Source organism: Pseudomonas sp. LBUM1660 (assembly GCF_059695935.1).
Genome location: NZ_CP166795.1, coordinates 4,204,548 through 4,262,218, shown reverse-complemented (window position 1 = coordinate 4,262,218; position 57,671 = coordinate 4,204,548). Strand labels below are relative to the sequence as shown.

Here is a 57,671-nt window from a genome sequence, read left to right as displayed (position 1 = left end):
TACGGGATGTACACGCCGGTTTCGGACTCTTTGGTCTTGGTCTCTGCCGCACCGTATGGCTTGTCTTCAATCTCGCGATGCCAGTCGATGACGCGGCTGCCCAACAGCACGCTCAGGTCGTCGGTGACGTGCAGACGGGTGGCCAGGTAAGCCGCGTACTGGGTTTCGTCGGTGGTGCTTTTGCCGGTGACAGCGAAGTCCGGTTTGACCGAGTCGCCGTTCCAGTTCAGCAGGTTGTCGATGGCGCCAGCCGGAGAGCCCGAATAGTCATATTTCCAGCCACCGTAGTTCGGCACGTTTTCGTAGTAGTTGGACAGCGTCACGCCGGCGATCAGCTCGTGCTCGCGCCCCAGCAGGCTGAACGGCCCGGTGAGGTAGGCGTCGAGGTTGTTCTGACGTGGTGTGCCGGAGAAGCGAACCGGCAACTGCGTGGTGCCACTGCCGTCGGGGTTGAGGCTGCCGTTGACGTAGTTGAACACCTCGTCGAATTTGTTCTCGGAGTGAGTGAACTCGACCTTGCCGCTCCAGCCGTTGTCGAACTGGTGTTCGATCGAGGTGAAGTAGCTCGTCTGTTCGTGGTCGTTGTAAGACCAGGTCTGTGCCGAGTTCAGCGAACGTTTGAGATTGGTGCGCGAGCCGTCGGAGAAACGGGTCGGCAGGCCGGAACGCATCGGCGAGTCAACGTCGGTTTGCTGGTAGCTGAAACCCATGGTCAGCAGGGTGCTTTCGTTCAGGTCGAACTCGGTGATGCCATAGACCAGTTGCGAATCCTGTTTGTAGCGGTCGATCCAGGATTGCTCGGTCTTGAAGTCGGCGACCAGGCGGCCGCGAATGTTGCCGGTTTCGTTCAATGGGCCGGAGACGTCGAAGCCGCTGCCGTAGCGGTCCCAGTTGCCGGCTTCACCGGTGATGCTCGCCTGGGCCTCGGCCGTCGGGCGTTTGCGGATCAGGTTGATGGTCGCCGATGGGCTGCCCAGGCCACTGATCAGGCCGGTGGCACCGCGCACGACTTCAACGCGGTCGTACATGGCCATGCTCTGGGTGTAGTTGTCCATGCGCTTGACGGTGGGGACGCCGTCGATTTCGAAGTTCTGAATCTCGAAACCACGGGAGAAGTAACCGTCGGATTCGGCACCCTGGCCGTCGCGCAACACGATGATGCCGGGAGTGGCGTCAAGGGTGTCGCTGAGGTTGGTCAGGTGCTGATCGTCCAGACGCTGACGGGTCATGACGGTCAGCGACTGTGGTGTTTCTTTGGGGGTCAGGTTCAGACGCGTCGAACTACTGGACGAGTACGTGGTGTAGAGCCCGGTGCCTTCGGTGGTCGACCCCGGCGCCTTGCCGGAAATCGATACCGCGCCGAGCTCCAGCGCGCTGCCGGTACCTGCCGGCGGAATCAGCGAGACCGTGTTGCCGGTCATTTGGAATGTGATGCCGCTCCCCAGCAGCAAGTTATTAAGCGCCTGTTCCGGTTCCAGGTGACCGGACACCGCGCTCGATTTCAGGCCCGACAACGTCTCCGGGCTGTAGAGAATTTGCAGGTTGGCTTGTTGACCCAATTGCTGCAGTGCGCTGGACAGCGGCTGCGCCGGTACATTCACATCGACCGGGGTCGCTTGTACCTGTGTGGTGCCCAGCAACAGCAGGGTCAGCAGGGCGCCGGACAATACGGTGCGGCGGGGATTTTGTCGGGAGACGGCCAATGCCAGAGGTGCGCGGGACAACGTTAAGCTTTGCATCGCTCGGAATGCTCCTGAAGTACGTGGGCAGTTTTATTAGTTAATGATAATTAGACGCAACACCGCAGAAAAACCGGAAAAAAATCCCGCAAATCGCGAACTTATTTGCTATCGCGAGCGTGCGGGACCGTTTTTGCCTTGATTAAACGCGCTGCGGGGTCGTATCAGGCTGGGTTGAGGGCCGTCATTACTTGTCCTGCTTCCATGCGCACCAACTGGTCAGCAACGTCGAAATAGCGGTCGTCGTGAGAGATCACGATGATCGTCTTGCCCAGGCGCTTGAGGTCTGGAAGCAGCTCGGTGTAGAAAATCCGCCGGAATGTCGGATCCTGGTCGGCTGCCCATTCGTCGAACACCAACACTGGCCGTTCTTCCAGCCAGGCGTTGACCAGCGCCAGCCGCTTGCGCTGGCCGGTCGAAAGGTCAGTCGTGGTGAAGCGGCCGTCCTGGACGCTGACCTTGTGGGCAATTTCCAGGCGTTGCAGATATTTGTTCGCGTCTTCGGGAATGTGCGTGTCGCCCTGCACCACGTCGTCGAACAGGTAGTAGTCGGCAAAGATCGTGGTGAACAACTGACGGTAATCGTCGCGGTTGACGGCGCTGATGATCTCCCCGTTGAGGCGGATTTCCCCATGCTGCGGCGGGTAAAGTCCCAACAGCAATTTGATCAGGGTGGTCTTGCCGCAACCGTTCTCGCCGACGATGAAGATGATGTCGCCTTGTTCGATTTTCAGGTTGACCGGCCCCAGGGAAAAGGCGTTGCTGCCCGGTGCGGCAGGGAAGGTGTAACGCACATCGCTGAGTTCCAGGCTGTGCACCGGCGAAGCTTTTTTACCCTGGTCGCTGAGCAGCAGGTGCGGTTCCGGCGAAGAGAATTGCTCGGACAGTTCGGCAATGCGGCGGAAGGCAATCTGCGCACGACTGACAATCGGCAATGTGCCGACCAGATGTTCCAGTGGCCCTTTCATGTACAGCAACACCAAGACAAAACCGCTCATCACCGATTTGTCGGCGCTCGGCCAGAACGATTGCAGGGCCAGTGCCAGGCCGATGACCACGAAGAACAGCATCGAGCCGAACGTCTTCGCAATCACGAATGTATTGATCGATTTGATCTGGGTTTTGCAGATGAAGTCGGCCGTACCCTTGATACCCGAGTTGAACATGCGCTGGCGGCGTGGGCGGTGAATGCGCAGTTCCTTGGCGCCTTCAGCAATGGCGTTGTAGTGCTTTTGCAATTCGTCTTCGGCGTTGCGGGCGGCGAAGAAGCCCTTGATGCCCAGGCTCTGGGCGAAGTACTGAATGCCAGTGCCGATGATGATTGCCACGACCATGATCAGAAACATCGGCCATGACAGCATGGCCAGATAGCCCATGCAGCCCAGGGTCACGGTCATGGAAATGGCCAGCGGGGCGAAGGCAAAGGCGAAATCGCTGATGGTGTCGACGTCGTGGGTCAATACCGGAATCAGGCGATGGCTGCGGTAGCGTTCGATCTGTTCGATCGGTGCCGAGAGCACTTTTTCGCCCAGTTGCTTGCGCAGGGTGGCGATGATGTGCTGGCCGACATAGTTGGTGCCAATGTCCGAGCAGATCGAACTCAGCAGCGCCACCAGGCACAGACCGCCGAACAGTGCAACGACGCCCTGGGTCAGGCCGGTGTCCGAATGAAGGGCGTTGTTGATGGTCGCCAGCAGCACGGTGACACTCAGGCCGCCGACCATGCCCAGGATAATGGACGCGGCGACGATGAGTCGAAACGGTTTCAACAGGGCGAACAACTCGCCGATGGCGCCACGGGGAGGCTGGGTCATGGAAGACAGTTCCTTGGGTATAAAGGCAGATACCCAGTAGAACGTCTGATCGAGGGGTTAATTTACAACCCGGCCGACTGGCGGTGAGTAGTCAGCAACATGACTGACACCCCACACCCCCTGTGGGAGCGAGCCTGCTCGCGATAGCGGTCTTACATTCAACATATACGTTGACTGTTACGCCGCCATCGCGAGCAGGCTCGCTCCCGCAGGGGATTTTGGTGATGCACGAAAGTGTAGGTTTAAAGCTCACGCACGATACGGAACCCCATCCAGTCGCCACGCTCCTGCGGGTACTGGCTGTTGCGGTTGCCGGAGCGGGAGAACACTGGCGCTTCACCCCAGTCGTTGCCGCGAATGCGCACGGCTTCGCAGTTGGGTTCTACCCACGCGCTGCCATCGGTGGGCGCGCCAACGTAGTCCGGGTGTTCGCAGTCTTCGACCCATTCGTAGACATTGCCGTGCATGTCGTACAGGCCGAACGCGTTCGGTGCATAGCTGCCCACCGGCGAACTGTAGCTGTAACCGTCCGCCGGCCCGTAGGTGTTGGCGTGTTGGCTGATGCTGTATTCCTTGCCTTCATCGAACGGGAAGGGGAACGGTCCTTGGCTGCCGCCGCGTGCGGCGTATTCGCGTTGGGCTTCGCTGACCATGTGGTACTTCTGCCCGGTCTTCTTCGAGAGCCAGGCGACGTAGTGCTTCACGTCATCGAAGTTCATGCACACCGCCGGCTGACGCGGGCCTTGCGGGTAACGCGGTTTGCTGGCGACGCATTCACGACCCGGCCGGGTATCACCGTTGGCGATGGTCACGCCACTCTCGCGCACGTAGCTGTCCCATTCACCGGCGGTGACCTGGAAACGGCTCATGGCGAACGGTTTGGCGAAGGTCACCTCGTGCATCGGACCTTCGTCGGGCTCGCGACCGACTTCATCGTCCGGCGTGCCCATGGTGAAGGTGCCGGCGGGCAGCACGACCATTTCCGGGCAGTCGCGGCAGTCCTTGAATACTTTGCCTGGTTGCGGGGTGGTGGCCGCCTGGGCGGTGGTTGGCAACAGGCCGGCGAGGAGGGCGGTCAGGGCGAATGCCTTGAGGGGCACGATTAATAGATCTCGGTTCATCTGTCGTCTCGATTTGAAAGAAAACTGGCGTCCCTGTGGCGAGGGAGCTTGCTCCCGCTGGGCAGCGAAGCGGCCCCAAAGAAAGGGACTGCTGCGCAATTCAGCGGGAGCAAGCTCCCTCGCCACAGGTGCAGCATTAGACGGTTTTGCTCAGCAAGGCCATGAAGCGGTCGATGTGGTCTTCGGTGTTGAGCAGGCCTGGCGCGATGCGGATCACCGGGCCGACGTCGCGGTCCACCGAGTCGCAGACCACGCGGTTTTCCATCAACTGAACGGCAATCTTTTCGCAGTCACGGTCCTTGATCCGAAAGAAGGTAAAACCGGCCGACAAGTCCGGGCTGTTTGGCGTGACCAGTTCGACCTGCGGGTGTTCCAGCAAGCGGTTTTTCGCATAGGTGTTAAGGGCGTGGATGCGCGCCTGCACCTCGGCCTTGCCCAGTTCCAGGTGCAGCTTGAACGCCTCGTCCAGGGCCCAGCGATGTTCGAAGCTGTGATAACCGCCGGGGGTCATGATGGTCGAGAACGTGGTGGCTTCGGAGAAGGTCGGAATCGTCGGCGTCACATCCTTGAGCTCGGCGGAACGGGCGCAGATGATCCCGGTGCCGCGCGGGCCGAACATCCATTTGTGGGTGCCGGCGATGAAAAAGTCGCAGTGCATGTCGGGGAAGTCGAGGTCTTCGACGCCGAATCCGTGCACGCCATCGACCACGTAAAGGATGCGGTCCTTTTCCTCGCGGTTGCGATTCTGCTCCTCCACCAGTTTGCCGATTTCACCGATTGGCAGCTTCACGCCACTGCCGGACTGCACCCAGGTCATGCCCAGCACGCGGGTTTCGGGGCGGATGCCTTTGGCGATCGAATCCAGCACCTCATCCGCCGAAACGTTGTGGCTGTTCTCGAACAGCTTGAGCTTGCGCACCTTGACCCCGTCCTTCTGCTGGCGGTAACCCAAGGCGTAGTTGGTGGCGTAGTGTTCGTGTTCGCTGGTGAGGATTTCCTGATCCGGCCGCACATGGATGCCGCCGTAGATCAGCGACAGGCCTTCCGTGGTGCTGCCGGTCAGCGCAATCTGTTCGGGCTTGGCCTTGAGGTAACGACCGGCCCAGACGCGAACCGCTTGCTCGCGTTTTTCCGTTTCGCCCAGGTCCCAGTCCATCGCCAGGCCCGGGTTGCGGTCGAGGTTGGCGCGGTGGCGTTCAATTGCCTCACGCACTGGGCGTGGGTGGGACGTCACCAGAAAATTGGCAAAGTGCAGGTAGTCCGGATCCTGATCGAACAACAAACGCAATTGCGCCCATTTGTCCTTGGGCAGCGGCTGTGGATTGGCAGCCAGCGCCGGTAGATTCACGGCGCTGCTCAGGGGCAGGCCAGCGGCAAGAATACCGGCCTGCTTGAGGAATGAACGGCGGTTAGTCATGAGCTCGGTTCGCTTTTTCAAAAGAGGGCATCAGTTTTTCGCTACCGGTCTGGACGACTTCTGCACCTGGTCCCAGACCCGCAGGAAATTCCCGCCCCAGAGCTTGGCGATATCGGCTTCGCCATAGCCGCGACTGATCAGCTCGGCCGTCACGTTGCGAGCTTCGCTGACATCCTTCCAACCCTCCAGACCGCCACCGTCGTTGAAGTCGGAACTGATGCCGACGTGGTCGATGCCGATTTTTTTCACCGCGTAATCAATCGCGTCGCCGTAGTCCTTGAGGGTGGCTTTCGGTTCTTCGTCGACGATGGCGTAGAGCTGGCCGGCATACTCGCCGAAGCGTTGCTCGGACCAGACCGTGATGATCGGATCGCCCGGCATCAGCGCCATTTCCAGGCCTTGCAGCGGTTGCAGGTCGAAGCGTGCGCGCAGGGCGTTGAGTTTGTCCTGAGTGGCCTGGCTGAGCGGGCGGATGTAGGTCGGGAAGCCGACAATCTGCACCACGCCGCCGCTGTTCTTGATCAGTTGCATTTCCTGATCGCTGAGGTTGCGCGGGATGTCCACCAAGGCGCGCGGTGCCGAGTGCGAGGCGACCATCGGCGTGCGGCTCAACTGGGCGACTTGCTCCAGGGCCTTGGTCGACATCTGCGACACATCGATGATCACACCCAGATCGTTGAGACGATGCACCGCCTGTTTGCCGATCTCCGACAGGCCCCCAAGGGCGTCTCGCGAATCATTGAAGAACGGCAGCGGTCGGGACGAATCCGCCCAGGCGTTGTTGCCCACGTAACTGAAACCGAACATGCGCATGCCGCGAGCGGCCCACGTGTCCAGCGCGTTCAGGTCGTTGCCCAGTGGGTAGGCGTTGAGCATGCTCATGAAGATCGCGAACTTGCCTTCGCCGTGCAGGCGGCGGAAATCGTCCGGGGTGTAGGCGATGGCGACCTGATTGGGGAAGTCACGAACCATTGTGCTGATGATTTTGTAGCGGGCTTCCTGCTCGAACCGGGCTTCGTCGACGAAACCGGCGGTTGGGCGATGCGGGGCGTTGGCGCCGTTCCAGATTTCCGGCCAGCCGAAAATTGTCAGGGCCGCGCCGGACAAGCGACCGCGGCCGGTCTTGACCAGGTCGAATTGCCCGGTGCCGTCCTTGTCTGCTTCATTGCCGGCGGTGCCGAAGTCCAGCGGCACGGTGACGTGGCTGTCGAAGGAGAGAATGCGCTCTTGCAGCTCATCGGCCTGTTTCATCACCTTGGCCGGGTAACCGGGATTGTCCTTGAACCAGTAATCCCAGGCTGCAAAGCCTGCCCCGGCACTGATCGCCAGGGCCAGCGGCAGGCCGATGTAGAGAGCCTTTTTCGAACGTGGTTTTGTCATTGCCATCTCAGTCAGGTTCGCCGCCCCGGTGCGGGCGCAGGGGCCTTTGCTATCTGGGAAGAACGAGTGGCCCGGTTAGAAATTTAGTGGGACTGATGGCCTCTTCGCGGGCAAGCCTCGCTCCTACGGGTTAATGCAGGACCTGTAGGTGTGAGGCTTGCCCGCGATGCTTTTAAATTTTTGCAGGCAACAAACGTTCTAGCTTGGATAAAGCCTGCTTCATGGCTGACACAGGTAGGGCAATGACGATTTCTCGACGATGGTTCATGGCAGGCCTGGCGCTGACCGGCGCCGCCGTGCCTGCGGCTTTTTATGGGCATCGCGAATGGACGAAACCGGATCCGACGATCACCCCCGGCGAAGCTTCATTCGATGTGGCGGATGTCGCCGGCCAGCATTTGGCGAACACCTTGCGTGGCGTCTGGCAGATTCGTTTCGAAGGGCGTGACGCCGGTATTGAAGGCCTGCCACGGGACGGACTGGAAGTGTTTCTCGACGTCGGCCACAAAGGTCGCGGCCTGATCGGATTCCTCGACACCGCCCAGCGTTTGCGCTCCGGCGATGAACCGCGCTACCGGGTGCTGGGCGATCTGGCAGAAGCCAAGCCGGCTGAGTTGAGCTGGCGGCTGGTCAGTGCCGACGCCGCCAACGGCACGCCGGATTACGAATTCAGCATGTCGCTGGACGAAGTCTGGGCCGGTTTCGGCAACGCCGGCAGCGGCACGCTCAGTGGGCGGGTATTGAACCTCGATCGCCCGTTGATGATGACCGCCCAGGACAATCGCTTCATCGCCGTCAAACGGGTTTTCCCCGAGGCCCGCGAGCGAGCCGGTCTCAATGCACCGCTGCTGGCGTGGCTGGTGTCCGCCGAACATCGGCTGTTTCACCAGCTCTGGCATGCCTCGCGGGACAAGTGGCACACCCTCTCCGAAGACAAACGCAACGCCCTGCGCGGCATCGGCTGGCAGCCCGGCCCGCGCGACAAGGAGCGCGATGCCCGCGGCCCGCGCAAGGATCGCAATGGCTCGGGCGTGGACTTTTTCTTCATGCACCGGCACATGCTGGGCACGGCGCGTTCGATGCAGGACTTGCCGTCGTGGCAGCACTTTCCGTTGCCGCAGCCGGAACTGGTGCGCGATCGCATCGGCTTCGCCAATTACTGCGACAACCACGACGGCACCGCGCTGCCGCCAACCTGGCAGGCCGACGACGATGCCGAATATTCGCAATGGGTCAGCGACATCAAGACCGCCGAGACGTATCACAGCAACTTCCAGGTCTGGGAGTCGCGCTATCGGGATCCGCGTTATCTGTCGAAGCTCACCCTGGGGCAGTTCGGTTCCGAGGTCGAGCTGGGGCTGCATGACTGGCTGCACATGCGCTGGGCCTCAGTGCCGCGTGATCCGTCCAATGGCCAGCCGGTGCCGTTTGCCCGGGATCCGGCAGACTTTTCCGCGCGCTGGTATGCGCCAGAAAACGACTTTCTCGGCGACCCGTTTTCTTCCCATGTGAACCCAGTGTTCTGGCATTTTCACGGCTGGATCGATGATCGCCTGGAAGACTGGTTTCGCGCTCACGAGCGTTTTCATCCGGGGGAGGTGAGTCGTCTGGAGGTCAGCGGTGTGGCGTGGTTTGCGCCGGGGCGCTGGGTTGAGGTGGACGATCCGTGGCTGGGGCCGAGCACCCATGGTTGCAACACGACGCCGGGGTTGCAGGCGGGCAAGTCGGTCGAGATGGACCCGGAAACCATGAAACTGGCGTTGCGCATCACCTTTGGTGAAGACGAGAAGAAACTGGCGGACCTGTTCCGCAAAGTGCCACAGCGGCCTTGGTATGCACGGCATTTGAAGGCCAAGCCGATTACCAGTTAAACCGATAGACCGAGTTATCGTTCTTCGCGGGCAAGCCTCGCTCCTACAAGGGCATCATTTATACCTGTAGAAGCGAGGCTTGCTCGCGAAGAGGCCCTCACTGGCAACTCAAATCAAAGAACCTGCCACCCGCCACCCAACGCCTTGTACAGCGCAATGCTCGCCTGCAACCGCGACAACCGCAGCTGCACATTCAAATCCTGCGCCGCATACAGCGTGCGCTGGGTTTCCAGTACGGTCAGCAAATCCTCGGCCCCTGCCTGATAACGGCTTTGCGCGATAGTGAAGGCGGTCTGCGCCTGGCTCAGTTCTTCGCTTTGCCACTGGCGCTGTGCATCCAGCCCGCGAATGCTGTTGAGGGCTTTTTCCACATCGGCGAAGCCGTTGATGATCGCCCCGCGATACGTCTCCAGCAATTCTTCCTGGCGCGCCGTGGCTTTATCACGCTCGGCGCTCAAGTGGCCGTTGTTGAACACCGGCGCAAGCAATCCGGCGGTGAGGTTGTAGAAAGGATTGCGCAGCATGTCCGCCGCACGATCTGCGCCCGAGCCCAGTTCCGCGCTCAACGTGACCTTCGGCAACATCGCCGCACGGGCCACGGTGACGTCGGCTTGCGCGGCGGCCAGTTGCGCTTCGGCACGAGCGATGTCCGGACGGCGGGTGAGCAGTTCGCTGGGGGCGCCGGCCGCGATGGTCGGCCATGACAGCTGATCAAAGCGCTCCTGACCCAGCCCCAGTTCCTGAACCGGCCGGCCGAGCAGGGCGGCCAGACCGATCAACGCCTCCTGAGCCTGTTGCTGCACCAGCGGCAATTGCCGTTGTTGCGCCGCCACCAGGCTCTTCTGCTGTGCCAGCTCCAGCGCCGTCGCGGAGCCTGAGTCAAAACGGGTCTGCACCAGCTTCAACACGTTCTGCGCGTTCGTCAGGTTCAGCTCGGCGATGCGGCTTTGCTCGCGCAGCGACAAGGCCTGCGCGTAGGTATTGGCGACGCCGCTGAGCAGCGTCAACTCCACGGTCGCCTGATCGAACTCGCTGGCCTGCAAAGCGAATTGCGCGCTGTCACGGGAAGCCCGCTGACCGCCCCAGAAATCGATTTCGTAAGTGGCGCTGAGGCTGGCATTGAAGTAATCGACGGCCTTGTTGTCGCTGTCGGCATCGAGCTGGCTGTAACCGTTGCCGCGCAGCAGTTTTTGCCGATTGGCGTTGAGGCCGGCCTTGACCTCGGGCAACAGCGAGCCGCCGGCAACCACCGTCTCTGCCTGCGCCTGGCGCACCCGTGCGATGGCGGCGGCCAGGTCGTAACTGCCGGCCCGCGCCTGTTCGATCAGTTGATCCAATTGCGGGCTGCCGAACTGCGTCCACCATTGCAGATTGCTGCGGGTGGCGTCTTTCGTGTGCGGTGATTGCCAGGAGGCGGGCGGCTGGAGGCCACTTTCCGGGCGCTGGGCGGGCGTGCCGCAAGCGCCGAGCAGCAGGCAGAGGGTCAGTAAACTCAGTTGCGGCTTCATGGAGAGATCATTCACTGGTAAGGGCCGTGACCGGGTCGAGTCGGGCAGCTTTGCGGGCCGGCATGAAGCCGAAGACAACACCGGTGACCAAGGCGCAGCCAAAGGCGCCGAGCACCGCTATCAAAGAGAACGCGACGGCGACTTCGCTGAGAATCAGCGCGCCGCCGACGATCAGCGCCAGGGCGATCCCGGCGAGTCCGCCGACCACCGAAAGCATCACCGCTTCGGTCAGAAACTGGCGCAGGATGTCGCGCTGACGGGCGCCGGTGGCCATGCGAATGCCGATCTCCCGCGTGCGCTCGCGCACGGTCATCAGCATGATGTTCATCACCCCGATCCCGCCGACCAGCAACGAAATCGCGGCAATCGAGCCCAGCATCAGCGACAGGGTGTTTTGCGTGCGCGCTTCGGCCTGAATCATTGCGGCGTTGTTGGTCAGTTCGAAATCCTTCTTGCCGTTGTGCAGGCGCAGCATCAATTGCTCGATGGCGATTTCGGTCTCCTTGACCTTGCGTGCGTCGGCGGCGGCGATGGCCACGTACTCGGGATTATGGGTGCCGAACAGCCGCACACTGGCGGCGGAGTAGGGGATGGCGATGCGGTCGTCGCTGTCGGAGTCGCCGGAGCTGGCGCCTTTTTCCGCGAGCACGCCGACCACCTGGAATGGCACGTTCTCGATGAGGATGTACTGGCCGATCGGGTTGGCCACGTCCTTGAGCAACTTGGTCCGCACCTTGTGGCCAATCACTGCGACCGCCGCGGCGTTGCGTTCATCGTCCTGGGTGAAATAGCTGCCTTGCACCACCGGCCAGTTGAAGATGGCCGGGAAATTTGTGTCGTTGCCGCCGACGTAGCTCAAGTGGTCGAGGTTGCCGAAACGCACCCCGGCTTCCTGGCCGTTGACCGGCATGATCCGCGTCACTTGCGGCAGGCTTCCCACCGCCGCGACGTCATCCAGGGTGACGATGCCCTGCGGCGTTCGTGGGTTGGGTGATGAGCCACCTAAATAAATGATGTTGGAGCCGAAAGCACCCATTTGCGCCATGACCTGGCGCTTGCTGCCTTCGCCGACGGCCAGCATCACCACCACCGACGCCACGCCGATGATGATCCCGAGCAGCGTCAGCGCCGTGCGAAAGCGGTTGATCCACATCACTCGCCACGCGGCTTGCACCGCATCAACCAATTCGCCTTTCCATGCGCCGGTGGCTTCGGCGCCTTCGGTCAGGCGCTTGCGCAGATCCACCGCTTGCAGCGCGCCGGGGTTGGCCGAGGTCTGTGCTTGAGGGGTGTCCACCGCGCTGTCACTGATGATCAGCCCGTCGCGGATTTCGATGATGCGTTTGGCCCGGGCCGCCACTTCGCGGTCGTGGGTGATGAGGATCACCACGTGGCCCTGGCTCGCCAGTTCGTCGAGCAGGGTCATGACCTCGGCACCGCTGTGGCTGTCGAGGGCGCCGGTGGGTTCGTCGGCGAGGATGATGTGGCCGCCGTTCATCAAGGCGCGGGCAATCGACACCCGTTGTTGCTGGCCTCCGGAGAGCTGATGCGGGCGGTTGCCGGTGCGTGAGGCCAGGCCGAGGCGGTCGAGCAGGGCGGCGGCGCGGGCATGGCGTTCGGCGGCGGGCAGGCCTGCATAGATGGCCGGCATTTCGACGTTTTCCTGGGCCGAGCCGGACGGGATCAGGTGATAACCCTGGAACACAAAACCAAAGGCTTCGCGGCGCAGCCAGGCCAGCTCGTCGCTGTCGAGGGCGGCGACGTTTTGCCCGGCGAAACGGTATTCGCCCGAGGTCGGGCGGTCGAGGCAACCGAGGATGTTCATCAGCGTCGACTTGCCGGAACCGGACGCGCCGACAATCGCCACGAATTCCCCGGCATGGATCGACAGGTCGATGCCGCGCAGCACGTGAACTTCCGGTGAATCGCCGCCGCCGTAGGCTTTGCGGATGTCCTGCAGGTCGATCAGAGGCGTCTGCATTCAGCCGCCACTCCCATCGGCCGGGCCGATCAGCAGATGATCGCCTTCCTGCAAGCCGTCGAGGATCTGCACCCGCAGACGGTCGCTGATTCCTGTGCGCACATCACGCTGCTGGAGGCTGCCGTTTTCAGCGACGACCTGGGCGATTTGCCTGTTCGCTTCAGTGCCGGCCTGCAACGCCGCGACCGGCGCGGTCAGGGTGTTTTTCGCCTGATCCGAAACGAAGAATACCTGGGTGGTCATTTCCGCCATCAACGCGTTGTCGGCGTTATCGACGTCCAGCAACACCGTATACAGGACCACGCGGGCGCTGCCGCTTTTGCTCGAACTGGCCGGGCTGCCGCCGCCCTGGCTGGTCTGGTCCAGCGGCTTGGGCGGCACCGGCAGAATCTGCCGCACGTTGCTGCTCCAGCGCCGGTTGCCGCCACTGAGGGTGGTGAACCAGGCGGTCATGCCGGGTTTGACGTGGCCGATGTCGGCTTCCGACACTTCGGCCCACACCGTCATCGGTGACAAATTGGCGATGCGCAGGATCAACGGTGTTTGCTGCTGAGCATTGAGGGTCTGGCCGACCCGAGCGTCGAGGGCGACCACGGTGCCGGACATCGGTGCGTAAATCCGCGTGTAACCGAGTTCGGCCTGATCGCTGCGCAGGTTGGCCTGGGCCTGGCGGATCTGCGCCTGGAACATGTCGATGCGGGCCTGGGTGGCGCGCAGTTCGGCCTGGGCGGTCTGCACGTCTTCTTCGCGGGTCGCGCCGCCGGCCTTGAGGTTCTGCTGGCGCTGGAATTTCTGCCGGGCCAGTTCGTGCTGTGCCCGTTGTTCCTGGAGCTGCGCCTTGAGGTTCTCGATGGAGAAGCGCCCGGCGTCGAGTTTGGCCTGCTGGGTGGACGGATCGATCTCCACCAGCAGTTGGCCTTCCTTGACCACGTCGCCGACTTCCACGTGGATCTTGTGGATCTGCCCGGACGCCTGGGCGCCGACGTCGACATAACGCCGTGGCTGCAGGGTGCCCAGCGCGGTGACGCTGCTTTCAATGTCGCCACGGCTGACTTGCACGGTGGCGAATTTATCCCGGCCCGGCGGGATCACTTGCCAGGTGGCGATGGCGATAACGGGGATCAGACAAAGTGCTAAAAGCAGGGCGCGTCGGGTCTGTCGGGGACGTTTCATGCAGGGTTCCGGCCAATGGGTATCGGCCCGTCGTTCAACCTGCGCACGAAAAACGGCGGCAGGCGAACGCTGTCGGGGAGCCGACAGACACGGGGAGCTGTCCTGTAAACGAGGAAAGTCGCGGGGAATTTAGGTGCGGAAACAGGTCGATACAAACGGGGATAAATCCCATCGCCACAGGTGTAGCACATGACTATTTATCGGGTAAGTCAAAGCAACACTTTAAATCTATATGAGAATTACTATAAATTACGCGGCTCGAACTGCCACCATCTTGCCACTGCCCATTTGTGCGGTCGCAGAAGTGGCTCAAGGATAGAAACCGCACCCTGTGCGGCCGGGAGTCATGTTGGAAAACTACTATCGCGAGCTGGTGTGTTTCCTGAACGCCAAGCTAGGCAACCGTCAGGTGGCCGAAGATGTGGTGCATGACGCTTATCTGCGGGTGCTGGAGCGTTCCAGTGACACGCCGATCGAGCAGCCCCGGGCCTTCCTTTATCGCACCGCGCTGAACCTGGTGATCGACGATCATCGCCGCAACGCCTTGCGCCAGGTCGAATCGCTGGACGTGCTCGACAACGAAGAGCGCTACTTCACACCGTCCCCGCACAACTGCCTCGATCATGGCCAGCGCCTGGAGATGCTCCAGCGTGCCCTGGCGGAATTGCCGCGGTTGTGTCGCGAAAGTTTTCTGCTGCGCAAGATCGATGGCCTGTCGCACCCGGAAATTGCCGACCACCTCGGTATCTCGCGCGCGCTGGTGGAGAAGCACATCGTCAATGCCATGAAACATTGCCGCGTGCGGATGCGCCAGTGGGACGCCCATTGATCCCTTCTCTCTAAATTTTTTTTCATTGTCCTCGTTCCTACTCAACAGACGACCTGCTGTCCTGCATCAGGTCACTTAGGCTTATTCCCCTTGTTGAGGGGTTCATCCAGAGGACACTGGAAATGACACAGGCAATTGCATCGCCCATCGTTCACGACCTGATCGGCGTCGGTTTCGGCCCTTCGAACCTGGCGCTGGCCATCGCTCTGCAAGAGCGCGGGCCGACCCAGGGCGAGCTGGATGTTCTGTTTCTCGACAAGCAGGCGGACTACCGCTGGCACGGCAACACCCTGGTGACCCAGAGCGAGTTGCAGATCTCCTTCCTCAAGGACCTGGTAACCCTGCGCAACCCGACCAGCCCGTACTCGTTCGTCAACTATCTCAAGCATCACGGCCGTCTGGTGGACTTTATCAACCTCGGCACCTTTTACCCGTGCCGCATGGAGTACAACGACTACCTGCGCTGGGTCGCCGGTCAGTTTGAAGCCCAGAGCCGCTACGGCGAAGAAGTGCTGAGCATCGAGCCGGTGCTGCACAACCAGCAGGTCGAGGCGCTGCGGGTGATCTCTCGCGATACCCAAGGGCATCAACACGCGCGCACCACCCGTTCGGTGGTGGTGAGTGCCGGCGGTACGCCGCGCATTCCCGAAGCGTTCAAGGCGCTGAAGGATGACGGCCGCGTGTTCCACCACTCGCAGTACCTGGCGCAGATGGCCAAGCAGCCTTGCGTGAACAATCAGCCGATGAGCATTGCGATCATTGGCGGCGGCCAGAGCGCGGCGGAAGCCTTCATCGATTTGAACGACAGCTTCCCGTCCGTGCAGGTCGACATGATTCTGCGTGGCTCGGCGCTGAAGCCAGCGGATGACAGCCCGTTCGTCAACGAAGTGTTCTCGCCGGAGTTCACCGACCTGGTGTTCCAGCAGGCGAGCAGCGAGCGTGAGCGTCTGGTCAACGAGTACCACAACACCAACTATTCGGTGGTGGACATCGACCTGATCGAACGCATCTACGGCATTTTCTATCGCCAGAAAGTCTCGGGTATCGCGCGTCACACCTTCCGTACCCTGACCACTATCGAGAAAGCCACCGCCACCGAGCGCGGCATCGAACTGGCGGTGCGCAACAATGCCACCGGTGAAGTCGCGGTTCGTCTGTACGATGCCGTGGTATTGGCCACCGGCTACGAGCGCCAGATGCACCGCAAATTGCTGGCGCCGCTGGAGCAATACCTGGGTGATTTCGAGGTGGATCGCAACTACAAACTGATCACTGACGAGCGCTGCAAGGCCGGCATCTATATGCAGGGCTTCTGCCAGGCGAGCCACGGTTTGAGCGACACGCTGTTGTCGATCCTGCCGATTCGCGCGGATGAGATTGCCGGGTCGTTGTATGACCATGGCAAGCACCGTGGGCATCGCCGTTCGGTGGTGGATTTGTTGTTGGCCACTGCCAGCTAAGATCTTCGGCGCCTGTTAAACCGCTTTCGCGAGCAAGCCCGCTCCCACAGTGGATCTCCAGTGAACACAGATTTTGTGTATGACAGAGATCAAGATGTGGGAGCGGGCTTGCTCGCGAAGAGGCCCTCAAAGGCAGCACAAATCCAGAATCCTGAACCCTTCCTGAAGAACCCCGCGATTCCCCCACCACCCACCGTTCCTTCGTTTACTCTCCACAAATCGGGGCTTAAGCTTCGCGCGTTTTCATCAATAGCGGAGACCCTCATTGGGTACTTGTTCGAGTGACAGTCGTCGGCCGGTTTCGATAACCGGCACCCTCCCGGCACGATAACGCGCAGCCTGCTGCCGTTGTCTCGCCGATAAGCGAGCAGCGGAAATCCCGATAGCGGCCACGCTTGCGCCGTGTCCCGACCTCCCTCTCATCGACGCTTGACCGTGTGTGATGTTCGACGTGCCTGTCGTCATCGCAGCGACTCGACACGCCTGCTTGAAGGTCTCCCGGCTGACCCCGGGGGCAACGCCATGAACCTTACCCTGCTCAAGGAATTCTTCGCCGGATTCCTGCGCACCCGTCACATCGGCCGACACTTTCGCCGACTGGCGCTGCTGGAAAGCTTCACCGACACCACGGTCAGCCGTGAAGTTCCGCCAACGCTGGCGCAAACCCTGGTCGCCGCTGCCAACAGCGCCACCGGCCCCTTGCTGAAAAAACTTGGCAGCCACACCGACGGTTTGAGTGAACGGGAAGCCGACACATTGCGCGAGCAATACGGCCTCAACGAAGTCGAGCATGAGCAGCCATTGTCTTGGTGGACCCACTTGTGGCACTGCTACAAAAACCCGTTCAACCTGCTGCTGACCTTGCTCGCGGTGATCTCCTGGCTGACGGAAGACATGAAAGCCGCCATCGTGATTTTCTCGATGGTGGTGCTCTCGACCTTGTTGCGCTTCTGGCAGGAAAGCAAATCCAACCAGGCCGCCGACGCCCTCAAGGCAATGGTCAGCAACACCGCCACGGTGCTGCGCCGGGAGGCATCCCGCACCGAGGTGCCGATCAAGCAATTGGTGCCGGGCGATCTGATCGTGCTTTCGGCCGGCGACATGATCCCTGCCGATTGCCGGGTGCTCAGCGCCAAGGACCTGTTCGTCAGCCAGGCGGCGATGACCGGCGAATCGATGCCGGTGGAAAAGTTTCCCCGCCAGCAGGACAGCAACACCGGCAACCCGCTGGACCTGGACAACATCCTGTTCATGGGCACCAACGTGGTGTCCGGCACGGCAATGGCGGTGATTCTCACCACCGGCAACAACACCTATTTCGGCGCCCTGGCCCAGCGTGTCGGTGCCACCGATCGCGCGCCGACCTCGTTCCAGACCGGGGTCAACAAAATCAGCTGGCTGTTGATCCGCTTCATGTTCGTGATGGCGCCGCTGGTACTGTTCATCAACGGTTTCACCAAGGGCGACTGGACCGAAGCGCTGCTGTTCGCGCTGTCGATTGCCGTGGGCCTGACCCCTGAAATGCTGCCGATGATCGTCACCTCGACCCTGGCCAAAGGCGCGGTGTTCCTGTCGCGTAAAAAAGTCATCGTCAAACGCCTCGACGCGATCCAGAACTTCGGCGCCATGGACGTGCTGTGCACCGACAAGACCGGCACCCTGACCCAGGACAAAATCTTTCTCGCCCGCAACGTAGACGTCTGGGGCAACGACTCCGACGACGTGCTGGAAATGACCTACCTCAACAGCTACTACCAGACCGGCCTGAAAAACCTGCTGGACGTGGCGGTGCTTGAGCACGTGGAAATCCACCGTGAGCTGAAGATCGGCACGGCGTTTCGCAAGGTCGATGAAATTCCGTTCGACTTCACCCGCCGACGCATGTCGGTGGTGGTCGCCGGGCGCGATCAACCGCACTTGCTGATCTGCAAAGGTGCGGTGGAAGAAGTACTGGCGGTCTGCACGCGTGTGCGCCACGGCATGGTTGATGAAGCGCTGACCGATGAACTGTTGGCGCGGATTCGCCAGGTCACTGCCGCGTTCAATGCTGAAGGTCTGCGGGTAGTCGCCGTGGCTGCACGGCCCATGATCGAAGGCCGCGACACTTACAGCCTGGCGGATGAACAGGCGCTGACGCTGATCGGCTATGTGGCGTTCCTCGATCCACCGAAAGAAAGTACCGCCCCGGCCCTGAAGGCCCTGGCCGCTCATGGTGTCGCGGTGAAAGTGCTGACCGGCGACAACGAACGGGTGACCGCGAAGATCTGCCGCGAAGTCGGCCTGGAACAACAAGGCCTGCTGCTGGGCAACGACATCGAGCGCATGAGCGATGCCCAACTGGCGGTAGCGGTCGAGACCACCAACGTCTTTGCCAGACTCACGCCGTCGCACAAGGAACGCATCGTGCGTCTGCTCAAAGGCAACGGCCATGTCGTGGGGTTCATGGGCGACGGCATCAACGACGCACCGGCGCTGCGCACCGCCGACATCGGTATTTCGGTGGACAGCGCCGTCGATATCGCCAAGGAAGCGGCCGACATCATCCTCCTGGAAAAGAGCTTGATGGTGCTGGAGGAGGGCGTACTGGAAGGGCGCCGGACCTTCGCCAACATGCTCAAGTACATCAAAATGACCGCCAGTTCTAACTTCGGCAACGTGTTCTCGGTGCTGGTGGCCAGCGCGTTCATTCCGTTCCTGCCGATGCTGCCGATGCACCTGCTGGTGCAGAACCTGCTTTACGACATTTCGCAGATCGCCATCCCGTTCGATCACGTCGATGAAGAAATGCTCAGCAAGCCGCAGCGCTGGCAACCGGCGGATGTCGGGCGCTTCATGCTGTTTTTCGGTCCGATCAGTTCGATCTTCGACATCACCACGTTTGCCCTGATGTGGTACGTGTTCGACGCCAATACCCCGGACCATCAAACCCTGTTCCAGTCCGGCTGGTTCGTGGTCGGGCTGCTGACCCAGACCTTGATCGTGCACATGATCCGCACACCGAAAATCCCGTTTCTGCAAAGCCGCGCAGCCATGCCGCTGATGGTCATGACCGGGATCATCATGGCCGTGGGGATTTTCCTGCCAATGGGGCCGTTGGCGCACTACTTCAAATTGCAGGCGCTGCCGTCGCTGTATTTCGTGTTCCTGCCGCTGATCCTGCTGGCGTACATGGGGCTGACTCAGGCGGTGAAGGGTTTCTACATTCGGCGGTTTGGATGGCAGTAATGGCTGGAAGTGGCGGTTTTTTAGGAAAAGTCCTACAGAAACATTCGTGCGTCTCCCGTAGCCTCCGCGCATCCAAAAAACCGCGCTTTCCAGAGAGGCTCCGATGCCGAATAAAGCTTTGCGCATCCTGATCGCCGACGAGCAACACTTTCACCGGTTGCTGATCGAGCGGTTGTTCAATCAGCTCGATTATTACCGAGTGGCGCCAGTGCAGGACCTTGCTTCAATGCTGACCCTGGTCGAGTACGGTTGCGAGCCGTTCGACCTGGTTGTCGTCAATGCCGCGCTGGCGGCAGGTGAACTGGATTTGCTCAGCTATTTTCTCGATAACCCGCAGGTTCGCCACGCACTGATTTTCGACGGCCAACGGGCACAGTTGCCGGCGATCCCGGCCAGCCGGCAACCGAAAGTTCAAGTGAGCCATGCGGCGCTGCCTGATCTGCGGTGTATCCAGATGTTGATGACGATCATTGATCCATCGTCGCAGGAGCGTTATCAGCGGTACGCCGGGTGATTGCGACATACCGTTCGTCGGCACTGTCATTTCTGACAGGTAGATTCTGCCTTTCTCCCATGCAACAGTCCTGGCGCAGCCGTTGCGTCTGCCCCGGCGTTATCCGACGGGCATTCGTTGAGTCTTTGCACAGGGAGTTGCCATGAAGTCAGTGATGATTGTGGACGATCATCCGGTGGTTCGCGCCGCAGTCAAGCTGGTACTTGAGCGGGAAGGTTTCAAGCGGATTCATGAGGCGGCTAGCGTTGGGGAAGCGTTGACCCTGCTCCGCGAGCATCAGGTCGATCTGCTGATCCTGGATCTGGTGATGCCCGGCGGCAACGGCCTGGACCTGCTGGAACGAATCAAGGCCAGCGACTGGAAATGCGTGGTGCTGGTTTTCACTTCGCTCGATCCGCTGTTTTTCCAGGAGCGTTGCATGCGCGGTGGCGCGTTGGCGTATGTCTCAAAAACCAACAGCCTGGATCAGTTGCACAAAGCTGTGCACGCAATGATGGCGGGCTACACCTATTTTTCGCAGTTGCTGTCCAGGCCGATGAACCCGTTGCAACACAGCGAAAAGAAGTTGATCGATACACTGTCCAACCGCGAGTTGACCATCTTGCAATACCTTGCCCGAGGCTTCTCCAACAAAGCGATCTCCGAAGCCATGAACCTGAGCCACAAAACCGTCAGCACCTACAAAACGCGCTTGATCATAAAACTGGGGGTTGTTGCGGCGGTGCATCTGCGGGACTTCGCCATACGCAATCACCTGATCTGAGTGCGCCAGACCGTGCGGTGCATTCTGCTGATCCTGATGATGTGCCTGGTGCTGCCAGCCTTGGCCACGGTCGCCGGCGAGTCGGAGCGCTTGCAGCTGCTGGGCCGTTCGACGGTGGAGGGCTACGAGCTCCGTCTGGATGAACAGGACCGGCAATGGCTGCGCAATAAGCGTGTCCTGCGCCTCGGGGTGAGCGGGCCGGACTACCCGCCGTTCGAGGTGACGCGCAATCACGACGAGTTGGAGGGCATCACCGCCGATTACGCCGCGCTGGTGGCGCAACTGTTGAACGTGCAGATCGAGGTGCTGCGTTATGTCACGCGCGAAGCGGCCATGGAGGCTCTTAAATCCGGTGAGCTGGATCTGCTGGGGACCTCTAACAACTTCGAACTGGCCGACCCCGAGCTGATCCTGTCCAGTGCTTATGCTGAAGATCAGCCGATGCTGGTCACCCGCCTGGACGAGCGTATGCCGGAGGATCTGGCAGGTAAGCGCATCGCCATGGCCGACGATTATCTGCCGGCGCAGAGCGTTGAATCGTTCTATCCCGAGGCCAGCCTGCAACGTTATCCGTCGGCGCTCGATGCGCTCGGGGCAGTGGCGTATGGGCAGGATGATGTGTACCTCGGCGACCTCATCAGCGGCAATTATCTGATCAACAATAACTACTTCAATTCCGTCCGTCTGGTGGGGCCGTCGGGCCTCGACGCTAACCCGTTTGGCTTTGCCCTGGCTCGGGACAACCTGCCGTTGAAGGATCTCATCGACAAGGCGCTGGCGGCGATCCCCATGGAGCAGCGCTCAATCATCGAGCAGCGCTGGAGCGCCGGCAGGGCCAAAGTGGCGGGACAGCAACGCGTGGGTCTGAGTGTGAGTGAACAGCGCTGGCTGGATCAGCATCCGACGGTGAGGGTGGCGGCGATCGAGGACTTTGCGCCGTTGACGTTTTACACCGCCAATGGAAGCTTCAGTGGGTTGACGGCGCAATTGCTGACGCTGATCAGCCAGCGTAGCGGCTTGAACTTCAACGTGGTGCGAGGCCAGACCCTGGACCAGCAGATCCAGCGACTCAAGGCCGGCGAGATCGACATTTTGCCCGCCATCATCCCCACGACCACGGACGTAGCCGGACTGCACTTTACCCGGTCCTATGTGACCAATCCGTACACGCTGGTCAGTGCAACAACGGCCGATAGCCCGAAGACACTGGACGATCTGGCCGGTAAACGCCTGGCGATTTATTCCCGTCACCCGATGCGTGCGTTCATTCAGGCGCGGGCGCCGCAGGTGCAGATGGTGGACGTACAAAACCCGGCCCAGGGCCTGGAGTTGGTGGCGAAGGGGCAGGCTGATGCCGCGCTCAGCTCTTTGTTCATCACCCGTTACCTGATTGCCCGGTATTACCAGGAGCGTTTACGGATCAGCAGCACCGTGGGTGATGAGCCGGCGCGCATCGCCATGGCAACCGGTCGTGACCAGCCGGAGTTGTACTCGATTTTGAACAAGGCGTTGCTGAGTATTTCGCCCGAAGAGATGGACGCGTTGGTCGCTCGCTGGAGCAATGATGCGGTAGTCGAAGACAGCTATTGGCTGCGTCATCGGCAAAATATCTTGCAGGCATTTGCCGCCGCCGGGGCTTTGTTGTTACTGGCGATGGGCTGGATTGCCTGGCAGCGTCGGCAGATCCGCCAGCGCCAGCTTTGGGTGCAGCAATTGCAGGAGGCCAAGGACGCGGCGGACGATGCCAACCGTGCCAAAACCACGTTTCTGGCGACCATGAGCCATGAAATCCGCACACCGATGAATGCCTTGATCGGCATGCTTGAAATGGCTGAGAAGCGGGCGCAAGCGGGCATCGCCGACCTTTTTTCCATAGGCGTCGCGTCCACCGCCGCGCAGCAGTTGCTGGCATTGATCGGCGATATCCTGGACATCGCACGCATCGAATCCGGGTATTTGTCCCTGACGCCCGAGCGGGTGAATCTGCGGGAGCTGGTGGCATCGGTGTGCCGGGTCTTTGAAGGGTTGGCACGGGAGAAAAATCTGGCGTGGGGAGTCGATCTCGACCCGCGCAGCGACTGCGACGTGCTGGTCGACCCCACGCGCTTCAAGCAGGTGCTGTCCAACCTGTTGAGCAATGCGATCAAGTTCACCCGTGAAGGGGAGGTGAGTTTGACGATGCGCGTGGTGCCCGGTGTGTCGGGGCATCTGGCGGTCAATCTGCGCATTGAAGACAGTGGCATCGGCATCAGTGCAGCCGACCAGCAGCGGTTGTTCAGTCCGTTCGTTCAGGCCGGTAACAGCCAGCAATCCGCCCGCCAGGGTTCCGGCCTGGGATTGGTGATCAGCCGCACGTTGTGCGAAATGATGGGCGGACGGCTGGTGCTGCAAAGCGTCCTCGGCCAGGGCTCGCAAGTCGACATCAGTCTTTCGGTGATGGCGTTGAAAGCGTTGCCACCCTGTGAAGCAGTGGACAGCGGATCGCTGAAACCCACGCGGCCACTGACGATTTTGGTGGTTGACGATTACCCGGCCAATCGCCTGTTGCTCTCAAGCCAGCTGGGCTATCTGGGGCATCGCGTGATGGAGGCCGAGGATGGCGAGCAAGGGCTGGAGCTGTGGCGTGTCCACGAGTTCGATGTGGTCATCACTGACTGCAATATGCCGAACCGCAGCGGTTATGAATTGACCGGTGCGATACGCGATGAAGAGCGTATGCAAGGCCTGTTGCCGACGCTGATCCTGGGTTTTACCGCCAATGCGCAACGCGAGGAAAAGGTCCGGTGCCTTGAGGCGGGCATGGATGACTGCCTGTTCAAACCCATTCGGCTGGCGGATCTGAGTGGATGGCTGGCTGACCGGTTTGAAGAGGCCAGGAGTGAACCCCCTTCGTCGTCGCTGATCGACTTGAGCGAGTTGGAGCAATACGTCGGTGAAGACCGGACGTTGATTAATCAATTGCTGCGCGAACTGGCCGTGACCAATCGGGATGACCGTGAACATCTGCTTGAAGCGCACGCTGGCAACCATCTCGCTGATCTGCGAATCCTGGCGCACCGCATCAAGGGCGGTGCGCGCATGGTCCGGGCCCAGCGGTTGATCGAGTGTTGTGAGGCGCTGGAGCGCGCCTGCGGCGAAGGGCATGTGGTATCGATCGACGAGGCCGTCGGTCAATTGCAGCACGCCATGTCAAGTCTCGATCAGAGCCTTGAGCCGGGCTGACACTTAATCCCAGTTCGGCGCGATGCCTTTGGGGCTGGTCAATCGATGGCCGCGATCAAGACCTGCGATCAGCGCCATGTCGGCTTCGCTCAATTGCAGGGCACAGGCTTGCAGATTGCTTTGCAGGTTGGCGCGTTTGGTGGAAGAGGGGATGACCGCGTAACCCAGCTGCATGGCCCAGGCCAGTGTGACTTGCGCCGAGGTGGCCTGCAGGCGCTCGGCGATTTGCTGGATGACCGGGTCTTTCAACACTTCGCCGTAGGCCAGGGTCATGTAGGAGGTGATCTGGATGCTGTGACGCTGAGCGAACTCGACGACCTTGCGGTTTTGCAGGTACGGGTGCAGCTCGATCTGGTGGGTGGCAATGTTCTCGGCACCGACCGCTGCAATCGCTTTTCGCATCAGCTCAACGGTGAAGTTCGAGACGCCGATCTGCCGGGTCAGGCCCAGTTGCTTGGCTTCGAGCAAGGCGCTCATGAATTCTTCGACCGGCACTTGATCGTCCGGCGACGGCCAGTGGATCAGTGTCAGGTCCAGGTAGTCGGTCTGTAGTTTGCGCAGGCTTTCTTTGAGGCTGTCGATCAACCGGTCTTTGGCAAAGTTGGCGACCCATATTTTGCTGGTGATGAACAATTCTTCACGGGCGATACCGCTGGCGGCGATGGCCTCGCCGACCTCGGCTTCGTTTTCGTAGATTTGCGCGGTGTCGATCACCCGGTAGCCCAGCGCCAGGCCGGTGCTCACCGAATCGATGACCACCTGGCCTTGCAAGCGAAAGGTACCAAGACCGAATGCGGGAATAGACATCAATGACTCCAGGGGTTGCAGTGGGAATGGACAGGAGTATCCCCGGCTGCCTCCCCGGGAAAAACCGCTGGATGGGCAAAGCAATGTTTACCGCAAGTCATGAATCGGGGGGGCGCCTGGAGAATTGAGGGTGTCGGGTCTGCCTTCTTCGCGGGCAAGCCTCGCTCCTACAGGGGGCGGCGTTGCGTTTGTAGGAGCGAGGCTTGCCCGCGAAGGCCGCGACTCGGTCTCGGAACTTATCCCCGAGCCTCAAGAATCATGCAAGTCGTCGACCCCGTCGCATACAACCGCCCATCCACATCATAAATCCGCCCCTCGGCCAGCGCAGTGGAACGGCCCAGATGCACAATTTTCCCTTCGGCCCTGACCGGTCCGCTGGCACCGGTCAACGCCCGGACGTAGCTGATGCGCAAGTCCAGCGTCGTATACCCCTGGCCCTTCTTCAGCTGCGTATGAATCGCGCAGCCCATGCACGAATCCAGCAAGGTCGCCGCATAGCCGCCATGCACGCTGCCCAGCGGGTTGTAGTGCCGCGAATCCGGCGTGCCTTGGAAAATGAACAGCCCGGCCGACCATTCGATGGGGATGAAGTCCATCAAGGCGCCGATGGGCGGTGAAGGCAGTGCGCCGTCGCCGATACCCTCGAAAAACTCGGCGGGCGACAGCGCACTGACCTCGGCCATGGACAGGCTGCCCGGTCCGGCCAGACGCGAGCGCATGGCCTGTTCCTGGGCGATCCATTGGGCGAGGGTGGCGTCGCGGTTGGGGCTTTGCATGATGAGGTCCTCAGGCGGTAGCAGATATTATGGTTGTAATCTCGGTCGATATTATGTCCGAAATAAAAACTCCGCCAGCCCCGTGTGTCGAGTGATCAACCGATAGTGCCCAGGCTCAATTCCTCGCAGATACCAACTCTGTCGAAACCTTCGCCATCGTTCTCCAGATAGAACGCTCAGGCTGATTTTTGCCGTCTAGTGGATCAGAGGGATCGGTCTTAAGCTGGGCCCATCGCGTCAATCAACGAATTTGGAGGCAGGATGAAAAACATCATCGGTATCTACACCAGCCCGCGGACCCACTGGGTCGGCGACGGTTTTCCGGTTCGCACGCTGTTTTCCTATGACAACCTGGCCAAACACATCAGCCCGTTTTTGCTGCTCGATCATGCCGGCCCTGCCGAATTCGCCCCGACCACCGAACGCCGTGGTGTGGGGCAGCACCCGCACCGCGGTTTCGAAACCGTGACCATCGTTTACAAGGGCGAAGTGGAGCACCGCGACTCCACCGGCAGCGGCGGCAAGATTGGCCCCGGCGATGTGCAATGGATGACCGCGGCGTCGGGGATCCTCCACGAGGAGTTCCACTCCGAAGGGTTCGCCAAGCACGGTGGCACCCTGGAAATGGTTCAACTGTGGGTCAACTTGCCGGCCAGGGACAAAATGGCCGATGCCGGTTACCAGACGATTCTCGATGGCGACATCCCGAGCCTTCCGCTCAAGGACAAGGCCGGCAGCTTGCGCTTGATCGCGGGCGAGTTTGAGGGACACACCGGTCCGGCACGCACGTTCACGCCGATCGACGTCTGGGACCTGCGCCTCAACGGCGGCAAGTTGTTGACCCTCGACCTGCACGAAGGTCGCAACACCGCGCTGGTGGTGCTGCGCGGTACGGTTGAGGTCAATGGTCAGGAACTTATGCGTGAAGGGCAGTTGGCGTTGTTCGAACGCGATGGGCATCAGCTCAGCCTGGAAGCCAATGACGACGCGGTGGTGTTGTTGCTCAGCGGAGAGCCGATCGACGAACCGATTGTTGGCCACGGCCCGTTCGTGATGAACAGCGAGCAAGAGATCCATCAGGCCTTTGCCGACTTCCAGTCAGGCCGGTTCGGTCAGATGAGCGAATGAACAAGTGTTGTACTGTCAAAACCCGGTGGGAGCGAGCCGGCTCGCGATGACGGTATGACTGCCCCCGAGCAGTGACTGTCAGACCGCTATCGCGAGCAGGCTCGCTCCTACATTGGTTTTGCATCAAACACTCCTACACTGTGCCCAATCTGTGAGATCTTCGCGCCATTGGCCCTCGCTGGAGTTGTTTGATGCTGTCACTGCTTACCCATCACCCATTGATCAGCGCAATGGTCCTGATCCTGATCGATCTCGGCTTGTGGCGCTTGATCAGTGCCAACGGCAGCAACTGGAAACTGGTCGTGCGGCTGGTGATTTTTGCACTGTTCAGCGTCCTGTTGTTCAACGAAGGCATGAACCCGCTGGAGCCGGCACCTTGGGCCGACAACGTACCGCTGCACCTGGCGGCCACGGGGTTGCAGATCGGCTGGTGGCTGTTCGCCGCGCGCACGTTGACGGTGCTGATCGGTGCGCTGATGATGCAACGGGTCGGGCACACCGGGCGGTTGCTGCAGGATCTGCTCGGTGCGGTGATCTTTCTGATTGCCGTCATCGCCGCCCTGGCCTATGTGCTCGAACTGCCGGTCAAAGGCGTGCTCGCCACCTCCGGTGCGTTGGCGATCATCGTCGGCCTGGCTTTGCAAAGCACCCTCAGCGACGTGTTCTCCGGGATCGTCCTCAACACCACCAAGCCCTATCAACTGGATGACTGGATCTCCATCGACGGCACCGAAGGCAGGGTCACCGACATCGACTGGCGCGCCACGCGCCTGCAAACGTCCCAGGGCAGCCTGGCGGTGATTCCCAACTCGCTGGCGGCCAAGGCCAAGATCATCAATTTCAGCCGGCCGAGCGATATGTTCGGCGTCTCGATCAGCCTGCAACTGAGCCCGCACGCGCGCCCGCAAACGGTGCTCGACGCGCTGGAGCGGGCGATGCAGGGTTGCCGTTATCTGCTGAACAAACCGGCGCCATGTGTCGCGTTGAAAGGCTCCAGCGCCAGTGGTGTGGAGTACGAAATCAGTGGCTTCGTGGTCTCCATGGATCAGAAGCGCATGGTGCGCAATCTGCTGTTCGACCTGGCGTACCGGCACTTGCAGGCGTCCGGTGTCAGCCTGTTGTCGAACGTCGAATCCAACGCGCCTGCCGGCCTGTCACGGCCACGGGCGTTGCTGGACAGCTCGAACATTTTCTCGACCCTGCGTCAGGAAGAGAAAGACACCTTCAGCCAGAACATGACCCTGCAAACCTTCCGCGCCGGTGACATGATCCTGCCGGCGGGGGAGGTCAGCGATCACCTGTTCATCATCGAATCGGGTGTGGTCTCGGTGCAATTGAGCCGGGGCGGGGTCAAGTTCGAATCCGGGCGCATGGGGCCGGGAGAGGTTATCGGCGAGGGCGGGATTTTGTCCGATACCGCGCTGCCGGCGGAGTTCAGCGCCAAGACGGCCTGCAGCTTGTACCGCATCGAGAAGGACTACCTCAAACCGTGCCTGGATGCGCGCCATGACATCAGCGAAGCGATGAAGGCGTTGCTGGATTTCCGCGTGCACAAGGCGCAGACCCTGACCCAGGAAGTGCCGAAGATGGTGGAGAAGAGAGGGTTTTTGCGGTGGTTGCGGAGTCGGGCTTAGCTATTTTTGGGGGGATGAGCGCTGCGCGGTTCGTGAGCAGGCTCACCGATTTCAGATCGCCAACCCGCGATCGATACATCCAATGGCCTGCTCGACTTCTGCGATATTGGCTATTTGTGAGAGGCGTGGGGGGGATTAACTTAGCTCCCCCCCCACTTGCTCTTGGAACCCGCCATGAAGCCTCGCATCGATTTCTACACCGTGTCCCCAGACGCCCTCAAAGCCATGATCGCGCTGGAAGGCGCTGTTTCGAAGCTGCCGCTGGAAAAAACCCTGATCGAACTGGTCAAGCTGCGCACCTCGCAAATCAACGGCTGCGCCTTCTGCCTGGACATGCACGGCGCCGATGCGCGCAAGGGCGGTGAAGACGAGCGCCGTCTGTACACATTGTCGGCCTGGCGTGAAACGCCGTTCTTCACCCCGCGTGAACGCGCGGCGCTGTCGTGGACTGAATCCCTGACACTGCTGAGCCAGACTCACGCGCCGGATTAGGACTATGAACTGGCGGCGTCCGAGTTCAGCCCGAAGGAATTGGTCGACCTGACCGTAGCCATTACCACCATCAACGCCTGGAATCGTCTGGCAGTGGGTTTGCGCAAAATGCCGCAAGCCTGATCAGTGAGCGTCTGCTGACGGCGCAGCCGGTGGTTGCACCTTGTGCATCAAGGGCACCATCGCCGTGGCGATGATGAAGCAGACCATGATCATCAAAAACGCATCGCCGTAGGTCTGGGTTTGGGCTTCGCGGAAGGTCAGCAGCCATAGCTGATGCAGGCTGGCGGTGATGCCGACGTCGCCGCTCTGGCCGAGGGCGGCGAAGTTGTTGCCGACCAGGGACAGCCACTGATTCAGTGCCTCGTTAGTGCTGTTCAGGTTCTCCGCCAAGCGGGTGAAGTGCAGGTTGGTGAGGTCGTTGAGAATGGTCGCACACGCGGCGATGCCGATGGCGCCCCCCAGGTTTCGCATCAGGTTGAATAGCCCCGAAGCATGTTTGAGCCGCGCCGGCGCCAGTCCGCCCAGGGTCAATGTCACTGCCGGCGGCACCGCCAGTTGCTGGGCAATGCCGCGCAAGGCCTGCGGCAGCATCAATTCTTTGCCGCCCCAGTCATGGGTGATCGGGCTGAAATCCCACATCGACAGCGCGAACAGCCCAAGGCCGGTCATCATGATCCAGCGCAGGTCGATGCGATTGGCCAGAAAGGCGTACAGCGGAATCGCCATGATCTGGAACACCCCGGTGGAGAAAACCGCCAGACCAATGTCCAGCGCACCGTAGCCTCGCACCCGGCCAAGAAACAACGGGGTCAGGTAAATAGTGGCGAACAGGCCGATCCCAGTGACGAACGAAAAGAAACAGCCGAGGGCGAAGTTGCGGTCCTTCAACGCGCGCAAATCGACGATCGGATTGGCCACCTGCAAGGTTCGACCGATGAAGGCCAGCCCGGCCAGGCCGCTGATCCATGCCGTAGTCAGAATCGTGCTGTCGCTGAACCAGTTCCAGCGCGGGCCTTCTTCGAGGGTGTATTCCAGGCAACCGAGAAACAGCGCCATGAACACCATACTCAGGTAGTCGGCGCCCTTGAGCAGCGACAGTTCCGGCTGGTCGATTTTTACCAGCATCGGCACCACCACCGCGACGAAAATCCCCGGCACCAGGTTGATGTAGAACAGCCAGTGCCAGGACGAAATGTCAGTGATCCAACCACCAATCACCGGCCCCATGGTCGGTGCCAGCGAAGCCACCGCGCCAATGGTCGCGGCCGCGATCACCCGTTTGAGCAGGGGAGGCTTGGGCGTGCTCACCGGGACAGTGGTGGTGGTAAATGATTTCTGCTGCCGGTCGTCAGGTGCTTATTTGAGCCAATGGCCTGGGGTGATGCCGGTCATGTCCTTGAAGAACGCAATAAACGCGCTGTCACTGGCAAATCCGGTTTCGAATGCGCTGTAGCTGATGCTGCGTCCAGTGGCGAGCAGCTCCATGGCGCGCATCAGCCGCCACTGTTGGCGCCATTGCTGATAACTCATGCCGGTTTCGCGCTGGAAGATTCGCCCGATGGTGCGGCCGCTGGCGCCGATCTGTCTTTCCAACACCTGAAGTTCCGGCGGCAGTTGCTCGGGCGTTGCCAGAAGTGGTGCCAGGCGTTTGTCCGTCGGCAAAGGCAACAGCATCGATTGCTGCTTCGCATCGCGAATTTCGCTCAGGCAAAGACCCAGCAAGTGAACAAATTTGCCCTGCTGCCAATCGGTGTTGAAGTCGGCGAGCGCGATCGGTTCCAGCACCGCCCGCAACAACGGACTGACTTCAATCACGCAGACTTGCTGCGGCAGCTTGGCGCACAGCTGCGCGGTCAGATAGATGGAGCGGTAGTCGACGCTTTGCTGCATCACGGCGCGGTGTTCAACCCCCGGTGGAATCCACGCCGCACGGGAGGGCGGCAACAGGCACAACTGCTGCGCGAGGGTGATGCGTGTGCAGCCTTGGCGGGTGAACAGCAACTGTCCGCGCTGGTGCCGATGCAACCCTGAATCATGGTCGCCCAAGGTCGCGGCGATGCCGACCACCGACGCCGAGTAACGGTCGGGATTGAACCGTGTGTGTGAATCAATCCAGGCCATGGTTGTCCGATTTCAACGATTAAATGTCAGGGTTTGGATAATACGTCAGTCACCGCTCTTTAAGCTGCTCGCCAGTTTTTCTTGAAGAGTGAAGTCGTGATGAATTCCAAAAGCCTGTTGATTCTTGCGATCGCATTGCTGATGTTTCCGCAGATCGCCCAAACCCTTTACAGCCCGGCACTGGCGGACATCGGCCAGGCCTTTGCCGTCGCCCCGCAACAAGCGGCGCAAACCCTGTCGGTGTACTTCCTGGCATTTGCATTCGGCGTGGTGGTGTGGGGGCGGATGTGCGACCGCATCGGCCGTCGCCCCTCAATGCTGGCCGGGCTGGCGGTGTATGCCGGTGCCTCGGTGCTGGCGCTGAACGCCCGCACATTCGATGCGCTGCTGATGGCCCAGGCGCTGGCTGCGTTCGGTGCCGCGGTGGGCTCGGTCGTCACGCAAACCCTGTTGCGTGACCGCTTCAAAGGTGCAGAACTGGCGCAGGTGTTTTCGGTGATGGGCATCGCGCTGGCGGCCAGCCCTGCGATAGGCCTGTTCACCGGGGCGAGCCTGGTGCAAGCGTTCGGCTATCGAGGCGTGCAGGTAGGCCTGTTGCTGTTGTCCTCGGCGTTATGGATGTGGTGCCTGCGGACCTTGCCGGAAACCCGACCGCAAAATGTCCAGACACCCGCGCTGTTCGAGACGCTGTGGAGAATGCTGCAAGACCGCGATATCTGGCGCTCCACGCTGTTGGTGGCGCTGTTCAATATTGCCTTGTTCAGCTACTACAGCCTCGGCCCGTTCATGTTTCAGCGGCTGGGTTTGAGTGCGCAATGGTTTGGTTACAGCGGGGTGATTCTGGCCCTGGGTTCCGGGCTCGGCGCGTGGCTCAACAAACGATTGCTGCGTCGCGGCGCGAGGGGGCCGCAGCTGATCCAGTTGGCGGGTGCGCTGATGTGGGTGGGTGCCAGCGGCGTGTGGCTGCTGGAAGAAAGCGCGCTGTTTGTACTGCCGATGCTGCTGGTGGTGCTGGCGTTCGGTATGGCGATCCCGAACATCCTCGGTTCCGCTTTGACCCACTACGGCGATCGACTGGGCACGGCCGGGGCGCTGTTTGGTTTGCTGTATTACCTGCTGATCGGCGGTGGGCTGATGTTCGCAGCCTGGGGCCAGGCGTTGGGGGAAACCTTGCTGTTTTGCGGCGCGTTGTCCTTGTTGTTGGCGTTAACAGCAAGGAAACCAATTGTTTAAGAAATGTAAGCGTTGTAGGACGCGTCTTGCATTTGTGTAGGAACGATCTGACTATCACTCGCATTGATGGGATGGCATTAAGCCATTCGATGATGACAAGGATGTTGAGTGCCGTATTCGTTTCGCGTTGTGCCTCCTGGTAGTTCCTCGCCTTGCACGCTGTTGTTGGCTTCGTTGTTGAGCCTGAGTGCTTCTGCACTCCAGGCGGCAGAGCCTTCCGCCCCAGGCCAGGAAGTGCTGCGCCAGCAACAACAGCAACAGCGCGATCTGCAACAACTGCAACTGGACCAGCGCCGTCGGCAACTGGAGCGCGGCAGCTTTGGTCCTGCGCCGGTCGCGCCCGCCGTCCCCGCCAGTGTGCCCGCCGATGAACGCTGCTGGCCCCTAAGTGGCACGCGCGTCGGTGGCGTCACCCTGATCAGCAGCCAGACCCTCAACGAGCGGATCAAGCCGCAACTGTCGTCGTGCATGGGCGTCGGCCAGATCAACCATCTGCTGGCGACCATCACCGGCCTGTATGTGGACGCGGGGTACATCGCCAGTCGGCCCTACCTGCGCAGCGCTCCGGCCGCTGGGCAATCGCTGGATATCGTGGTCGATGAAGGTTACGTCGAGTCCATCGAACTGGCCGACCAGAGCCTGCCGGTGTCCCTTGGCGGCGCCTTCCCTGGAATGCTCGGCAAGCCGCTGTACCTGCGCGATCTTGAGCAAGGCCTGGATCAGTTGAACCGCTTGCGTTCGCTTGACCTGACGGCCGACATCACCCCCGGCACGCAGCCCGGCGCCTCGCGGATCATCCTGCGTTCGCGCACCAGCGGCCAGTCTCGATGGGCGTTGGGCCTGGGTGTCGACAACCTCGGCAGCGCCAGCACCGGGCGTGATCGCGACACCCTGAGCCTGAGCCTCGACAGTCCGCTGGAGCTCAATGACGCACTCAACCTGAGCGTCAGCGACACCCTCAATCGCGGTGATCGCTACAGCCGCAACGCCAGCCTTTACTACGCCATTCCCTACGGTTACGGGACCTACAGCGTATTCGCCAGCCATGCCGAATACCGCGCACCGTTCAAACTCAGCACCCTGAAATTCCACAGCAGCGGCATCACCGACCAGTTCAGCGTGCGTGCGGACCGGGTGTTGTGGCGCGATCAAAGCCGTCAGCTCAGCGCCAACCTGCAACTGGCCCACAAAGACGTCGACAGTTATCTGGAGAACATTCGCCTCGGTATCCAGAGCCCGACCCTGACCGTGGCCGAAGCCGGTTTGAACCTGTTCTGGCTCAACAGCGCCGTGTGGAACCTGGATGTCAACTACGCCCAGGGCCTGCGCTGGTTTGGTGCCGATGACGATGCACAGCGCCAGGTCAACAACCTGCCCAAGGCGCAGTTTCGCAAGTACCGCGCCGGCCTCAGCCAGTGGCGCAACGGCCGGATCGGCCAGCAGGCGTGGCAGTGGCAAAGCCAGTTGAACGTGCAGTACAGCCCCGATCCGCTGCCGGCCATCGAACAACTGCTCGGTACGGACGATTCCGCCGTGCGCGGTTACCGAGTCAACAGTGCATCCGGTGCCAGCGGCGCGATCTGGCGCAACACCTTGCGCCTGCCGTTGCACAGCGATTGGCCGGTGCGAGTCACCCCGCGCCTGGGGCTGGACAACGGCTGGATCAAGGCCGACCACGGTGCCGAGGGGCAACGCCTGAGCGGGGCCAGCGCCGGGGTCAACCTGAGCTGGAAAAACCTGCAAGTGGACATCGATTACCAACGCAGCCTCAACACCCCCAGCGGTTTAAGGCATGAGCCAGAGACCTGGCTGATGCGCGTGGGGTTGCAGATATGACCACCGACTCACCCGACACACACACTCAGCCGTCGGACCTGTGCGCGACAGCCTCGGCAATCATCCCAACGCGCAACGTGATGCCGCACTTTTATTGAGAGGTTCCTATGCCTGAACAAACATTTGCGTTCCATCTTTCCCCTCGGGGAAAACTGCGCTGGGCGATTGCCAGCCTGTTCCTGATTGCCCATTTGCCAAGCGCCCTCGCGGGTGGCGTGGTGGTCGCGCCGGGCCCCGGCGGCACCGCGCAACTGCAAACCCAGGGCGGCGTGCCGATCGTCAATATCGTCGCACCCAACGGCTCGGGTCTTTCGCATAACCAGTTCCTCGACTACAACGTCGATCGCCAGGGCCTGGTGTTGAACAACGCCTTGCAGTCCGGGCAGTCCCAGCTCGCCGGGCAACTGGCCGCCAACCCGCAGCTCCAGGGCCAGGCCGCGAGCGTGATCCTCAACGAAGTGGTCAGCCGCAACGCGTCGGCCATCAACGGTGCCCAGGAAATCTTCGGCCGCGCCGCCGATTATGTGTTGGCCAACCCCAACGGCATCTCGGTGAACGGCGGCAGTTTCATCAACACACCGAACGCCAATCTGGTGGTCGGCCGTCCCGAATTGAACGATGGCAAGCTGCAAGCCCTGAGCACCCGTGAGGCCACCGGGACGTTGCAGATTCAGGGCGCGGGCCTGCAAAACCGTGAGGGCTCGATCAACCTGATCGCCCCGCGCATCGACAGCCAGGGCAGCCTCAACGCTCGGGATCAGCTGAGCCTCACCGTCGGCCGCAATCAGGTGGATTACGCCTCGGGCCAGGTGAAAACCGTGGACCCGGCCGGCAACACCACCGATCAACGCATCGACGCCAGCCTGTTTGGCGCCATGCAGGCCGGGCGCATCAACATCGTCAGCACCGCTGAAGGTGCGGGTGTGAAGGTCGGGCCGGTGCAGGTCGCGGGCCGCGAGGGCGTGCAGATTCGCTCGGCAGGGGATTTGAGCATCAGCGGCCAAGCCGTTCCCGACAGCCTCGAAGTGGTTCGGGCAGGCGTGCGCAGCAGTCAGGGCGACGTCGGCTTGCACAGCGGCAAGGACCTGACCCTGGCCGCTGCGGACGTCAGTGGTCGCGACGTCAAACTCGGCGCCGGACGCAACCTGACCCTGACCACCGTCGAAAGCCGTCATCTCCAGGAGAAGCGCGAAAACTGGAACAACAGCACCATCGGCATCACTTGGGAAACCTACGACCGCACGCAGACCGACAGCGATTCACGCCAGCACGGCAGCCAGATTCTCGCCAGCCGAGACGCGCAATTGTCGTCCGCCGGTGACACCGAGCTGAAAGCGGCCAAGGTCGACGCGGCGAACAATCTGAGCGTGCAAGCCGGCGGCAATTTACGCCTGAGCGCCGCCACTGAAAGCCACACCCAAACCGATCAGGGCAACCATCGCAAACACTTGTGGAAAGCCGATTGGAACAGCAGCAGCGAAGAGCAGCGCAGCATCACCAGCCACTTGAAGGGCGGCAACATCGCCCTGCAGACCGCCGCATTGTTGCGCTCCGAAGGGGCTGAGTTGAACAGCGCCGGTGACATCCACCTCGCGGGCAAACAGGTGGAAATCACCAGTGCCAGCCGCACTCAGCGCAGCAGCGATAACCGTTATTCGGGCGATCTGGTGGGCGGCGGTTTCTTCGGCAAGACCGGCGACGCCGATCAGGGCAAGACGCAGCACCAGGGCAGCAAAATCAACGCGGCCGGCAAGTTGATCGTCAAGGCGGACGACGTGCGCATCAGCGGCAGCCAGGTGCGCGGCGGCACCGAATCCAGTGTCATCAGCGACAAGGGTTCGTTGGTGATCGATGGCGTGCAGGACACCTCTCACACCAACAGCCACGACAAGGACAGCAAGTTCTTCGGCATTACCAAGGACGAAACCCGGCAGAACGCCAAGGACAGCAGCACGGTGCGCAGCGAGCTGACCTCGGACAGCAACCTTATGCTCAAGAGCGCCAAGGACATTGAGGTGGCCGGCTCCACGGTCATGGCGGGCGGCACCCTGAGCGCGGAGGCGGCAGGCGATGTGAAGGTGCACTCCACACAAAACACCCGCGAAAGCAGCACGACTACTGAGACACGCGGTTTCGATGCCTACGCCAAGGAAAACGGCCCCGATGCCGGCCAGTATCGTGCCGGTGTGCATTACGAAGACAAGCAGCAAACCGTGACCGGCAATGACATCAAGCAGCAGGGCTCAAGCCTCAGCGGCGGCACTGTGCAACTGGCGGCGGGCGGCGACCTGACGCTCAAAGGCGCCGAGGTCAACGCTACCCACGGCGACGCGACGCTGACCGGCAAGAACGTCTCGCTGCTGGCCGAGCATGACAGCCACAGCACCTCGACCGATAAAACCAGCACCAGCGGCGGCTTCTACTACACCGGCGGCCTCGACCGCGCCGGCAGTGGCATCGATTTCGCGCACACCACCTCGCAAGACACCACCGGCAAAACCACTGCGCAAACCACGGGGGTGCAGAGCAGCGGGAACCTGAACATCAACACCGGCAAACTCACCACCGAAGGCGCGCGTCTGGATGCCGGCAACGGTCTGAATGTCGTTGCGGTCGATGTCGACAACCGCGCTGCCAATAACACCGACAGCCGTACACATAAAGACAGCAACTGGTCGGCGGACATCGGCGCCAATGTCGAGTACAAGGACATCGCCCGGCCGATCGCCGGTGCGGTCAAGGACGTGCTGGCCGGCAAGGTGCCGGACAAGGATGCGCTGGCCAACCTCGGTCAACCCAACGTCGGCATCGACGTTGCGATCGGTCATCAGAACGCCAGCCACACCGAGCAAACCAGTACCGCCATGGTCAGCCAGTTCAAGGGCGGCAACCTGGACATGAACGTGGCCGGGACGTTGCAGGACCAAGGCACTCAGTACCAGGCGAGCGCAGGCAAAGTAAACATCAACGCCGAGACCTTGGTGGCAACCGCCGCGAGTAACACCCACAGCAGCGACGATCAGGCGCTGGACGCCAAGGCTGATGTGCGGGTCTACACCAAGACCGGTGAGGACGTGAACGTCGCCGGCAGCGGCGCGGGCGGCAGCAGCCAGGCGCGCAAGGACACCTCCACCGCTGTAGTCGGCAGCTATGCCGGCAGCGAAGGGGTGACCATCAACCTGCGTCGCGATGGACAGTTTGAAGGCAGCCATTTCGATGGCGGGCAGGGCGGTGTTTCGATCAAGACCGGCGGTGAACTGGCGCTCAATCAGGCCACTGATCGCCAGAGCAGCGACACCTCCAGCCTGCGCGGCAACGGCTCGTTGAGCGTCGGCACTGCGCCGGGCACCAACGGCACTAATGTCGATCTGGGTGCCGGTTTCCAGCTTGATCACACGGGCAAACAGACTCAGGACAGCCAGGCTCAGGTGGCGAGTATTCAGGGCAAAGGTCCGGTGCTGTTGAGCAGCGGCGGCGATCAGATCCTGCAAGGGACGAAGGTCGACACGCTGGGCGGCATCGACCTGAAGGCTGCCGGCAAACTCGATCTGCAAGCGGCAACCGACACCCACACCGCGACCGGCAGCAACCTCGGCGGCGGCCTCAAGGTGGGCGGCAGCAAAACCAGCACGGAGAAAAGTGCTGGCCAGGGCGGCAACGTGAGCGGCAATTTCAACATCGGTCGGATCGATGAAACGACCCGGACTTTGACCGGTGGACAGCTCAACAGCCAGGGCAACATCGCCCTAAGCGGTGATGCGATCCACCTCCAAGGCCCCCAGGTCAACGCCCCGAACGTCAGCCTCAATGCGCAGCGCGGCGGCATCCTCCAGGAGTCGGCCGAGTCCACACAGAACCGCACAAACTGGAATGTGGCACTGAATGCCGGCGGTAACCTGAGCAACAGCACACCGGTCGTCGCGGATGAAAAGAACGTCGCCACGAGTGATCACGGCTTCAATGCCGGGGCCAAGGTCGGCGTGGATTACCTGCAAGGCACCACCCAACAGAACAGCCAGATCAAGGCTGACAACGTGGTGTTGAACAGCGCGGGTGATACTCATCTGACGGGTGCGCGGATTGAGGCGACGACCGTCAGTGGCAAGGTCGGCGGTGACCTGAACGTGGAAAGTCGCCAGGACAGCCAGACCCGCTTCAAGCTTGATGTTGACCTCGGCCTGACAGGCAAGAAGGCTGCACCAGCGGACAAGGACACAATGGCCGAGAACACCAAACTGGGCGGGACCGACTACAAACCGACGCTGAAACTGGACGGCGGTTACGCGCACAAAGACAGCGTTGGCCATGCTTCGGGTATCAGCGGCACCCAGGGTGTGAACCTGAACGTGGCCGGCGAATCGCAACTGACAGGCGCGCGAATTGCGGCCACTGAAGGCAGCGTTGATCTGGGGGGGGCCAAGGTCAGCACGGCGACCGTGAGCAACCGTGATTACGGGGTCAATGCCGGTCTGGATTTGCCTGAAAAGGCAGAAGGTGAAGCCAGAAAACCGGTCGTTTCAACCCCGGGTGAGCACAGCGTCAAACTCGGTCCTGTCACGCTTGGCGGTCATTACGACAGCCAATCGTTACAGGGCGGGATCGACGAAAAAAACATCTAAAACGCAAGACCCTGTGGGAGCGAGCCTGCTCGCGATAACGGCGGTACAGTCGAGAAAATTCTCGCCTGGTACACCGCATTCGTGAGCAGGCTCGCTCCCACATTCAATCACCGTCGTTCTGACACTCAAACTCGCTCAAAAATCGCCGCAATCCCCTGACCACCGCCAATGCACATGGTCACCAGCGCATAACGGCCGTTGATACGGTGCAGTTCGTGAATGGCTTTGGTGGCAATCATTGCGCCGGTCGCGCCCACTGGGTGACCGAGGGAAATGCCCGAGCCGTTCGGGTTGACTTTGGCCGGGTCGAGGTCCAGTTCCTGGCTGACGGCACAGGCCTGAGCGGCGAAGGCGATGTTGGCTTCGATCACGTCCAGGTCAGCCACGGTCAGGCCTGCGCGTTTGAGCGCCAGGCGCGTGGCGGGAATCGGGCCCAGGCCCATCAATTCCGGTTCTACGCCGGCGTGGGCATAGCTGACCAAGCGGGCGAGCGGGCGCAGATTGTTGACCTGAACCGCATTGCCGGTGGCCATGACCAGTGCCGCGGCGCCGTCGTTCAGGCCCGAGGCATTGCCCGCCGTCACAGAACCGTCTTTCTTGAACGCGGGCTTCATCTGCGCCAACTGTTCCAGGGAGGTGGAACGCGGGTGTTCGTCGATGCTGAACAGCGTCGTTTCTTTGCGGCCACGGATTTCGACGGCGGCGATCTGCTCACTGAAGTAGCCATTGGCGATGGCGAACGCGGCGCGTTTTTGATCTTCCAGAGCCAGGGCGTCCTGCATGTCACGGGTGATGCCGTTGCGCGCGGCGACGTTCTCGGCGGTGATGCCCATGTGGATGCCATGGAACGGGTCATGCAGGATGCCCAGCATGTAGTCGATGGCCTGGACGTTGCCCATGCGCGCGCCCCAACGGGCAGAGGGCATCAGGTACGGGCCGCGGCTCATGGACTCGGCACCGGCGCCGATGGCAATCTCGGCGTCGCCCAGCAGCAAGGTCTGGGCTGCGCTGATAATGGCTTGCAGGCCGGAACCGCAGAGGCGGTTGACGTTGTAGGCAGGCGTTTCCTTGGGGATGCCGGCGTTCATCGCGGCGACCCGGGAAATGTACGCGTCGCGGGTTTCGGTCGGGATCACGTTGCCCATCACCAGATGGCCGATCTGCGCCGGGTCCACGCCGGAGCGCTCCAGGGCGGCCTTGACGGCCGTGGTCGCCAGATCGGCCAGCGGAACCTCTTTGAGCGAGCCACCAAAGGTGCCGATGGCGGTGCGTGCGGCGCTGACAACAAATACGTCTGGGGTGTTCATGATGGCTTTCCTGTGGATGGGTTCTTTTCAGTGCTGCGATTAACCAGTGCGTTCAACGCTGACTGCGCTTCAGGGGTGGTCAGGCGCTTGATGAACAGCACGTTCTCTTGGCGAATGGTGGCCTGCAGTTCCGGCATCGATGTCTGCTTGAGCAGTTGCCGGGTCTGATGCAGGGCTTCCTGGGGGAGCGCCAGCAATCGACGAGCCATGTGCTCGGCGGCCGCCAGGCACTGTGGCCCGTCGTCGAACAGTTCGTTGGCCAATCCACACGTGACGGCGGCGGCACCGTCCAGGCTGTCGCCCCACAGCAGCAAGCGCGCCGCCCGGGCGTGACCGAGCAGGCGCGGCAGCAGCAGGCTTGCGCCGAACTCCGGGCACAGGCCGAGGTTCACGAACGGCATGCGCAACCGTGCATTGCGCGTGACCAGCACCTGATCGCAATGCAGCAGCAGGGTGGTGCCGATCCCGATGGCCGCTCCGCACACCGCCGCGATCAGCGGTTTTTGCAGGTGGATGACCACGCGCATCAGGCGAAACGCCGGGCTGTCCAGATCGGTCGGCGGATGCTGGAGAAAATCCGCCAGGTCGTTGCCGCTGGTAAAGCACGTGTCGCCACCGGTGACAATGATCACGCCGATTTCAGCGTCTTCATCAGCGGCCAGCAACAGGTCGGCCAACTGCGTGTACATGCCGTTATTCAGCGCGTTGAGCTTGTCGGGGCGGTCAAAGGTGAGCGTCAGGACACCTTCGTTTCGTTCTTGTTTGATCAGGTCGCTCATGTACGTGCCCTGGGTGATCGCTATGAGCGGCACTCTAAGCGCGGGACCGGCACTGGATCTATGACAAAACCAGTCAACGAAACTGCTGCTTTTTGCCATGTATGGCCATCGAAAGGCTCACACACCCATTCGGGGTATGGTGCCGTTAGCTGAATCGCTCAATAGTGGATTCATCCGCTCATCCAGATCGGAACTCGCTTGATAAGGTGAATTTGCTATGCGCAAGGCCTTCTTGGTGATGCTTGGTGCGTTACTTGTGCCGCTGTCGGCAGGCGTCCACGGCGCCGAAGTGGACGATAGCCATACGCTGCGGCTGTATAACTGGGCGGATTACATCGGCGAAAAAACCATTGCCGACTTTCAGAAAGCCACCGGCATCCGGGTGATCTACGACACCTTTGATGCCTATGAAACGGTTCAGGCCAAGTTGCTCACCGGCCACTCCGGTTATGACCTGGTGGTGTTGAACGCCTCCCTCGCGCCACCGCTGATCAAAGCCAAAGTATTCCAGCCGCTCGATAAAAAGTTGCTGCCGGGCTGGGCCAACCTGGACCCGAAAGTCCTGCAGGACTTGCAGGGGTTCGATGCCGGCACGCTGTACTCGGCGCCCTATACCTGGGGCAGCAATGGCATCACCTACAACGTCGACAAAATCAAGGAACGCATGCCGGACGCGCCGATTGGCTCGCTGGCAATGATCTTCGACCCGAAAATCGTCTCGCGCTTCGCCGATTGTGGCGTGACCCTGGTCGATGCGCCGACTGAAGTCATTCCACTGGCCCTGAAGTACCTGGGGCGCGACCCGAGAAGCGCCACGCCCGAGGACCTCAAAGCCGCCCAGGATCTGCTGCTGTCGGTCAGGCCGTACATCCGCAAGTTCGACTCGGTCAACTACCTGACCAGCCTGCCCAATGGCGATGTGTGCATGGCGATGACCTGGTCCGGCGACTACGCGACCGCCATGGCCCGCGCTGAAGAAGCCAAATTGAAGATCAAACTGGCCTATTTCATTCCCAAGGAAGGTTCGCTGATCTGGTTCGACAACCTGTACATCCCCGCCGATGCGCCCCACGTGGCGAACGCGCACAAGTTCCTCGATTACTTGATGCAGCCACAAGTCATGGCCGACGTGACGGACTTCATTCACTACGCCAACAGCAACGCGGCGGCCACGCCACTGGTGCACGCCGATGTGCGCAACAACCCGGCGATTTATCCCGATGACGAAACCCGCCAGCGGCTGTTTCCGCAGAAAACCCAGGATGCGAAAGAAATGCGTGCCATGACCCGCGTCTGGAGCACGGTGAAGAGCGGGATTTGATCGTTTACCCCTTTGGTTTGAGGTTTGTGTATGGCTACTCCAACTCAGAAAGTGCTGTCGAGCGTCGATAACGCTCATTTGGTCAAAGCCGATAAAGCGCACTACATGCACGGCTATCACATGTTCGACGAACACGCCGAACAGGGCGCGCTGAACATCGTTGCCGGTGACGGCGCCTACATCTACGACACCCAGGGCAACCGTTTTCTCGATGCGGTGGGCGGCATGTGGTGTACGAATATCGGTCTGGGCCGTGAAGAAATGGCACTGGCGATTGCCGACCAGGTCCGTCAACTGGCGTATTCGAACCCGTTTTCCGACATGTCCAACAACGTCGCCATCCAGTTGTGCGAGAAACTCGCCAGCCTCGCCCCCGGCGACCTCGATCACGTGTTCCTGACCACCGGCGGCTCCACCGCCGTGGACACCGCGTACCGGCTGATTCAGTACTATCAGAACTGCCGTGGCAAACCGGAGAAGAAGCACGTCATCGCCCGTTTCAATGCGTATCACGGCTCCACCACCCTGACTATGTCGATCGGTAACAAAGCCGCCGACCGCGTGCCGGAATTCGATTACGCCAACGACAAGATTCACCACGTCTCCAACCCCAATCCTTACCGGGCGCCGGACGGCATGGACGAGGCGCAGTTTCTCGAGTTTCTGATCAAGGAGTTCGAAGACAAGATCCTGTCCATCGGCGCGGACAAGGTGGCGGGCTTTTTTGCCGAGCCGATCATGGGCTCCGGCGGCGTGATCATTCCGCCCAAGGGCTACTTGAAGCGCATGTGGGAAGTCTGCCAGCGCTACGACATTCTGTTTGTCGCCGACGAGGTGGTGACGTCGTTCGGGCGTCTGGGCAAGTTCTTCGCCTCGTATGAGGTGTTCGATGTTCAGCCGGACATCATCACCACGGCCAAGGGGCTGACGTCGGCCTATCTGCCGTTGGGCGCGTGCATTTTTTCCGAGCGCATCTGGAAGGTTATCGCCGAGCCCGGCAAAGGCCGTTGCTTCACCCACGGTTTCACCTATAGCGGCCATCCGGTCTGCTGCACGGCGGCGTTGAAAAACATTGAAATCATCGAACGGGAAAACCTGCTGGAACATGTCGACGTGGTCGGCGCCTATCTGGAACAGCGCCTCGCCACACTCAGCGACTTGCCGTTGGTGGGCGATGTGCGCTGCCAGAAGTTCATGGCCTGCGTGGAATTCGTGGCCGATAAACGCACCAAGGCGTTGTTTGCCGACGAGATCAACATTGGCGAGATGATTCACTCCCGGGCGCAGGCCCGAGGGCTGCTGGTGCGGCCGATCATGCACCTTAATGTCATGTCGCCGCCGCTGATCCTGTCGTGCGCCCAGGTGGATGAAATCGTCGAGACCCTGCGGGTGTGCATTCTTGAGGTGGCGGGCGAACTTGAGCAGAACGGCCTGTATTTCGGCCAATGAGGTCGGCGAATCTGCGGTTACCCGGGGCCGGTTCACCCGCTAGACTGCGGGGCATGAGCAAACCCAACGATGACACATTGATCGCCATGTCCTTCGGCGCCTTGCGTAAATGGCACGGCGACCTGGGCCAGGCCTTCGCCCATATCGATGAGCCCGATGCGCTGAGCTTCCTGGCGTCGGCCTTCGGGCATCTGGTGTCCATCGAATCGGTGATGATCAGCCTGGAACACAAGGACCGCCCGCCACAATTGTTGTATCAGCGCGGCATTCCGGAAAAATACCGGGAGTCGATCATCGACCGCTATTTTTCCGGGGGCTACCTGCTCGACCCGTTTTGCCTGGCAGTGGAGCAGGGGCTGGCCGAAGGGTTTTATCACCTGGAGGACATTGCCCCGGACAACTTCTTCGACAGTGAGTACTACAAGACTTACTACTTGAAGGCCGGGAGTTCGGAAGACAGTTTTTACATTGTCGATACCGGCCATGACACCCAGGTGTCGGTGAGCCTGTTTCAAGGCTTCGGCGGGGAAAGTCTGCGGCTTGAACAGCTGAACCTGCTGCGGGCGGTTGAGCCGCTGGTGCGCGAATTCATCAGCGAGTTCGGACGCCGAGGCTTGCAGCTCAGCGCCGTCAACGAGGGTGTGCGTGATGATCTCAAGCAACGCGTGCAGTCCGCCTTCGAGCAGTTCGGCTGCGACTTGTTGACCGAGCGCGAGCGGGAGGTGGCGCACATGGTGCTGCGGGGGCACTCCGTGAAGTCCACGGCCAGCCAGATGAGCATCTCGCCGGAGACGGTGCGCATGCACCGCAAGAATCTTTATCTGAAGTTGGAGATCGGTTCACAGTCGGAGTTGTTTGCACTGTTTATCGAGTGGTTGCGCAAGCACTGATCCGCGATCTACAGCCATCCCACATCCCTGTGGGAATTCTGGACAGCCTAATGGCTACTTAGTAGCATTCGCCGGATACGGATCTTCCGCCCAGTACGTCGACCGACGTGGGTCTACCAAGGAATCGAAATGCACACCTTCACCCATGGCGATAAAACCGTTGCGTTCACTGTTTTGAGCGGTGAAGTGGTGGGCAGCGAGAAGTTAAGTGAGACCCGTGTGACCTCCACTGGCGGCGTTCATCTGAACGGTAACGACAGTCAAGTGACGCCTGTGCGCATCAGTTCTGTTTCAATCATCAATCATGAGTTCTGGGTCAAAACCCCGGACGGCGTCGAGCACGATGTAAAGCTTCGCGGCGTGGACATTCCTTTGCGCATGGGCCAGGAAATCTCGTTGATCAGTGCCTTGAAAAAAGATGGTTCGCCCCTGCACACCATTCTGCAGAACCACACGGCGTCCAAGCGTTGGGTGCTGCGTGATGCGAACGTACTGAATACCGAGCTGGAATTGTCGCCCTTCAACTGGAAGACAGTGCTGATCGTGTCTGGATTGTGCGTCGCCGGTCTTGCTACCGCCGGGCTGGGGCTACTGGCGGGTGCGGGCTATCTTTGCTACGCGTGCTATCAGGGCTCCCAGCGCAAGAAGCTGCTGATTAGCGATTTGAACGCCTACATCGAGAAGCTGGAGAATCTGGCCGGTATTCGCGGTCGGACGCAAAGCCCTGCCCAGTCAGAGCAACCTGTCCAGGAAGAAATCGATGCCCAGGAAGAAGTCGATGTTCAGGAAGAAAAGGCTGTCCAGGCTCGCGTCGATGCCCAGGCCGAAAGCCCTGCGCTGACCCGCGACAGCGTACGTAAAGCGCTATCACGCAATCTCTGAAACGGCGAAGGCCTTGCGCCTTCCCCGCTTTTCCCAAGTAGCCAAACACAATCCCCTGTGGGAGCGGCAGTGCGGCGATCCGACTTGCCCGCGATAGCAGTGTGTCAGGCGACATCATTCCAGGCTGACTAACGGCAACCCCTCCCACGTAGAATCCATTGCTTCCCATTAATAGGAAGCATTACTATTTACGCCCCCTCTCCACAGCACACCGCAATGACCCCCAAGTTGCCCCGCAGACACGGCTTTTTCGAGCATTACGAAGAGTTGGTTGGCACCTGGACCCGTCGCCTGAGAAATCGTCAGCAGGCCGAGGACCTGGCGCACGACACCTTTGTGCGGGTGCTTGAGTCCGATTCGTCGGCGGTGGAGCAACCTCGGGCGTATTTGCACCAGACCGCGCGCAACATCGCGGTGGATGGTTATCGGCGTGAGGACCGGCGGGGCGCCGTGGAGTCGGAGGCGGTTGATCACAGTGGGTCGTCGTCCGGTGACCCGGAGCATGTCATGCAGGCGATCCAGTTGGCTGATTCCATCGAACGGGCGCTCACCGAGCTGCCGGTCAACTGCCGAAAAAACTTTGTCTGGCAGAAGATCGAAGGCCTGACCCAGGCGGAAATCGCCGAACGCCTGGGTCTGTCCAAGAACATGGTGGAAAAGTATATGATCCGCACCTTGCGGCATCTGCGCGACCGCCTCGATGGACTGCACCCATGATAGGCCGCGCTTTCTCATCCCCAGCCAAACAGGAACTTCCATGACGGATACTCGTGATTGTGCGTGCGGGCAAACAACGGTTCGCGACGACGCGGTGCGGTGGTTTGTGCGTTTGCAGGAACCGGCCGTGGACGTCGAAGAGTACCGGCGTTTCGAAGCCTGGCTGGCTGAACACCCTCAGCATCGCGACGAATTCCAAGTGTTGCAGGGCCTGTGGACGGCCGCCGATCTGCTGCCTGCCAAGCGCCTGCAAGCCCTGTGCGAAACGCCGCCGGCACGTCGCAAACGTCAGCCGCTGGTGCGTTATGCGGTGGCGGCCAGTGGGCTGGCCGTGGCGCTCGGGTTGGGGTTGTTCAGCGGTTTGAATCACCCGGCGACGTACACCGCCGACTATTCCACGGCCTTGGGTGAGCGCCGTCATGTGGCGTTGCCCGATGGATCGGTGATCGATCTGAACAGCCGCAGTCGCGTTCTAGTGCGTTATGAAAAGGACCGTCGCGGCATCGAGCTGACCGAAGGCGAAGCCTTGTTCAGCGTCGAGCACGACATCAACCGACCCTTCGTGGTCGAGGCGGGCAGCGGCAAGGTGACGGTCACCGGCACGCGTTTCGATGTGCGCCGCGATCTCACCGAAACCCGGGTGGCGGTGGAGCAGGGCACGGTCAAGGTTCAGGGCCAGGGGCCTGATGTCATCAGCCTCACCGCCGGCCTCGGCACTCGCGTCGATGCCAAAGGCGTGGTTGCCGCCGCTTATGCGGTCAATCCGGCAGAACTGATCGCTTGGCGCAGCGGCAAACTGGTGTTCAACAACGCCAGCCTCAGCGAGGTCGCCGCAGAAGTCTCGCGCTACCGCGAGAAGCCACTGACGGTCGGCAACGACAAAGTGGGCAACCTGCGCCTGACCAGCGTATTCAAATCCGACAATACCGACGCGCTGCTCAAGGCCTTGCCGAGCATTCTGCCGGTGGCCGTGCGGACCCTCGATGACGGCAGTCAGGAAATAATTTCAAAATAGATTCAGGTTTTTTTTGAGTTCTTCGTCTTCTTGTCCAACTGCAACTGGTTTGCATTAACAGCCGCACACTCTTGCGATCTACAGGACAATGTTCGACGTGAAGAAAACCACCGCTAAAAACAACAATTCACCTTGGCTGCGGCTCGCCCTCGCCCTGGCCGTCAGTGCCGCGCTTCCCCAGGCATTCGCCGCCGACGGCATTCATATTCCCGCGCAACCGTTGGGCCAGGCCTTGAGTGAGCTGGGTCAGCAAACGTCGCTGCAGGTTTTCTTCAGTCCTGAGCTGGTGGCCGGCAAACAGGCGCCCGCCGTCGACGGTGACCTCTCGCCGGAACAGGCCTTGCGCCAATTGCTGCAAGGCAGTGGCCTGCAATACCAGATCGATCAAGGCTCGGTGACCCTGACGCCGGCGCCGACTTCCGCTGGGGCAGACCCGATCGAACTGGGCGTGACCGACATCAAAGTGGTCGGCGACTGGCTCGGTGATGCCGACGCTGCGGTGGTGCAGAACCATCCCGGCGCACGTACCGTGATCCGCCGCGAAGCGATGGTCGAGCAGGGCGCCATGAACGTCGGCGACGTGTTGAAGCGCGTGCCCGGCGTGCAAGTGCAGGACGCCAACGGCACCGGCGGCAGCGACATTTCCCTGAACGTTGGCGTGCGCGGCCTGACCTCGCGCCTGTCGCCACGCTCCACGGTGCTGATCGACGGTATACCGGCAGCCTTCGCGCCCTACGGCCAGCCGCAACTGTCCATGGCACCGATTTCCTCCGGCAACCTCGACAGCATCGACGTGGTGCGCGGCGCCGGTTCGGTGCGTTATGGACCGCAGAACGTCGGTGGCGTGATCAACTTCGTGACGCGCGCGATCCCGGAAAAAGCCACCGGTGAAATCGGCACCACTCTGGAAACCTCCCAGCACGGCGGCTGGAAGCACATCGACACGGCTTTTCTCGGCGGCACCGCCGACAACGGCATCGGCATGGCGCTGTTGTACTCGGGTGTGAACGGCAACGGTTACCGCGAGCGCAACAACGGCAATGACATCGACGACGTGATGCTCAAGACCCACTGGGCGCCCACCGATGTCGACGATTTCAGCCTCAATTTTCACTACTACGACGCCAGCGCCGACATGCCCGGCGGCCTGACCCAGGCGCAGTACGACGCCAACCCGTTTCAGTCCGACCGCAATAACGACAGCTTCAGCGGGCGCCGCAAGGATGTCTCGTTCAAGTGGACGCGGCAGCTCGACGACCGCACCCAGGCCGAAGTGCTGACTTACTACACCGACAGCTTCCGTGGCAGCAACATCGCCGCTCGCGACCAGAGAACCCTGGGCTCGTTCCCGCGCACGTATTACACCTTCGGCATCGAACCGCGGGTGTCCCGTGTGTTTGACGTGGGCCCGACCACCCAGGAAGTCAGTGTCGGTTATCGCTACCTCAAGGAAGGCATGCACGAGCAGGCGAGCCGCCTGGCGCTGGTCAACAACGAGCCGGTGATTCGTCCCGGTTCGGACGGGCATGTGTACCAGGATCGTACCGGCGGCACTGAAGCCAACTCGGTGTACGTCGACAACAAGATCGACGTCGGCAACTGGACCATCACGCCCGGCATCCGCTTCGAACACATCAGCACCGACTGGCACGACCGCGCTGTGCTCGACACCGCCGGCAGACGTGTACCGGAGAAGAACCGCAGCATCGAAAGCAACGAGCCGCTGCCGGCCCTGAGCGTGATGTATCACGTCTCGGAAGAGTGGAAGCTGTTCGCCAACTACGAAACCTCGTTTGGCAGCCTGCAGTATTTCCAGCTGGGTCAGGGGGGCTCGGGGGATGAACCCGCCAATGGCCTGGAACCGGAAAAGGCCAAGACCTATGAGGTCGGCACGCGCTACAACAATGAGGTGTGGGGCGGCGAGTTGACGGCGTTCTACATCGACTTCGATAAAGAGTTGCAATACATCAGCAACGACGCGGGCTGGACCAACCTCGGCGCGACCACGCACCAGGGCATCGAGGCATCGGTGCACTACAACATGGCGGCACTCGATCCACGGCTCGACGGCCTGACCGCCAACGCCGGGTTCACCTACACCCGCGCCGTGTATGAAGGTGAAATCCCAGGCTTCAAGGGCCGTGACCTGCCGTTCTATTCGCGCCAGGTGGCGACAGCCGGCTTGCGTTACGACATCAACCGCTGGACCTACAACCTCGACGCGTTTGCCCAGTCCAAGCAGCGCTCACCGGGCGTTGCGGTAAACGCCGACGGCAGCTTCACCAACAACTACATCACCGAAGGCTCTGCCGATGGGCAGTACGGCGACATTCCGGGTTACGTGACCTGGAACGTGCGCGGTGGGTATGACTTCGGCGCGCAGTTGTCGAACCTGAAGCTCGGGGCCGGGGTGAAGAACATCTTCGACAAGCAGTACTTCACCCGTTCCAGCGACAACAACTCGGGGATGTACGTCGGTGCGCCGCGCACGTTCTTTGTGCAGGCCAGCGTGGGGTTCTGATAGACCGGGGTGACTCCATCGCGAGCAGGCTCGCTCCCACATTTGATCTCAGTCGTACGCAAATACTGTGTCCACTGAAGATCCCCACTGTGGGAGCGGGCTTGCTCGCGAAGACGGCTTCACAGCCGACAATGCGGTTGCCTGACACACCGCTTTCGCGAGCAAGCCCGCTCCCACATTGATTCGCTGGCGTACACAGAATTGGCGTTCACCGAAAACCCCTGTGGGAGCCAGCCTGCTGGCGATAGCTTTATCAGACTTTCAAGACCTTCCCGCCAATGGCCACCGCCACCAGCAACACCGCCATCAACCCGAAGGCAAAACTCAAGCTGCTGCCATGGGCGATAAAGCCGATCAACGCCGGGCCTGCGAGAATGCCCGCGTAGCCCAGGGTGGTAATGGCCGGCACCGCAATGTGCTCAGGCATGACCGTCTGTTTACCGACGGCGGTGTACAGCACCGGCACGATGTTCGAGCAACCCGCACCGAGCAGCGCATAACCCACCAATGCCGCTTCCCAGGCCGGCGCAAACGTCGCCAGCGTCAGGCCCGCCGCTGCCATCAGTCCACCGAACACCATGACCCGGGTCGCGCCCAGGCGCCGGACAATCCGGTCTCCGGTCAGTCGGCCGGCGGTCATGGTCAGCGCAAACGCCGCGTAACCCAGCCCCGCATAGGCCGTATCGATCCCGCGTTCCTGCACCAGGAACACCGCACTCCAGTCGAGCGCCGCGCCTTCGGCCAGGAACACGATGAAACACATGCCGCCGATAAACAGCACGATGCCGTGGGGCACGGCAAACGCCGGGCCCGAGCTTTCGCTGCCGTAAGGCAACAGGTGCGGCGCGGCTTTGAGCAAGGCCAGCACCAGAACCACGATCACCACCGCCATCGCCCCCAGCGGCGACAGACCCAAGCCGAGCAGGGCGCTGACACCCGCCGCGCCGACAATCCCGCCGAGGCTGAACATCCCGTGAAACCCCGACATCATGTTCTTGCCGCTGGCGCGTTCGACGATCACCGCTTGCAGGTTCACCGTCGAATCCACCGTCCCCAGGCCCGCGCCGAACATGAACAGCGTGGCGATCAAGGCCGGCACCGACGACACCGTCGCCAGTAACGGCAACGCCGCGCAGATCAATAACGTTCCCCCGGTCGCCACCCGACGGCAGCCGAAACGCGTGGAGAGCAGGCCAGCCATCGGCATCGCCAGAATCGAGCCCACCCCCAGGCACAACAGCAACAGCCCGAGCGTCCCTTCGTCGAGCCCGGCCCTCGCCTTGGCATACGGCACCAGTGGCGCCCACGCGGCAATGCCGAGGCCGGCAATGAAAAAGGCGATGCGGGTGGACATCTGCTCCAGGCGTCCGGGAATGACGGGGGCAGGCGTGTTGAGGGCAGTCATGAAAAATCCTTGGTGTTGCAGGTTGCTGACAAAATGCAGGGCAACATCCTTGCATATCAGACAGCGTCCCGCGACCTTGAAGGTTGCTCACGGCCAATCTAAAACGTGCCTCGTGTCTCGCTCTCGGTGCCGCTGGTGAAGCTGACGTTGGGTCCCTGCTGCCAACGCACGGCGTCCGACAAGTCGTTATTGCGCTCGATGCATTTCCACTGGATGTCTTGATTCGCCGGCACATCAATCGAACCGTTCCATTGGTTCTGCGCAGGCAGGTGGGTCAATGCCACGGCATGACGTGGATTCCAGGCCCCCAGTTCCAGCGACGAGCCCACGGCATAAACAGTTTTGCCGCGCTGGGACGTGGCGTAGTCGCAAGTGAAGCGGACGCTGACAGGCAGGTGTTCGGCGGCAATGCTCCAAATGCGGATTTTGCCGTCATCCCAGGTCAGCACGGGATCGCTCAGCCCTGGGGGAAGCTTTGTCAGGTCCGAATCCAGGGCAATGACCAGGCTTTTTCGGGCGCCCGTCGTGGTTGCCACCAACCCGGAATATTGAGGTTGAAAGCTGATCGGTGAGTCGGCCTTGATCCCGGCCTCCTTGCGGAATTTGATCAGTTGGCGGATGAGATTGCCGCGTTGCCAGTCGTACATGTCTGGCCAGTACACGGCGGGTGTGCCGGGGCTGCTGAGGATGTAGGCATAGGCCTGATTACGCCGTTCTTCGGGTAATGGCCAGCGATGTTGGCCCTCGTAGCGTCCCGGCGAATAGCCGGTGTCATGGTTGTCGACGAAGGTGATGGCTATCTTGCGCCAGTTCGGATCGGGATTGCCGTTGAGCCCATGCCGCCATTCGGCGATCGAGCCGTTTTGCATGCGTTCCTTGAGGGCGAAGTCGAAGACGGTGCAGCGGGACCGGTCGGACCAGTCCTTGAGTGCGTCTTGCCAACTGGCCTTGCTGCGCCAGTCATCGGCAGGGTATTCACCGGGGCCTTTCCACAGTTCACCGACACAAAACTGTTGATCACCGAAGGTGCGCATCCAGCGATCAACGTTCTCCGGTGCATAACCTCTGACGAAGTCGAAGCGCAAGCCTTGGGCGCCGTAATCGTTGCGCAGAGTGATGAATTCGGCGTTGAAGGTTTCGAACACACGCGGGTTGTCGGTATTAAGATCGGCTTTGCCATCAAGGAAGGCGTCGCCTTTATCGCAGGAGGGGCAATCGTGACGCCATTCGTTGCGGCCCCGGAGGAACAGCGGTTCGAGGTTGTTAATGTCAGACATATGGTTAGGCACGACGTCGTAGACGACCTTTACGCCTGCATCATTGAGGGCCTTGGCGGCCTGCTTGAGTTGCTCATCGGTGCCGTACTGGCTGTTTTTTTCGAAGGAGTGCCAGAAGTAACCTTCGCCTCCGCCGGAAGTGCCGTTGCTGCTGTTCTCCCAACTTGAAGTATCCAGCCAGAGCGGCGGCATCCAGATGGCAGTGAACCCGTCCTGTCTGATCTGACCCGCCATACGCGTCAGCACCGCATACCACTTCTCCGGAGCGTTGCGACTGGAGTTCCAGTGAAAGCCTTGCAGCAGGATGTCTTCTCCTGAGTCATTGCGAACGGCGACTTTTTGATCGGCGATGACCACTCCGCCGAGTACCAGAGCAACGAGCAGGGACAGCAGGGAAGTCCGTTTCATGACCTTCCTCCGAACGTGAATCCAGAGCTTCACTCTGGCCCGCGCGCGAGGGCTTGTCTGCTGTCATAACTGACAGGTTTGGCAGACTTGTTCGCAATAAGCGGCGATGGATTTATAACTGAGTGACTGGAGGAACGGCCTGCTCGTGCTCGCACAACGCCCGAATTAGCGGGTCGCGTGTCTGCATAAGCTCGAAAAGACCCCGGGCACGTAGCGCCGGCAACGCCTGGCGAATGTCTTGCGTCGCGGCAGTGCGCTCATTGCGATGTTCCGGCGAACGTTTGGCGTGACGCCGGGGCGGTGTTTCATCGCAAGACGTTGACGCCTACAGTACAGGCTCTTTTCAGGCTGACTCAGGACCGATCCATGACGCCGTTCTACGATGCTCGAGGCAATATCTACGCGGTTGTGTCACCCGGCGAGGTGCGCGGTCGCGGTATCGATTTGCCGGACCAGGCCAGCGACGCTGCGCAGATCCGCGAGCACTGGGCATCGGCCGCCATCGAGGCGTTCTGTAGTTGGGCGCCCGGTTCGCAGCCAACGGGCAGCAAAGACCATCGCTGCGACGGTCTGCTGGTCGGGCCGTTCCAGTCGTCGCCGCCCTTTGATCTGTTGATCGTCAATACCGACGGCACCTTGGCCGAGCGCAGTGGCAATGGGCTGACGATTTTTTCGCAAGCGCTCAGCGAGCAAGGATTGATGCCCAAGGAGCAGGGGTGCCTGCTGCGGGTTCATCACGACAAGCGCGATGCGGTTTCGCCGGTGGAAACCACCGTGGAAGCCGCCGAAGTCGACGGTGTGCAAGGGTTCTGGCTGGATTTGGGCAAACCGTCGTTCGGGCCGCTCGCGGTGGGCGCGTTCGAGGTTGATCGCGTGACGCTGAACGAGCGCGAAGTCAGCCATGTGCGGCCGTTGTCAGCGCTTGATCCTGCCTGGAACCGCAGCCAGTTTGTGCGTATCGGCAATCCCCATTGCGTGACGCTGCAGACGAACGCCGACGCGTTGCCAAGCAATGAGCAGATGCGGGAATCGCCCTTGGCACAAGGCTTGATGCGTATCGCCTATGCCGCGCCAGCCGGGGCAGGGCAGCCGTGTCCGGCGGGGGTGAATTTGCAATGGGCGATGCTTGAGTCCGAGGGGCGCTTGGTGGCACGGGTGTTTGAGCGTGGGGAAGGGCCAACGGCGTCGTCAGGCACCAGCGCCAGTGCGGTAGCGTGCGCGGCGTGGCGGGTGGGTTGGGTGGCGGCGGGTGAGGTGAAAGTCGTCATGCCGGGCGGCACGGCGCCAATTTTGTTGGAGGAATGGGAGGGGGAATTGAGTCGGGTCAGGCTGTTCGGCACGGCTCGGTTGATGGGTTGATTGTGAGATAGCTATCGCGAGCAGGCTCACTCCCACAGGGGTTTTGTGATCGCCTCGCCCCCCTGTGGGAGCGAGCCTGCTCGCGATGAGGTCTGCCCAGTCAGCGAAAATTCAGAGCGTGTCCGCCCATTCCACCACCGGCATCGTCCGCTTCATCAACACCTTGCCATCGCGCACCGAATACAGCGGCAACCCCTGGCTGCGAATCACCTCGTAGTCGCTGTCCGCCGACAGAATCAGCAAATTCGCCGGCCGTCCGGCCTCCAGTCCATAACGGTCCCCAAGGTTCATGGCCTTGGCGCTGTTATCGGTGACGAGGTCCAGCGCACTTTGCAGGTTGCGATACCCCAGCATGTGGCAGATATGCAGCCCCGCTTCCAGCACCCGCAGAATGTTGCCGTTACCCAGCGGATACCACGGGTCAACAATCGAATCCTGGCCGAAGCACACGTTCATCCCCGCTTCCAGCAACTCATTGACCCGGGTCACGCCGCGGCGTTTCGGGAAAGTGTCGAAGCGCCCTTGCAGGTGGATGCTTTCGGTGGGGCAGGAGACAAAACTGATCCCCGAATGCCCGAGCAGGCGGAAGAGTTTGGCGCAGTAGGCGTTGTCATAAGAACCCATCGCTGTGGTATGGCTGGCGGTCACCCGCGAACCCATGCCGCGGCTGCGGGCTTCTTCGGCCAGCACTTCCAGAAAGCGCGAATGCGGGTCGTCGGTTTCGTCGCAATGCACGTCCACCAGACAGCCAGTGCGCTCGGCCAGGTCCATCAGAAACTTCACTGAGCTGACGCCCTGATCGCGGGTGTATTCGAAATGTGGAATGCCCCCGACCACATCGGCGCCCATGCGGATCGCTTCTTCCATCAACTCGCGTCCATTGCGGTAGGACTCGATGCCTTCTTGCGGGAACGCGACGATTTGCAGGTCGATCAGGTGACGGCTTTCCTCACGCACTTCGAGCATCGCCTTGAGCGCGGTCAGTTGCGGGTCGGTGACGTCGACGTGGGTGCGCACATGCTGGATGCCGTGGGCGGCGAGGGTCTGGATGGTTTTCTTGGCGCGGGTCTTGGTGTCTTCCTCGGTGATGGTCACCTTGCGTTCGCCCCAGCACTCGATGCCCTCGAACAGCGTGCCGCTCATGTTCCAGCGTGGCTCGCCGGCGGTGAGGGTCGCGTCGAGGTGAATGTGCGGCTCGACGAAGGGCGGCACCACCAGGTTGCCGCCGGCGTCGAGGTCGTCGGGGCCCAGGGTCGGGGCTTCGGTCTGACGGGCGATGGTGCGGATCAGGCCGTTTTCCAGGTGCAACTCATGCAGGCCTTCTTGGTTGCGCAGGCGGGCGTTGATGATGTGCATCAGGCGAATCCTTTTATAGATCTTGTAAGGGAGCTTCAGCGGCACGGGCACCCAGTACGCTGGTCAATAGCACATACGTTAGCGCGGCAGCGGCAATCCCTACCAGTGGCGCGATCCAGGGCGAGCTGAACGCGGCGACAGTGCCGACGGCATAGGCGGTCAAACCGGGCCAGTTGAACGCCGGCAATCGAGCATCGGCCAGACGAGGATATTGACCACGATAGCGGAAGAAGAAATCCGCCATGATCACGCCGCCTATCGGCGGAATCACCGTGCCCAGCAGGATCAGATAAGGCACCAGCAGATCGTACATCCCCAGCAGCGCGAGCAAAGTACCGATCACTGCGCCTGCCAGGGTCACGGTTTTGCGACGATCGGTGCGCAGCAGGTTGCAGCCGGCGACGGAGAAGTTGTAGATGGTGTTGTCCTGGGTGCTCCAGATGTTGAGCAGCAACATGGCCATTGCGGCCATGGCGAAACCTTGCAACAGCAGCACTTCGACCACGTCCGGTTGCTGGTAGACGATGGCCCCGTAGGCGCCGATCAACACCATCAGGCCGTTGCCGATAAAGAAGCCGATCAGGCTCGCCAGCACCGCGACCCGGGCGGAACGGGAGAAGCGCGTCCAGTTGGTCGCCTGGGTGGCGCCGCTGACGAAGGTGCCGAAGACCAGGGTAATCGCGGTCGACCAGTCCAGCGTTCCTGTCGGGACCACCGCGAGCAGCCCATCGAGCCCGCCGACCTTTACCGTGGCGACCCACATCGACAGCATCAGCAGCAACATCATGGCCGGCACCGCGATGTACGACAGAATCTCCAGCCCGCGATAACCGACATACGCGGTCGCGCAGAACACCAGGCCGAACAGCACCATCAGACCCAGAACGGTGCCCTCGTTCAGTTCGAAATACTTGCCCAGCACCACGGCGGCCGTGGCCGTGCCCCAGGCATACCAGCCGATCTGGGTGAAGCCGAGGATCAAGTCGCTGAGCTTGCTGCCGACCTCGCCGAAGCAAAAACGCCCCATCAGCACCGAATTGAGACCGCTCTTGAAGGCGATGTAACCCAGGCCTGCGGCGTAGATTCCCAAGAGCAGATTGCCGACGATAATCACCGCCATCATCTCGCCAAAACCGAACGCCACGCCGAGCTTGCCGCCGGCGAACATGGTGGCCGTGAAAAAGGTGAACCCCAGCAGCACCATGGCCGTGGAGGCGAGGCCCTTGCGGGCATGCATCGGCACTTCGCTGAGGGGGTAATCGTTGCCCGGATCTTTTTGCGTCATGTGGCGTTCCTTGCTGAATGGGTGACGCGGGAGGGTTGCAGTGGTCGTGCCAAAGGGGGGATGGCTTCGTTAGGTATAGTCGAGCGGCGGGATTGACGCGGGGGAGGGCACAAAAGCGGTGCACCCGACAGAACACAGAACCCATGTGGGAGCGAGCCTGCTCGCGATTGCGGTGTATCAGTCGACATCTACATTGCCTGACACACCGCAATCGCGAGCAGGCTCACTCCCACAGGGGATTCGGTTTCTTCAGGGGGATTGGATTAAGGGCAGGAACCGCAGTAAAGCCGCGACGATGGCCTCGGGCGCATCTTCCTGCACCAGATGTCCGGCATTCGGGACGGGATAAAACTGCGAGCCGGCGATCATCTGATGCAGCGCCCGTCCGCGCTCGATGGGAATCCACTGATCCTCCTCGCCCCACAGAATCTGCACCGGGCAACGCACCGTCGGGTACAGCCCTTCGGCCTCGCGGGTGTAACGCTCATCCATCTGCGCAATCTGCCGATAGAACGCCGCTTGCCCAGGATCGCCCAGCCACGGCTGCACATACGGATCGAGTTCTTCATCGGGGATGTCGCGCTTGATCGCCCCGCGAATATAGGCCGGCACAATGGCCCGCTGAATGTAATCGGGCAGTCCGCTGAACGCCGCTTCATGTTGGCGCACATGCTGCACGAACGGCGAACCCCAGGGCGTCAGCGCCACCGGATCAATCAATGTCAGGCTGCGGTAATCCTTGCCGTTCAGCAGGTGCGCGCGTAGCGCAGTGGCGCCGCCGAAGTCGTGAGCCACCACGTCCGGCCGCGCCAGGCCCCAGTGATCGAGCAAGCTCGCCAACAGATCGTTCTGCACCCCCAGCGATACGTCGCCGGTGATTTTCTCCGATTGCCCATAACCCAGCAGGTCGAAGTAATACACCCGGTGGGTGGCGATGAAGTGCGGAGCGATGCGGTGCCACACGTAAGACGAGAAGGGCGTGCCGTGCACAAACACCAGCGGCGGGCCGTCGCCCCGCACGGCGTAACGAACGG

The 57,671-nt window shown here is 61.1% G+C and carries 38 protein-coding genes and 2 pseudogenes (2 of these 40 cut by a window edge); 21 read left to right on the top strand and 19 right to left on the bottom strand.

Annotated elements, in window-relative coordinates; genetic code table 11:
* From ACA068_RS19870 to pvdM, 5 genes are all read right to left on the bottom strand, one after another.
* On the bottom strand, window positions 1-1,739 hold the 5' portion of the coding sequence (locus tag ACA068_RS19870; RefSeq protein WP_497304186.1) for a TonB-dependent siderophore receptor. The gene continues 682 nt to the left of window position 1, outside the view; the window shows 1,739 of its 2,421 coding nt (coding positions 1-1,739); the start codon lies at window positions 1,737-1,739; its stop codon lies beyond the left edge, outside the window.
* A 164-nt stretch (window positions 1,740-1,903) separates the two neighbouring features.
* A complete protein-coding gene (locus ACA068_RS19865; protein ID WP_497304184.1) occupies window positions 1,904-3,553 on the bottom strand; it encodes a cyclic peptide export ABC transporter in 1,650 nt (549 codons plus the stop codon).
* A gap of 242 nt (window positions 3,554-3,795) precedes the next feature.
* On the bottom strand, window positions 3,796-4,674 hold the full coding sequence (gene pvdO / locus ACA068_RS19860) for a dihydropyoverdine dehydrogenase (protein WP_497304182.1): 879 nt from the start codon (window positions 4,672-4,674) through the stop codon (window positions 3,796-3,798).
* Between the two features lie 136 nt (window positions 4,675-4,810).
* Entirely contained in the window at window positions 4,811-6,091 is a 1,281-nt protein-coding gene (gene pvdN / locus ACA068_RS19855; protein WP_497304180.1) for a pyoverdine-tailoring periplasmic protein PvdN, read from the bottom strand.
* 30 nt (window positions 6,092-6,121) lie between these two features.
* Window positions 6,122-7,471, bottom strand: a complete 1,350-nt coding sequence (pvdM, locus tag ACA068_RS19850; RefSeq protein ID WP_497304178.1) for a pyoverdine-tailoring dipeptidase-like protein PvdM — start codon at window positions 7,469-7,471, stop codon at window positions 6,122-6,124.
* Window positions 7,472-7,713: 242 nt separating this feature from the next.
* On the opposite strand from pvdM, the gene pvdP reads away from it, so the two are divergent.
* A complete protein-coding gene (pvdP, locus tag ACA068_RS19845) occupies window positions 7,714-9,342 on the top strand; it encodes a pyoverdine maturation tyrosinase PvdP (protein ID WP_497304176.1) in 1,629 nt (542 codons plus the stop codon).
* Window positions 9,343-9,455: 113 nt separating this feature from the next.
* Here the strand turns inward: pvdP and ACA068_RS19840 are convergent, their stop codons facing one another.
* From ACA068_RS19840 to ACA068_RS19830, 3 genes are read right to left on the bottom strand one after another with little or no spacing between them, the layout of a single operon-like run.
* Window positions 9,456-10,850, bottom strand: coding sequence for an efflux transporter outer membrane subunit (locus ACA068_RS19840; protein WP_497304174.1), 1,395 nt, complete (start codon window positions 10,848-10,850; stop codon window positions 9,456-9,458).
* Between the two features lie 7 nt (window positions 10,851-10,857).
* Entirely contained in the window at window positions 10,858-12,831 is a 1,974-nt protein-coding gene (locus ACA068_RS19835; RefSeq protein ID WP_497304172.1) for a MacB family efflux pump subunit, read from the bottom strand.
* Window positions 12,832-14,004, bottom strand: a complete 1,173-nt coding sequence (locus ACA068_RS19830; protein ID WP_497304170.1) for an efflux RND transporter periplasmic adaptor subunit — start codon at window positions 14,002-14,004, stop codon at window positions 12,832-12,834. It abuts the gene before it with no gap.
* Window positions 14,005-14,350: 346 nt separating this feature from the next.
* On the opposite strand from ACA068_RS19830, the gene ACA068_RS19825 reads away from it, so the two are divergent.
* The 6 genes from ACA068_RS19825 to ACA068_RS19800 all read left to right on the top strand — a co-directional run bounded on the left by ACA068_RS19825 (window position 14,351) and on the right by ACA068_RS19800 (window position 24,017).
* Window positions 14,351-14,833, top strand: coding sequence for a sigma-70 family RNA polymerase sigma factor (locus ACA068_RS19825; protein ID WP_497304168.1), 483 nt, complete (start codon window positions 14,351-14,353; stop codon window positions 14,831-14,833).
* Between the two features lie 122 nt (window positions 14,834-14,955).
* Window positions 14,956-16,293: a lysine N(6)-hydroxylase/L-ornithine N(5)-oxygenase family protein gene (locus ACA068_RS19820; RefSeq protein WP_497304166.1), complete on the top strand. Its 1,338-nt coding sequence runs from the start codon at window positions 14,956-14,958 to the stop codon at window positions 16,291-16,293.
* Between the two features lie 522 nt (window positions 16,294-16,815).
* Complete coding sequence (mgtA, locus tag ACA068_RS19815) at window positions 16,816-19,518, top strand: magnesium-translocating P-type ATPase (protein WP_497304164.1); 2,703 nt, start codon at window positions 16,816-16,818, stop codon at window positions 19,516-19,518.
* Window positions 19,519-19,621: 103 nt separating this feature from the next.
* On the top strand, window positions 19,622-20,032 hold the full coding sequence (locus ACA068_RS19810) for a response regulator (RefSeq protein WP_497304162.1): 411 nt from the start codon (window positions 19,622-19,624) through the stop codon (window positions 20,030-20,032).
* Window positions 20,033-20,174: 142 nt separating this feature from the next.
* Window positions 20,175-20,795, top strand: a complete 621-nt coding sequence (locus ACA068_RS19805) for a response regulator (protein ID WP_497304160.1) — start codon at window positions 20,175-20,177, stop codon at window positions 20,793-20,795.
* Window positions 20,796-24,017 carry a transporter substrate-binding domain-containing protein gene (locus ACA068_RS19800; RefSeq protein ID WP_497304158.1) on the top strand — a complete coding sequence of 1,074 codons (3,222 nt, stop codon included), beginning with the start codon at window positions 20,796-20,798 and terminating at the stop codon, window positions 24,015-24,017.
* Between the two features lie 3 nt (window positions 24,018-24,020).
* On the opposite strand, the gene dkgB is transcribed toward ACA068_RS19800, so the two are convergent.
* Both dkgB and ACA068_RS19790 read right to left on the bottom strand, forming a co-directional pair.
* Window positions 24,021-24,824 carry a 2,5-didehydrogluconate reductase DkgB gene (dkgB, locus tag ACA068_RS19795; protein ID WP_497304156.1) on the bottom strand — a complete coding sequence of 268 codons (804 nt, stop codon included), beginning with the start codon at window positions 24,822-24,824 and terminating at the stop codon, window positions 24,021-24,023.
* 236 nt (window positions 24,825-25,060) lie between these two features.
* Window positions 25,061-25,600 (bottom strand): PaaI family thioesterase, encoded by a 540-nt coding sequence (locus ACA068_RS19790; protein ID WP_094468238.1) that lies wholly within the window; start codon window positions 25,598-25,600, stop codon window positions 25,061-25,063.
* A gap of 261 nt (window positions 25,601-25,861) precedes the next feature.
* Here ACA068_RS19790 and ACA068_RS19785 point away from each other — a divergent pair, with 261 nt between their 5' ends.
* The 3 genes and pseudogenes from ACA068_RS19785 to ACA068_RS19775 all read left to right on the top strand — a co-directional run bounded on the left by ACA068_RS19785 (window position 25,862) and on the right by ACA068_RS19775 (window position 28,977).
* Window positions 25,862-26,728, top strand: coding sequence for a pirin family protein (locus ACA068_RS19785; protein WP_497304154.1), 867 nt, complete (start codon window positions 25,862-25,864; stop codon window positions 26,726-26,728).
* 191 nt (window positions 26,729-26,919) lie between these two features.
* Window positions 26,920-28,362 carry a mechanosensitive ion channel domain-containing protein gene (locus ACA068_RS19780; RefSeq protein ID WP_497304152.1) on the top strand — a complete coding sequence of 481 codons (1,443 nt, stop codon included), beginning with the start codon at window positions 26,920-26,922 and terminating at the stop codon, window positions 28,360-28,362.
* Window positions 28,363-28,536: 174 nt separating this feature from the next.
* Window positions 28,537-28,977: pseudogene (locus ACA068_RS19775) on the top strand (carboxymuconolactone decarboxylase family protein).
* On the opposite strand, the pseudogene ACA068_RS19770 reads toward ACA068_RS19775, so the two are convergent.
* Window positions 28,978-30,138: pseudogene (locus ACA068_RS19770) on the bottom strand (DHA2 family efflux MFS transporter permease subunit); the annotation flags it as partial.
* 75 nt (window positions 30,139-30,213) lie between these two features.
* Window positions 30,214-30,978 carry an AraC family transcriptional regulator gene (locus ACA068_RS19765; RefSeq protein WP_497304150.1) on the bottom strand — a complete coding sequence of 255 codons (765 nt, stop codon included), beginning with the start codon at window positions 30,976-30,978 and terminating at the stop codon, window positions 30,214-30,216.
* 99 nt (window positions 30,979-31,077) lie between these two features.
* Here ACA068_RS19765 and ACA068_RS19760 point away from each other — a divergent pair, with 99 nt between their 5' ends.
* From ACA068_RS19760 to ACA068_RS19750, 3 genes are all read left to right on the top strand, one after another.
* On the top strand, window positions 31,078-32,211 hold the full coding sequence (locus ACA068_RS19760) for an MFS transporter (protein ID WP_497310631.1): 1,134 nt from the start codon (window positions 31,078-31,080) through the stop codon (window positions 32,209-32,211).
* Between the two features lie 108 nt (window positions 32,212-32,319).
* Window positions 32,320-34,047: a ShlB/FhaC/HecB family hemolysin secretion/activation protein gene (locus ACA068_RS19755; RefSeq protein ID WP_497304148.1), complete on the top strand. Its 1,728-nt coding sequence runs from the start codon at window positions 32,320-32,322 to the stop codon at window positions 34,045-34,047.
* 107 nt (window positions 34,048-34,154) lie between these two features.
* Window positions 34,155-38,666 carry a hemagglutinin repeat-containing protein gene (locus ACA068_RS19750; RefSeq protein ID WP_497304146.1) on the top strand — a complete coding sequence of 1,504 codons (4,512 nt, stop codon included), beginning with the start codon at window positions 34,155-34,157 and terminating at the stop codon, window positions 38,664-38,666.
* 125 nt (window positions 38,667-38,791) lie between these two features.
* Here the strand turns inward: ACA068_RS19750 and ACA068_RS19745 are convergent, their stop codons facing one another.
* Both ACA068_RS19745 and ACA068_RS19740 read right to left on the bottom strand, forming a co-directional pair.
* Window positions 38,792-39,973 carry an acetyl-CoA C-acyltransferase family protein gene (locus ACA068_RS19745; RefSeq protein WP_497304144.1) on the bottom strand — a complete coding sequence of 394 codons (1,182 nt, stop codon included), beginning with the start codon at window positions 39,971-39,973 and terminating at the stop codon, window positions 38,792-38,794.
* A complete protein-coding gene (locus ACA068_RS19740; RefSeq protein WP_497304142.1) occupies window positions 39,970-40,752 on the bottom strand; it encodes an enoyl-CoA hydratase in 783 nt (260 codons plus the stop codon). The genes ACA068_RS19745 and ACA068_RS19740 overlap by 4 nt, the downstream gene beginning before the upstream one ends.
* A gap of 217 nt (window positions 40,753-40,969) precedes the next feature.
* On the opposite strand from ACA068_RS19740, the gene ACA068_RS19735 reads away from it, so the two are divergent.
* The 7 genes from ACA068_RS19735 (at window position 40,970) to ACA068_RS19705 (ending at window position 49,547) form a co-directional block, all read left to right on the top strand.
* Window positions 40,970-42,073 carry a polyamine ABC transporter substrate-binding protein gene (locus tag ACA068_RS19735; protein ID WP_497304140.1) on the top strand — a complete coding sequence of 368 codons (1,104 nt, stop codon included), beginning with the start codon at window positions 40,970-40,972 and terminating at the stop codon, window positions 42,071-42,073.
* Between the two features lie 30 nt (window positions 42,074-42,103).
* Window positions 42,104-43,522, top strand: a complete 1,419-nt coding sequence (locus ACA068_RS19730; RefSeq protein WP_497304138.1) for an aminotransferase — start codon at window positions 42,104-42,106, stop codon at window positions 43,520-43,522.
* Window positions 43,519-44,412: a helix-turn-helix transcriptional regulator gene (locus ACA068_RS19725; protein WP_497304136.1), complete on the top strand. Its 894-nt coding sequence runs from the start codon at window positions 43,519-43,521 to the stop codon at window positions 44,410-44,412. The genes ACA068_RS19730 and ACA068_RS19725 overlap by 4 nt, the downstream gene beginning before the upstream one ends.
* Window positions 44,413-44,541: 129 nt before the next feature.
* Entirely contained in the window at window positions 44,542-45,294 is a 753-nt protein-coding gene (locus ACA068_RS19720; protein WP_497304134.1) for a hypothetical protein, read from the top strand.
* 216 nt (window positions 45,295-45,510) lie between these two features.
* The gene (locus ACA068_RS19715) at window positions 45,511-46,011 is read left to right on the top strand and encodes a sigma-70 family RNA polymerase sigma factor (protein WP_497304132.1); all 501 of its coding nucleotides are present in this window, start codon (window positions 45,511-45,513) and stop codon (window positions 46,009-46,011) included.
* Window positions 46,012-46,051: 40 nt separating this feature from the next.
* Window positions 46,052-47,026, top strand: coding sequence for a FecR family protein (locus ACA068_RS19710; RefSeq protein ID WP_497304130.1), 975 nt, complete (start codon window positions 46,052-46,054; stop codon window positions 47,024-47,026).
* A gap of 97 nt (window positions 47,027-47,123) precedes the next feature.
* Window positions 47,124-49,547 (top strand): TonB-dependent siderophore receptor, encoded by a 2,424-nt coding sequence (locus ACA068_RS19705; RefSeq protein ID WP_497304128.1) that lies wholly within the window; start codon window positions 47,124-47,126, stop codon window positions 49,545-49,547.
* A gap of 253 nt (window positions 49,548-49,800) precedes the next feature.
* Here the strand turns inward: ACA068_RS19705 and ACA068_RS19700 are convergent, their stop codons facing one another.
* Window positions 49,801-50,952 carry an MFS transporter gene (locus ACA068_RS19700; protein WP_497304126.1) on the bottom strand — a complete coding sequence of 384 codons (1,152 nt, stop codon included), beginning with the start codon at window positions 50,950-50,952 and terminating at the stop codon, window positions 49,801-49,803.
* A gap of 98 nt (window positions 50,953-51,050) precedes the next feature.
* Window positions 51,051-52,637 carry a glucan 1,4-alpha-maltotetraohydrolase domain-containing protein gene (locus ACA068_RS19695; RefSeq protein ID WP_497304124.1) on the bottom strand — a complete coding sequence of 529 codons (1,587 nt, stop codon included), beginning with the start codon at window positions 52,635-52,637 and terminating at the stop codon, window positions 51,051-51,053.
* A 366-nt stretch (window positions 52,638-53,003) separates the two neighbouring features.
* On the opposite strand from ACA068_RS19695, the gene ACA068_RS19690 reads away from it, so the two are divergent.
* Complete coding sequence (locus ACA068_RS19690) at window positions 53,004-53,996, top strand: diaminopimelate epimerase (protein WP_497304122.1); 993 nt, start codon at window positions 53,004-53,006, stop codon at window positions 53,994-53,996.
* Between the two features lie 111 nt (window positions 53,997-54,107).
* Here ACA068_RS19690 and codA read toward each other — a convergent pair whose 3' ends face one another.
* The 3 genes from codA to ACA068_RS19675 all read right to left on the bottom strand — a co-directional run.
* Window positions 54,108-55,352 (bottom strand): cytosine deaminase, encoded by a 1,245-nt coding sequence (gene codA, locus ACA068_RS19685; RefSeq protein ID WP_497304120.1) that lies wholly within the window; start codon window positions 55,350-55,352, stop codon window positions 54,108-54,110.
* A gap of 13 nt (window positions 55,353-55,365) precedes the next feature.
* Window positions 55,366-56,637 (bottom strand): cytosine permease, encoded by a 1,272-nt coding sequence (codB, locus tag ACA068_RS19680; protein WP_497304118.1) that lies wholly within the window; start codon window positions 56,635-56,637, stop codon window positions 55,366-55,368.
* 249 nt (window positions 56,638-56,886) lie between these two features.
* On the bottom strand, window positions 56,887-57,671 hold the 3' portion of the coding sequence (locus ACA068_RS19675) for an alpha/beta fold hydrolase (protein ID WP_497304116.1). It continues 49 nt past the right edge of the window; the window shows 785 of its 834 coding nt (coding positions 50-834); its start codon lies off the right edge, out of view — the gene reads right to left on this strand; its stop codon occupies window positions 56,887-56,889.

What these genes read in the sequence shown, in the direction of transcription:
- ACA068_RS19865 (WP_497304184.1), bottom strand. Translation starts at nt 3,553, where the DNA reads ATGACCCAGCCTCCCCGTGGCGCCATCGGCGAGTTGTTCGCCCTGTTG.
- pvdO (WP_497304182.1), bottom strand. Translation starts at nt 4,674, where the DNA reads ATGAACCGAGATCTATTAATCGTGCCCCTCAAGGCATTCGCCCTGACC.
- pvdN (WP_497304180.1), bottom strand. Translation starts at nt 6,091, where the DNA reads ATGACTAACCGCCGTTCATTCCTCAAGCAGGCCGGTATTCTTGCCGCT.
- pvdM (WP_497304178.1), bottom strand. Translation starts at nt 7,471, where the DNA reads ATGACAAAACCACGTTCGAAAAAGGCTCTCTACATCGGCCTGCCGCTG.
- pvdP (WP_497304176.1), top strand. Translation starts at nt 7,714, where the DNA reads ATGACGATTTCTCGACGATGGTTCATGGCAGGCCTGGCGCTGACCGGC.
- ACA068_RS19840 (WP_497304174.1), bottom strand. Translation starts at nt 10,850, where the DNA reads ATGAAGCCGCAACTGAGTTTACTGACCCTCTGCCTGCTGCTCGGCGCT.
- ACA068_RS19835 (WP_497304172.1), bottom strand. Translation starts at nt 12,831, where the DNA reads ATGCAGACGCCTCTGATCGACCTGCAGGACATCCGCAAAGCCTACGGC.
- ACA068_RS19830 (WP_497304170.1), bottom strand. Translation starts at nt 14,004, where the DNA reads ATGAAACGTCCCCGACAGACCCGACGCGCCCTGCTTTTAGCACTTTGT.
- ACA068_RS19825 (WP_497304168.1), top strand. Translation starts at nt 14,351, where the DNA reads ATGTTGGAAAACTACTATCGCGAGCTGGTGTGTTTCCTGAACGCCAAG.
- ACA068_RS19820 (WP_497304166.1), top strand. Translation starts at nt 14,956, where the DNA reads ATGACACAGGCAATTGCATCGCCCATCGTTCACGACCTGATCGGCGTC.
- mgtA (WP_497304164.1), top strand. Translation starts at nt 16,816, where the DNA reads ATGAACCTTACCCTGCTCAAGGAATTCTTCGCCGGATTCCTGCGCACC.
- ACA068_RS19810 (WP_497304162.1), top strand. Translation starts at nt 19,622, where the DNA reads ATGCCGAATAAAGCTTTGCGCATCCTGATCGCCGACGAGCAACACTTT.
- ACA068_RS19805 (WP_497304160.1), top strand. Translation starts at nt 20,175, where the DNA reads ATGAAGTCAGTGATGATTGTGGACGATCATCCGGTGGTTCGCGCCGCA.
- dkgB (WP_497304156.1), bottom strand. Translation starts at nt 24,824, where the DNA reads ATGTCTATTCCCGCATTCGGTCTTGGTACCTTTCGCTTGCAAGGCCAG.
- ACA068_RS19790 (WP_094468238.1), bottom strand. Translation starts at nt 25,600, where the DNA reads ATGCAAAGCCCCAACCGCGACGCCACCCTCGCCCAATGGATCGCCCAG.
- ACA068_RS19785 (WP_497304154.1), top strand. Translation starts at nt 25,862, where the DNA reads ATGAAAAACATCATCGGTATCTACACCAGCCCGCGGACCCACTGGGTC.
- ACA068_RS19780 (WP_497304152.1), top strand. Translation starts at nt 26,920, where the DNA reads ATGCTGTCACTGCTTACCCATCACCCATTGATCAGCGCAATGGTCCTG.
- ACA068_RS19765 (WP_497304150.1), bottom strand. Translation starts at nt 30,978, where the DNA reads ATGGCCTGGATTGATTCACACACACGGTTCAATCCCGACCGTTACTCG.
- ACA068_RS19760 (WP_497310631.1), top strand. Translation starts at nt 31,078, where the DNA reads ATGAATTCCAAAAGCCTGTTGATTCTTGCGATCGCATTGCTGATGTTT.
- ACA068_RS19750 (WP_497304146.1), top strand. Translation starts at nt 34,155, where the DNA reads ATGCCTGAACAAACATTTGCGTTCCATCTTTCCCCTCGGGGAAAACTG.
- ACA068_RS19745 (WP_497304144.1), bottom strand. Translation starts at nt 39,973, where the DNA reads ATGAACACCCCAGACGTATTTGTTGTCAGCGCCGCACGCACCGCCATC.
- ACA068_RS19740 (WP_497304142.1), bottom strand. Translation starts at nt 40,752, where the DNA reads ATGAGCGACCTGATCAAACAAGAACGAAACGAAGGTGTCCTGACGCTC.
- ACA068_RS19735 (WP_497304140.1), top strand. Translation starts at nt 40,970, where the DNA reads ATGCGCAAGGCCTTCTTGGTGATGCTTGGTGCGTTACTTGTGCCGCTG.
- ACA068_RS19730 (WP_497304138.1), top strand. Translation starts at nt 42,104, where the DNA reads ATGGCTACTCCAACTCAGAAAGTGCTGTCGAGCGTCGATAACGCTCAT.
- ACA068_RS19725 (WP_497304136.1), top strand. Translation starts at nt 43,519, where the DNA reads ATGAGGTCGGCGAATCTGCGGTTACCCGGGGCCGGTTCACCCGCTAGA.
- ACA068_RS19720 (WP_497304134.1), top strand. Translation starts at nt 44,542, where the DNA reads ATGCACACCTTCACCCATGGCGATAAAACCGTTGCGTTCACTGTTTTG.
- ACA068_RS19715 (WP_497304132.1), top strand. Translation starts at nt 45,511, where the DNA reads ATGACCCCCAAGTTGCCCCGCAGACACGGCTTTTTCGAGCATTACGAA.
- ACA068_RS19710 (WP_497304130.1), top strand. Translation starts at nt 46,052, where the DNA reads ATGACGGATACTCGTGATTGTGCGTGCGGGCAAACAACGGTTCGCGAC.
- ACA068_RS19700 (WP_497304126.1), bottom strand. Translation starts at nt 50,952, where the DNA reads ATGACTGCCCTCAACACGCCTGCCCCCGTCATTCCCGGACGCCTGGAG.
- ACA068_RS19695 (WP_497304124.1), bottom strand. Translation starts at nt 52,637, where the DNA reads ATGAAACGGACTTCCCTGCTGTCCCTGCTCGTTGCTCTGGTACTCGGC.
- ACA068_RS19690 (WP_497304122.1), top strand. Translation starts at nt 53,004, where the DNA reads ATGACGCCGTTCTACGATGCTCGAGGCAATATCTACGCGGTTGTGTCA.
- codA (WP_497304120.1), bottom strand. Translation starts at nt 55,352, where the DNA reads ATGCACATCATCAACGCCCGCCTGCGCAACCAAGAAGGCCTGCATGAG.
- codB (WP_497304118.1), bottom strand. Translation starts at nt 56,637, where the DNA reads ATGACGCAAAAAGATCCGGGCAACGATTACCCCCTCAGCGAAGTGCCG.